The sequence below is a fragment of the Erythrobacter fulvus genome (assembly GCF_028595285.1).
Lineage (GTDB): Bacteria > Pseudomonadota > Alphaproteobacteria > Sphingomonadales > Sphingomonadaceae > Erythrobacter > Erythrobacter fulvus.
The window spans coordinates 22,308-77,173 of record NZ_JAQQXQ010000001.1; the positions used below are offsets into that span (position 1 = coordinate 22,308).

A 54,866-nucleotide genomic window follows, 5' to 3' on the forward strand; every position below is an offset into this window, starting at 1 on the left:
TACGGCGACCACCCCACCGGCGCGCTCCGCCTCGGAAAGATTGGAAAGCCGCCACCATGCGCCGCGGATCTTGAACGCACCGATGGGTTGGAGATTGTCGGCCTTCACCCATGCCTGCACGCCGTTTATATCGACCGGCAGTAGCGGAGTGGGTGGAAGAATCGCGGCCACAGCCTCGGCAGCGGCGCGCACGCCGTCGCTGGTCGGTATTCTGACGTCGGCTTGGATCATTTGTCCCTTCTCATGCATTCGACTAAGCGCAGCGCAAGATTCGCATAACGAAAGGTTCCTAACATGTCGGCAGCAAAATCCAGCACCGTCCTTGTCATTGGCGCGGGTGGGGTGAGCTCGGTGTGCGTTCACAAGATGGCGTTCAACCCCGATATCTTCCCCGAAATCCACCTTGCCAGCCGCACCAAGTCAAAGTGCGACGCGATCGCTGCGTCGGTAAAGGAACGTTGCGGGCGCGACATCGCCACCTATGAAATCGACGCCGAGGAAGTCCCGGCGATGGTCAATCTGATCCGCAAGACCGGCGCGGGCCTCGTGGTCAACCTTGCGCTGCCCTATCAGGACCTGCCGATCATGGACGCCTGCCTCGAAGCGGGCGTCGATTACCTCGACACCGCGAACTACGAGCCCAAGGACGAGGCGAAGTTCGAATACAAGTGGCAGTGGGCCTATCACGATCGCTACAAGGACGCAGGGCTGATGGCGCTGCTGGGTTCGGGCTTCGATCCGGGCGTGACCAGCGTGTTCACGATGTGGCTCAAGAAGCATAAGCTGAAGACCATCCGCCAGCTCGACATTCTCGATTGCAACGGCGGCGATCACGGCCAGCACTTCGCCACCAACTTCAACCCGGAAATCAACATCCGCGAAGTGACCGCCCCCGCGCGCCACTGGGAGAATGGCGAGTGGGTGGAAACGCCCGCCATGTCGAACAAGGTGCAGTTCGATTTCGAGGCGGTCGGCCCTAAGAACATGTACCTGATGTATCACGAGGAGCTGGAAAGCCTCGCCAAGTTCAATCCCGAGCTTGAGCGCGCGCGCTTCTGGATGACCTTCGGCGACCAGTACATCACGCACCTCACCGTGCTGCAGAACGTCGGCATGACCTCGATCGAGCCGGTGAAGTATCAGGGCAAGGACATCATCCCGCTGCAATTCCTCGCCGCCGTCCTCCCCAAGCCCGAAACGCTGGGCGAAACCACCAAGGGCAACACCAATATCGGCGTGATCGCGACCGGCGAGGCCTTGGACGGTTCGGGCGAAAAGACATTCTACATCAAGAACATTTGCTCGCACGAAGCGGCCTTTGAGGAAACCGGCAACCAGGCGGTCAGCTACACCACCGGTGTGCCCGCGATGATCGGCGCGGCGATGATGGTGCAGGGCAAGTGGGCTGGTGAGGGCGTGTTCAATATCGAACAGCTCGATCCCGATCCCTTCATGGAGATGCTCAACCAGCACGGTTTGCCGTGGACGGTCGAGGAAATGGCCGGGCCGGTGGGCTTCTGATGCGCCGCGCCCTCGCGTTGCTGGCGGTTCTGGCGCTAGCGGCCTGTGACGTCGCCGCGCCGCCGCCGCCGCGCGAGGATGTGCCGGTGCTGGCGGTCGATACCGGCTGGCCGACCATTCCCGCAGGCATACCCTTCGGCGAGGTCAGCGCAGTCGATGTTGACGCTGAGGGCAACGTCTGGGTGCTTCACCGCGCCGGGCGAGTGTGGGAAGAGCCGTTTCCGACGACCCCGATCACCGATCCCACCGTTTTCAAGTTCGCGCCCGACGGCACGCTGCTGGCGCAGTGGGGTGAAGGGCTGTTCATCATGCCGCACGGGCTTTCTGTCGACGATGCCGGCAAGGTGTGGATCACCGACGTGGCGCATGAACAGGTGTTCCGCTTCAGCCCCGAAGGCGTCGAGGAACTGGCGATCGGCACACGTGGCGTCACGGTGCAGGATGCCACACATTTCGGCCGTCCTGCCGATGTCGCTTTCCTAGGTGATCGCGTGTTGGTGGCCGACGGCTATGTGAACACCCGCGTTGCCGAGTTCTCGCCCGAGGGCAAGTTCATCCGCGACTGGGGCGATTTCAAGGTCGCCCATGCCGTCGCGGTGGACGAGGCGCATATCTATGTCGCCGACCGCGAGAATGCCCGGATCCAGATATATGATCACGACGCAAAGCTCGTCGAAAGCCGCGTCTCTCCGGCAGGCAATCACACCTACAGCCTGAAGCCGTTGGGCGGCGGGCGGCTGCTCGCGGTCGAGGGGCGGGACGGCGCGGATCGCAAGGGCGCGGTGATCCGCATCTATGCTGCCGACGGTTCGGTCGAGGCCAGTTACGATATCAGCCTTCCCGGAGAGGATGCGAGCCTTGGGCATGATCTTGCGATCGGGCCGGACGGCCATATCTATGTCACCGACGTGCCCGGCGGGCGCGTGGTGCGCTTCTCTCTCCCCAGCAATTCGGACGAATAGCCATGCAAACCAAGGCCGGTGATCCGGGCGCGTTCGCCCATTTCGATCTGTCGCGCGTCGACAGCCCCGCCTTCGTGGTCGATGCGGCCAAGCTGCGCGCCAATTGCCGCGTGCTGGCAGGGGTGCGCGATGCTGCTGCAGCGGACGGCGGGGATATCAAGGTGTTCGCCGCGCTGAAGGCATTCTCCATGTTCTCCACCGCGCCTATCATCGGCGAATATCTCGACGGCGTTTCCACCTCGGGCCTGTGGGAAGCGCGCCTCGCATCGGAGTTCTACGACGGCGAGATCGCCACCTATTCCGCCGCCTTCAAGCCGGAGGAGCTGGAAGAGATCTGTCGCCTTTCGGACCACGTGATCTTCAATTCCCCCGGCCAGCACCAGCGTGCGCGGCTGATCCTCGAACAGGCGGCGGCGAACGGCGCGCCGGTCAGCGTCGGCCTGCGCATAAACCCGCAAGTGCCGACGGGCGAAGTTGCCAAATATGATCCTTCCGCCCCCGGCTCGCGGCTCGGCTATCCGCTCGACCAGTTGACCGAAGAAGACATGGAGGGGATCGAGGGCATCCACTTCCACAACCTGTGCGAACAGGATTTCGAGCCCCTGAAGGCCACCTGGGACCGCGTGTTCGACGTGATCGAGCCCTATTTCGGCCAGCTCAAGTGGATCAACATGGGCGGCGGACACCACATCACCCGCGCCGATTACCAGCGCGATGAACTGGTCGATTTTCTGAAAGATGCCGCCGCCGACACCGGCTGCCAGATCATCCTTGAACCGGGCGAAGCGGTGGCGCTGGATGCGGGCATTCTCGTCGGCACGCTGCTCGATACCCATTTCAACGAAATGCCGGTGGGCATCACCGATATCAGCGCCACCTGCCATATGCCCGACGTGCTGGAAGCGCCCTATCGCCCGGCAATGCTCGGAGAGCTGACCGATCCCGACATGATCCCGATCCGGCTGGGCGGGCCGTCCTGCCTCGCGGGGGACGTCATTGGCGATTACCGTCTGCCGGTGCCGGCCGAACCGGGCGCGCGCTTCGCCTTTCTCGACCAGGCGCATTATTCGATGGTCAAGACCAACACCTTCAACGGCGTGGCCTTGCCGAGCATCTGGCTGTGGGACAGCGAGACCGATGCGCTCGACTGCATCAAGCGGTTCGACTACGAGGATTTCAGGGATCGCCTGAGCTGATCCGGGATACTCCCGGCCGGCAGGTGCGGGAGGTTACATGAAATTCGCTTCGCTCATTCTCGCTGGCGTCCTAGCGCTGGCCGCCACTTCCGCGCCGCTGGCCGCGCAGGATTTCGTTGCCGAGCGGGTGGTCAAATCGGTCGGCACCGCCGATCTTGCCGCGATTGCCGGCGCGCTGGGCCATCAGGTGCTTGAACAGGGCGAGGGCGATGATGTCGTGGTGCTTGCCGAGGATCCGAACCAGATCAGGTATGTCCTGCTGGGCACTGCGTGCGACGTGGGCGAGGTTTCGGGTTGTCAGGGCGTGCTGATGCAGGCGCAGTTCGATCTGCCGGCTGGCACCACCTACGAAACGGTGGCCAGGGCCAATCTCGATTTCGCAGCGCTCAATGTCTGGGTCGATTTCGAGCAGAAGTCGCTTGGCTTCACCCGCTATGTCGTGCTCGATCAAGGCGTGACGATGGCCAATCTGCGCGCCAATATCGACGTGCTGCTGAGCCTGATCGGCGAAGCCTATCCGGTCGCGGCCGGAGAGGCGCTGGACAGCGGCGGCGCGGCCTGAGGCGAAAGTGCTCTAAAGCCCCTTGCGTCCGAAGCCGCCCGCCGGACGCGCGACTGCGGCAGCGGCGGTTTCTTCGCCTTTCAACGCGCGCGTTTCCGCCAGAACCCGTCCGCGCTCGTTCTGGTTGATCGCGACGGCAAGGCCTGCCAGCGCAGCAAATTGCTCGGCCGCTTCCTCGGCCCGCATCCGGTCCTCAGCTGCGTCCATCGAACCGCTTTCGAACATGTCCTTGCCCTCGACTGCAAGGATGACCTCGCCGCGCGCGAACAGGGCGCGCAGTTCCTTGGCGCCGAATGCGCTTTCCAGCTTCAGCAGGTGTTCGACATAGGACGGGTGAACCAGCACCCGCGCTTCGACCTGATCGTCGCTGAACAGGCCGAATTTCTCGTCGAAAGCGGGATGCACCTGATCGACGAAATCGAGCCGGTGCCCGCCGAAGCTGACGCTGTCCTTGGTCCCGCCGAGGCCGAACCACTTGCGGTGCATTCCCGCGCGCTGGAGCAGGGTGGTCGACCGAAAGGGACGCCCGAAACCGAGCTGGATGATGACGCCGCGGAACACGGTGACCCAGCGCTTGTTCTTGCCCGAACCGCGCCGTTCCTCGAGATGGGCTTCGTACAGGTTGAAGGCGTGCCCTTCGAGCGTGCCGTGCCAGCGATCCTCGAAGCTGGAGCGGTGGTGTGACGGCACCAATCCGTAACGCCGTGCCGCCTCGAATTCGGCGCCCGGCTCTACGTCATGTTCGTAGGCGACGCCGAAACTGCGGGCGATCGCCGAATTGATGCCGATCTTGATCGCCTTTTTCGCATCGGCAATCGGCTGGTAGCCCCACACCGTCACTGCGATGGCCGCGCCGAAGGTGATCATGACGCGCAGCCCGGTCGGCCATGTAGGCCCGAACCACAGGAATGCCAGCACAGGCAACAGCAGCGCCGCGCCCCAGGTCCAACGCGAGGCGGCGCGTTCCTTGGCAGAGGCCCGCATATCGGTCTGCGTTGCCAGCCATTCGCCCAGCTCGCCCTGCATCAGATTGTCGATATTCGTGCGCATCGCCTGCGGCCATAGCGCGATCTTGTCTGCATTCCCTTAACAATTGCGTATTATAGTGCCGCGCGGATACAGGAGCTTTTGCATCATGGTTGATATTCTCGGCTGGTTCTGGACTTCGGCAATCCTTGTGATTGCAGTCGTGTTCGTGCTGCTGTTGATCGGCATCTACAACACGCTCGTCCGGCTGCGGCAGAACGTGCGGCAGGGTGTGGCGGACATCGACGCACAGCTGCGCCAGCGCCATGATCTGATCCCCAATCTGGTGGAAGCGGTGAAGGGCTATGCCGGTCACGAGGCAGGCACGCTGGAGGCAGTGATCGCGGCGCGCAATGCCGCGGCGCGGGGCGAGCCGTCTTCGGGCAGCGAACAGCAACTGCGGGTTGCGCTCGATAACCTGCTGGCGCTGGGCGAGGCCTATCCGGATCTCAAGGCGTCGGCGAATTTCCAGTCGCTTCAGAGCGAACTGGCCGATGTCGAGGACAAGCTGGCCGCCGCCCGCCGTGCGTTGAATGCCGCTGCGGCCCGGTTCAACTCGGCCCGCGAATCCTTCCCGGCCGTGCTGTTCGCCGGGCTGCTCGGATTCGGCGAGGCGGACTTCCACCGGCTCGACGACAGCGAGAAGGGCAGCGTCGACCAGGTGCCACGGATCGCCTTTTAAGCGCGACGGAACGCACGGAAAAACCGGAACTTTTCTGTCCTGCTCCGTTGATGGAGCATGACCTGTCTTCAAAAAGTAACATCCCGCCCCGCGCGGGACCTTTTTTCGTTTGCATTTTGGCCCCCAGACCCTAAATGCGCCGTTCCGCTGCCCCAAGGGGACTTCCAAACCGCAAGGCAGCTTGTCGTTTTATGGTTTCAACGAACCGTTTTGGGGGTCCCTTGAGTTGCACATTTATCCCGACGCACTGGCTGTAGTCCGCGACCTTCGTCCGGACGAACCCGTCATCCTCAACCGCCCGCACGCCGCGCGGCGCGCCGCCCGTTTCTTTGTCGAGAAATTCCCGGGCAAGGTGCTCTATGCGGTAAAGGCCAATCCCGCGCCCGATCTTATTCAGGTGCTGTGGGATTCGGGAGTGACCCATTACGATGTCGCCTCGATCGCCGAGGTGCGGCTGGTGCGCGGACTGCTGCCGCAGGCCGTGCTCTGCTTCATGCACCCGGTGAAGACCCCGGCGGCGATCAGCGAAGCCTATTTCGAGCATGGCGTGCGCACCTTCAGCCTCGATTCGGTCGAGGAGCTGGAGAAGATCGTCGATGCCTGCCGCAACCGCGAAACCGGCGAAGCGCCGCGCGACCTGCGCCTGTGCGTGCGGCTGCGCGTGTCGTCCGAATATTCCGAGCTTTCGCTGGCCTCGAAGTTCGGCTGCGATCTCGTCGAAGCGCCAGCGTTGTTGCAGGAAGCCCGCCAGCATTGTGACTGGCTGGGGGTGTGCTTCCACGTCGGCAGTCAGGCGATGACCCCGTTTGCCTTCGTGCAGGCGATGGACCGCACCCGCGCCGCGATTGCCGAGGCTTCGGTGGTGATTGACATGATCGACGTGGGTGGGGGCTTCCCGAGCGCCTATCCGGGCCTCGAACCGCCGCCGATGGAAGATTACTTCGCGATCATCGCGCGTCACTTCGAAGCCCTGCCGATCGCCTACAACGCCGAACTGTGGTGCGAACCCGGCCGCGCGCTGTCGGCCGAATACAGCTCTATGGTGGTGCAGGTGAACAAGCGCCGCGGCGAAGAGCTGTACATCAACGACGGCGCCTATGGCGCGCTCTACGATGCCGCCCACGTGGCGTGGCGCTTCCCGGTGAAGGCGCTCGAGGACGACCTGATCGAGGACGATGCCGATTTTGCCTTCTACGGGCCGACCTGCGACGATGCCGATTACATGAAGGGCCCGTTCCGGCTCCCGGCCGACATTCAGGCGGGCGATTATGTCGAAATCGGCATGCTCGGCGCTTACGGCGCGGCGATGAAGACCGGCTTCAACGGCTTCGGCGCAGCGCAGCAGGTGACCGTGCTCGACGAACCGATGATGAGCCTGTTCGACGGCAGCCGCGTGCGCGAAGCCGCGGACAACGTGGTGAGCTTGCGCTGAACCTTGATGTGCGGGTTCGAGGCTAGTCCTCGAACCCCACGAACCGCGCCGCCTCGTCCACGCTACGGCGGGTGATCTTCACCGGGTTGGCGGGGAAGTCCGGATCGGGCCAGCCCAGCGCCACGGCCTTCATGATCACCTGATCATCGGGGATGCAGGCATGTTCGCGCACCACCGGCGACTGCATGATGCCTTGTGAGTTGATCACGCAGCCAAGGCCCTTGCTCCACGCCGCGTTGACCAGTGCGGTGGTCACCGCGCCGCAATCGAACACGGTGTCGTCGGCGTCGGACAGTTCCTTGTCATAGGTGACGATCACGCAGACTGGCGCATCGAACTGGCGGAAGCCGCGCAGCACCCAGTCCTGCCGTTTTTCCTTGTCGTCGCGGGCAATACCCATCGCTTCGAACAGCTGGATCGCGCAGCCCACCTGGCGATCGCGATGGACGCCCTGAAAGGGGTGGCCCTTGCGGAATTCGCGGCTGTCGGGCTCGCCTGCCAGAATACGCTCGGTATTGCCCTTGCGGATCCGGTCGAGCGGTTCGCCGGTGATGACGTGGAAGTGATAGGGCTGGGTGTTCATCGACGAAGGCGAGCGCATCGCCATCGCCAGCACTTCCTCGATCAGTGCGCGCGGCACGGGCTTGTCGAGATAGCCGCGGATGCTGCGCCGTCCGAGGACGACTTCGGCGTAAGTCTGGTCAGGCGTGCCGCCCATTATGCTCTCTCCCGATTCTGTGTTCGGGAGGACTGCTAGCGCAGCCGCGCGCGTCCACAAAGGACGCTACGGCAAGGCGAGGGCAATCAGGCCGCCTGGCGCAGTTCCAGCTCCAGCCGGTCCCAGATTTCGACCAGCGCGGCCGTCAGCTCGTCCATCATGGGCTCGGTATGGTGCGGCCCGGGCGTGAAGCGCAGCCGCTCTGTGCCGCGCGGTACGGTCGGGAAGTTGATCGGCTGCACATAAACGCCGTATTCGGCCAGCAGGATGTCGCTGATCTTCTTGGCGCGCACCGGATCGCCCACCATCAGGGGCACGATGTGGGTGACGCTGTCCATCACCGGCAGGCCGGCTTCGGCGAATTTCAGCTTCAGCAGCGCAGCGGCGCGCTGCTGCGCATTGCGTTCGACACTGCTTTCCTTGAGGTGCCGCACCGAGGCAAGCACGCCCGCTACCAGCACCGGCGAAAGCGAGGTCGTGAAGATGAAGCCCGGCGCATAGGATCGGATGCAGTCCACCACCTTGGCACTTGCCGCGATATAGCCGCCCATCACCCCGAACGCCTTGCCCAGCGTGCCTTCGATGATGTCGATCCGGTGCGCGGCATTGTCGCGTTCAGAAATCCCGCCGCCACGCGCGCCGTACATGCCCACCGCGTGCACCTCGTCGATATAGGTCAGCGCGTTGTACTTCTCTGCAAGGTCGCAGATCGCGTGGATCGGGGCGACATCGCCTTCCATCGAATAGACGCTTTCGAAGGCGATCAGCTTGGGTGTGTTGGCATCCTCGGCCGCGAGCAGTTCTTCGAGATGCGTCACGTCATTGTGACGGAACACGCGCTTTTCGCAGCCCGAATTGCGGATGCCGGCGATCATGCTGGCATGGTTCAGCTCGTCGGAAAAGATCACGCAGCCCGGCAGCAGCTTGGCCAGCGTCGACAGCGTCGCGTCGTTCGAGACATAGCCCGACGTGAACAGCAGCGCGGTTTCCTTGCCGTGGAGATCGGCCAGTTCCTGTTCCAGCTGCACATGCAGGTGGGTGTTGCCGCCGATATTGCGCGTGCCGCCCGAACCGGCGCCGACATCGTGCAGCGCGTCTTCCATCGCGCCGATGACCTTTTCGTGCTGGCCCATGCACAGATAGTCGTTGGAGCACCACACGGTGATCGGCTTGGGGCCATTGTGGCCGTGGAAACAGCGCGCGTTGGGATAGGCGCCCTTGTTCCTCATGATGTCGATGAAGACGCGGTAGCGGCCTTCCTCATGCAGGCGGTCAATCGCCTGATCGAAGATCTGATCGTAGTTCACTTCGCGCGTCTCTTTGTCTCGCAGGGCAGGGCGGTTGGCCGGAGCGGTGGCATCCGGTCATCTGCGCTCATAACCCGCAAACGGGGGAAATGTTTCGCGGTTATCTAGGTCAGGGTAATCGGTTTGACCACCCGCGATCTTTGCGAGCGAATCGCAGTTTTCGGCGGCGTTCAGAACGCCTCGACCGGGCCGAAACCGCGCGCGGCGAGCGCCGGTTCTAGACCGGCGGCAGCTTCGATCGGGCCGGTGACGACAAAGCGGTTGGGGCCGGTGGCCGCGAATTCCTGCCCTTCCAGCAGATGCGCGATGCGGCGCGCGATGCCTTGCGCGCCGTCGACTTGCGCGACCTGCGGGCCGAAGGCTTCCTCCAGCTCATCGGCCAGCAGCGGGAAGTGGGTGCAGGCGAGCACCAGCGTATCGAGGTTCTCCGCCCCCGGCATGGCGGCAATGCGGGCGTGCACGTCGGCGATCAGCGCGGGATCGACCGGACGCCCGCGCAGCTTGGCCTCGGCGGCCTCTACCAGACCGGGTGCGGCGACGCGCAACAGCTGCTTGCCGTTCGCGAATTTCGTTTCGAGGTCGTCGACATAGGCCTGCCGGATAGTCGCTTCGGTGCCGACCAGCCCGATCGTGCCGGTCTTCGTCAGCGCGGCGGCAGGCTTGATCGCAGGCACGGTGCCGACGACCGGCACCGCCAGCACCTCGCGCACCATGCCGAGCGCAATGGTGGAAGCGGTGTTGCAGGCGATGCAGACCAGCCGCGGACGGAACCGTTCCGCCATGCGCCCCAACAGGCCGGAAACGCGCGCTGCAATCTGGGCTTCGGTCTTGGTGCCATAGGGCAGGCCGGCGAGGTCGGCGGCGTAGATCACCGGGGCTTGCGGCAGCACTTCGCGCAGCGCGTCATACACCGTCAGCCCGCCAACACCGGAATCGAACAGCAAAACGGGGGATGCGGCATCGACCATCAGCGCCGTGCGATGGCCGATGCCACAGGGGACGTCAACAACAGGCTGGATTGTCTCCTAACCTGCGGGTTGCAGGCCTTCGGGAAGGATTGGGATTCCGCGATCCTTGAACGTGTCGAACGAAACGGCGATGTATTCGTCCTTGCTTACCCGGCCGTCGGAATTCCCGTCATACTTCTCGAAGAACGCGGCTTTCGCCGATACGCCGGTGTAGACGGTGCGGCCCATGGCATCGTCTATCGGGAAGGTGCTGGGCGCCTCTGCTGTTTCGATAAAGCCGGATTCGTCCTGGTCGACCGTGCCGAAGATGAAGTCGAGCCATTCGCGAATTTCCGTTGCCGAAGCCGGCTTGTACTTCATCTCGCCCGATGACAGCATCAAGGTCTTGCGGTCATCGTCGTCGCTCTGGCCCTGCAATTGGCTTGTCGTACGAACCCGGGACATTGCTTCTGGAGCTTCCGCTCCCTGCGGGGCAGGCTGAAAGGCGATCAGGGCGGCGGCGAAAAGGGATAAGGTCATAATCAAAGCTCCGATTCTGAATTGAATGGAGCTTGGTTTCTGTCCGCCATCCACTTTGTCCGACAGGTCCGGTGAATGGGGGGCGGCCCAATCGTACCCTTCCGCCTGAGCCAGCATTTGCGCAGCTTCGATCGAGCTCGCAACGTCCAGCTTGAGTCGCGCAGTTTTCAAGCGCTTTTCAATCGCGTGGTGCGATACCCCCAGATCGAGCGCTATCTGCTTGGCGGTCTGGTGATGCATCCAGCGCCGCAGGCAATCCTTCTCCTTTTCGGTCAGGCGATCGACCCGCGATTGCAGGTCGTCGGTATCGGGAAGGACTTCGGGTTTGTTCATTGCCGGGGACGATAAGGTATCATCGGCAAATCGCCAGTACGGTCGGACCGTAGCTTGGATAATTGTCGCTTCGAACCGGGCGAAATCGGTTTTTTGCTACCCATTCGCATTCATTCGGCTAATCAATTCGGCTATGGAAAACCTCTACGCCGCGCTGCTGGGCTTCGTGCTTGGCTCCATCCCCTTCGGCCTGATCCTGACCCGTGCTGCGGGTCTGGGCGATGTACGCAATATCGGTAGCGGCAGCATCGGTGCAACCAATGTGCTGCGCACCGGCAACAAGGGGCTGGCGGCGGCCACGGTGCTGCTCGATGCGGTAAAGGCGGTGATCCCGGTGCTGGTCGCAAAGGCCGTGTGGCCGGGCACGGAAGGCATCGCAGCGGTGGCAGCGGTGGCGGGGCATTGTTTCACCCCGTGGCTGGCCTTCAAGGGCGGAAAGGGCTTTGCCAGCGCGGCTGGCGCACTCGGGGCGCTGGCTTTCCCTGCGTTTATCGTCTGCGCCATGATCTGGGTTGCTACCCTGGCCATCAGCCGGATTTCCTCTGTCTCCTCGCTGGTCAGCGTCATCGCCGCGCCGTTTGTAGCATGGGGCATGGGCTTCCCGCAGGTGATCGCGCCGCTGATCGCGATTGCGGCGATCGTGATCGTCCAGCACCGCGCCAATATCGGCCGGTTAATGCGCGGCGAGGAGCCGAAGGTGGGCAGCAAGACATGATGCGAGCGATCATCTGATGGAGAGCCAGGGGTCGCAGCCGATGCTCTCTCAGAACGAAGCGTTCGCGCGGATCAGGCTCCTGCGCTCGCCCAATATCGGGCCGGTGAGCTATCGCCAGCTCATCGCCCGCTTTGGCAGCGCGGCTGCTGCGCTGGATGCCTTGCCCGATCTCGCCAGCCGGGGGAAGGGGCCCTATCGCCCCGCCGCAGCCGAGAGCATTGAGCGCGAGGTTGCCGCGGTGCGCAGGGCGGGCGCGCGCTACCTGTTTCACGATCAGCCCGATTACCCTGCGTTGCTGGCCGAACTCGATTCCGCACCGCCGATCGTGACCTGCCGTGGGCGGCTGTCGCTGGCGTCCGATCCCTGCGTTGCGCTGGTCGGCGCGCGCAACGCCAGCGCGGCGGCGGTGAAACTGGCGCGCGATTTCGCGGGTGGGCTGGCGGAGGCGGGCTTCACTGTCGTGTCGGGCCTTGCACGCGGCATCGACGGCGCCGCGCACGAGGGCGCATTTCCGGCCACCATCGGCGTGATCGCCAGCGGGATCGACATCACTTACCCCCCGCAGCACGTCGATCTTCAGGAACGCATTGCCAGCGAAGGCCTGCTGATCGCCGAACAGCCCCCCGGTACCGAGCCGAGGGGAAGACACTTTCCCAGCCGCAACCGGATCATCGCCGGCCTCGCGCTTGGCACGCTGGTGGTCGAGGCCGCGCCGCAATCGGGCAGTCTAATCACCGCAAGGCTGGCGGGCGAGGCGGGGCGCGAGGTGATGGCGATCCCCGGCTCTCCGCTCGATGCGCGCGCGCTCGGCTGTAACCAGCTGATCCGCGAAGGTGCGGTGCTGGTGCAGACGCCGGAAGAGGTTGTGGAACTGCTCCAGAGCTTCACTGGCGCGCCGCGCTCGCGCTTCCGCGTGGCCGAAGATGCATCGGGTTTCGACTATGCCGAACTGGCCGCGGCGGATTGGGACGCGACCGGCACCGAAGCGATTGCCGCGCTGCTTTCCAACGCGCCGGTCGGCATCGACGAACTCATCCGCCAGTCGGGTGCCAATGCGGCCGGCGTGCACATGGCGCTGCTCGAACTCGAACTGTCGGGGGAACTGGTGCGCGAGGCGGACGGGCTGGTGCGGCTGGCGGGTTAGTCGATTTTGCGTGCACAACGCGCTTGACGGCCTAAGAAGTGCGGCCCCACCCTCGCGCACACGTACACGTAAGGGACATTTCCATACCCGCCATGCAGCTCGTCATCGTTGAATCTCCCGCCAAGGCGAAAACCATCGAGAAATACCTGGGCAAGGACTACAAGGTCCTCGCCTCCTACGGCCACGTCCGCGATCTGCCGCCCAAGGACGGCAGCGTGAAGCCGGAGGACGATTTTGCGATGGAGTGGGAACTCTATCGCGACAAGCAGAGCCGATTCAAGGAAATCGCCGATGCCGCCAAGACGGCCGACCGGCTGGTGCTCGCCACCGACCCTGACCGTGAAGGCGAGGCGATCAGCTGGCACGTGCAGGAGCTGCTGGCGAAACGCAAGGCGCTGCCCAAGAGCGTGGAGCGCGTCACCTTCAACGCCATCACCAAGCAGGCCGTGACCGAGGCCATGGCGAAGCCGCGCGAGCTCGATCAGCCGCTGATCGACGCCTATCTCGCCCGCCGCGCGCTCGATTACCTGTTCGGCTTCACGCTTTCGCCGGTGCTGTGGCGCAAGCTGCCCGGTGCCAAGAGCGCGGGCCGCGTGCAATCGGTGGCCCTGCGCCTGATCGTCGAGCGCGAGCGCGAGATCGAGGCGTTTCGGGCGGACGAATACTGGAACGTCGTCGCGCGGATGCAGCATGACGGGACCGAGTTCGATGCCCGTCTGGTGCGCTTCAGGGGCGAGAAGCTCGACAAGCTCAGTCTTGGGCAAGAAGGCATCGCGATGGAAGCCAAGGCCGCGGTGGAAGCCGGGCGCTTCACCGTCGAAGGGGTCGAGACCAAGCCGCTCAAGCGGAACCCCGCGCCGCCGTTCACTACCTCAACCCTGCAACAGGAAGCCGCGCGCAAGCTGGGCTATTCGGCGCAGCACACCATGCGGCTTGCGCAATCGCTCTACGAGGCGGGCGCGATCACTTACATGCGTACCGACGGGGTGCAGATGGACATGGGCGCGATCCATGCTCTGCGCGATGCCATCGGTGCGCGTTATGACAGCTCCTATCTGCCCGAAAAGCCGCGCTTTTACAGCACCAAGGCCAAGAACGCGCAGGAAGCGCACGAGGCGATCCGGCCGACCGATTTCACTCGCGAACGTGCCGGGACGGGCGACGAGGCCAAGCTTTACGATCTGATCTTCAAACGCGCCATGGCAAGCCAGATGGCGACCGCGCAGCTTGAACGCACCACCATCACCCTGCGCGATGCGACCGGACAGCACGAATTGCGCGCCACCGGTCAGGTCGTCCGCTTCCCCGGCTTCCTTGCGGTCTATCAGGAAGGGTTCGACGATTCGGACGAGGACGAGGACGGCCTGCTGCCGATGCTGAAATCGGGCGATTGCCCGGCCAAGCGCGGCGTCGAAGCCACCCAGCACTTCACCCAGCCGCCGCCGCGCTTTTCCGAAGCCTCGCTGGTCAAGCGGCTGGAGGAACTCGGCATCGGGCGTCCGTCCACCTACGCCTCGACCATCCAGACCCTGCGCGATCGCGCCTATGTGCGGATGGAGAAGAACCGTTTCTTCGCGGAAGAATCGGGCCGGCTGCTGACCGCTTTCCTCGAACGCTTCTTCCCAACCTATGTCGCCTATGATTTCACCGCGGGCATGGAGGACGAGCTCGATGTCGTTTCCGACGGGCGCGAGGATTATAAGACGCTGCTCGCCCGCTTCTGGAAGGACTTCAAACCCAAGGCCGACGAGGTGATGGAGAAGATGCCTTCGGAAGTGACCGAGGCATTGGACGATTACCTGTCCGACTTCCTGTTCCCCCCGCGCGAAGACGGCAGTGATCCGCGCGCCTGCCCGCTCTGCGCGTCGGAAGGGCGCGCCAATGGCCGCCTCAGCTTGCGCGGCGGGCGCTTCGGGGCCTTCGTCGCCTGTGCCAATTATCCGGAATGCAAATATACACGCCGCTTCGCCCAGCCGGGCGGCGAGGGCGAGGGCGGGGCGGATGACGGCATTCTCGGCCAGCATCCTGAAACCGGCGAGGACATCCACCGCAAGACCGGTCGCTTTGGTCCCTATGTCCAGATGGGCGATGGCAAGGAGGCGAAACGGGCCAGCATTCCCAAGGACCTCGACGATTTCGATCTCGACTGGGCGGTGAAGCTGCTTGGCTTACCGCGCATCATCGGCGCGCATCCGGATACGGGGCTGGAAATCGAGGCCAATATCGGGCGTTACGGCCCGTATCTGCGGCATGACGGAAAGTACGGCAAACTCACCAATACGCGTGAGGTGTTCGAGGTGGGGATGAACCGTGCGGTCGATATCCTTGCTCAGGCGGCCAATCGCGGCGGCGCGGCACGGGGCAAGGCGGAACCCATCGCCACGCTGGGCGCGCACCCGACGAGCGGCGGCGAGATCAAGGTCATGCCGGGCCGCTACGGCCCCTATGTCACCGACGGCACCACCAACGCCACGATCCCGCGCGACACCAAGCCCGAGGACGTGACGCTTGAAGCAGCGATCGCCCTGATCGACGCACGCGCGGCGAAGGGGCCTGCCAAAGGCAAGGCAAAGAAGAAGGCCGCGCCCAAGAAGGCCGCCGCGAAGAAGAAGGCTCCGGCGAAAAAGAAGGCGGCAAAATAGTCTCTTCCGGCCCTGCCGGGGCCCTCGCGTTCGTAAATCATAAAGCATTGCAGCCTATCACTGGCCTTCGAGACCAGGGGCTGCACCGTGATTGAGATCGAAGTCCAGAACGAGACGCACCAGACCCAGGCCCGCCTGCGCTTTGCCGCGGTGCCGCGTATCGGGGAAGGCATCCGCCTGCGCGAGCCGGACGGGATGTGGGCGAGCTACGATGTGCTCGACGTGTGGTACCAGAAAGCCGAATTCGGCGATGTCTGGATGCCCTATCTGCATGTGCGCATGACCCCGGGAGAGGGCGCGGCAGTAGACGGCTATGCCGATGAGTACGACGACGGCTTTGCGTCGCTGGGCGGGGAGCAAGAATCGTGCAGAATCTGATCAAGCGTAACAGCGGCCCGCAGCGCCGTTCGGGCATGGAGGGCAAGACGCTCGCCGAAAAGCTCGCCCAGAGCGAGCGCGCCCGCGAAGCTGCACAGACGCAGACGCAGGCGGAAACGCCGGCCGAGGCCGCGCCGGTGGAAGATGCGAAAGCCGAGATGCAGTCGCGCGCTCCGGCTGCGCCCGCACCGGGCTCTGCCGACACCGATTCGATCGTCGCCGCCGCCAAGGCCATGCGCGATCGCTATGCTGGACGGGAAAAACCGGTCGCCGCAGCCAAGACCTGCCTGATCGTCGATGACAGCCGGGTGATCCGAAAGGTTTCCAGCAAGATCGCCATCAGCCTCGGCTATGTCGCGATCGAGGCCGAGAATGGCGAGGAAGCGCTGGCGCGCTGCAAGAAAGCGATGCCCGATCTGGTGCTGACCGACTGGAACATGCCCGAAATGGACGGCATCGCCTTCGTCCAGAAACTGCGCGCGATCCCCACGCCAAAAGAGCCGGTGGTGGTGTTCTGCACCTCGAACGGCGAGGCCAAGGACATCCACGACGGCATCGCCGCGGGCGCGGACGATTATATCGTCAAGCCCTTCGACGAGGCGGCGCTCAAGGCCAAGCTGGAGAAGCTGGGGCGGGGGTGAGGCTGTCGCCTATGGCAAGGACCACGCGTCCTGAGCCGGTCGAAGAACGGCATTCCTGCCACCATCGGGTGTCCGTTTTCGAGCTGGAACCGAGCAGTCGCTAATGGCCGCAAGTTTGTTTGATTTGGGATGTCCTTAGCTTTGCGCCGACTGTGCGAGTTCAATCAGCTAAGCTAACAGCCATCGGGGATCTGTTCCCCGCGCAGTGCCAACTTGAGTTCGAAGTTTGCGGCAACCGCCTTCATTTCAATCGGGTCGTAGCCCGAAACCTCAAGCTGATACACGCCGGTGCGGGGTAGCCTGATACGAACATCTGCACCAAAACCGGTGCCCGTTATCAGCGGAGTCTCGCCAACAATTCCAAGAGTGAAATTGAGGCTCGGGTCTGGCCTTGTGTTGACCAAAAGGAGGGTCTCGTCGGTATTGCCATCGAAATGGTAGACCGCTGGAGAATATGGCTTCGCCGAGCCGGTCACGTTGATCGGGCAAGCAGTTGTGGCTAGCGGCAGCAGACCGGGAGCCTGCGGCGGCGGTGGCGGTACTGCAAACGCAGGTATTGCTGCCACCAATGCAGCCAATGCTGCAACTTTGCGCAAATCAACCAACATTGTCGTGCCTCCGCTGGTGAATTGCGCCCGGCTTCCGGTCTGCCACAGACCTTGATTCAGTGTCGGCGCATCCACACGCTTGCGAATGGACCCATCGCCGAACCGAGCCTAATGATGTCACCGGCACCTGGGATGGGTTCGGATATCGCGAATGTCTACGATCCGGCCATTGGCGGCTGTCGTCTGCACGCACAGGCGCGTCGGGCGGAAGTAGTAGATGCCGTAAATCGTGCTGCCCGATGACTGGGAATCGACATTCTCGAACCCGCGTGTGCGAAGTTCGTCGATTGCATTGACTGCATACATGCCTTCAATCCCGGCGATGCTACCCGAATTGCCGCCGCCGCTGGAGGTGGTTCGTAGATAGCGTTCGCGGGCCCACCCGTTCAAATAGCCGTCGAGCGTTGCGACATGACACCAGTTCTCGCCTTCGGAAGACTTGCATCCTGTCCGGCGCAAGGTTGTGCCGCCATTCACCCGCCCGACGACATAGCCGTTCTTGGAGGGTGTGCCGATGATCTTCAGCTGGCCGGAACTGAGTCCGTAAACCTCGACCAAGTCTCCAGCGCTGCCGCCATAATCGGGCAGGTGGCTGGCGCTCGAATCGCTGGCCCGCAGATAGCGGTCGCGCGCCCAGCCCTTGGTGCGGCCGTTCATGGTCGTGACTTCGCACCAGCTTTCGCCATTATAATTGTCGCAGCCATAGTTCCTGAGCAGCGACCCCTCATCGACTTGGCCGCGCACGCGAGAATTCTTGTCGGGTTGGGCGAAAATGCGCAGCGTCCCGGATTGCAGCCCATGGGCTTCAACCTGCTGCCAGTCCTGCTGGTAACCGCTTTCGTCCTTTTTCTTGTCCTTGCGTGACAGCAGCAAAGCGCCGATCGCTACCGCACCGATTGCGGCCGCAGCCACCGCCACATCGCTGCCTCCACCCTTGCCGCAATCCTTGTTCGAAGCATCGGTGATCGCAGTGTAGCGTCCGTCGTAAGTCTCGACCCGAATGCAATTCTTGTCACGCGCGTGCCAATAATAGCTGATCTGGGTGCTCGCCTCGGTCTTGCCTTCGGCGTAGGTGAAGCCGCGCTGTTCAAGCGCCGATTGACCGCTTGATGCCCTGACCCCGACGAGGTCGGTCAATTTGTTGGCTTTTTCGGCCAGAACTGGCGTTGTAACAAGTCCGGCAGCTACCGTCGCAGCTACAAATTTCGCGATGATTTTCGCCATTATCCAGCCCTCCCCCAAACGAGAGGGAGTGTCTCAAGTAGTTGGCATATTTGTCAAGCGCGCGCGCTGCCCTGTCATGAGGCCCGTGGTGCTCGATTGAGCCAATAGTTTATTCGGAATCGGGCGCGTTGAGGTTCCGCTTTCGCCATCTCCGAGTGCAAAGCAGAAATGGCTCGGAGCGGATTTACCTTCCGCAACGAGGTCGCGTCTCGGACGGCGGTTTTTGGCCCAAGTCTGGATTAAACGGACGTTCCTAGCGCACCCAGTCGAGCCCGATTTCCTCGAACAGTTCCTTGTCCTCGGCCCAGTTTTCCAACACCTTCACGTGCAGGAACAGGTGCACCTTCACGCCCAGCACCTCTGACAATTCCTTGCGGGCCGCCTCGCCGATTGCCTTGATCTTCGATCCGCCCTTGCCGAGCACGATCGCGCGCTGGTTGTCGCGGGTGACCACGATCTGCTGGTGGATCTCGACGCTGCCGTCCTTGCGATGCTCGTATTTCTCGGGCCGCACCGCGCTGTCGTAGGGCAGTTCCTCATGGAGCTGTTTATACAGCTGTTCGCGCGTGATCTCGGCGGCGAGTAGGCGTTCCGAGGCGTCGGAGACTTGATCCTCGGGATACATCCACACGCCCTCGGGCATCAGCTTGGCGAGTGTCTCTTTCATCTCCGGCACGCCTTCACCGGTCAGCGCTGAGACGAAAAACACTTCCGAAAAATCGACCTTGCCGGTGAGTTCCTGCGCCAGCGCCAGCAGCGGCTCCTTCTTCGCGCGATCGACCTTGTTGAGGACCAGGATCTTGCGTTCCGGACGGCCCGCCAGCGTCTCCAGCAGCGGTTCCAGTTCATGCCGGCGCTGCTTGATCGGATCGACCAGCAGCACCACCGCATCGGCGCTTTCCGCGCCTTCCCACGCGGCGCTCACCATCGCCCGGTCAAGGCGGCGGCGCGGGGCGAAGATGCCGGGGGTGTCGACAAGGATCATCTGCACCGGCGTGCCATCCGCCAGTTCGTGCAGTGCGATGCCCAGCATTCTTGCGCGGGTGGTCTGCGCCTTGGCGCTGGTGATCGCGACCTTCTGGCCGACTAGGCTGTTCACCAGCGTCGATTTGCCCGCATTGGGCGCGCCAAGCACGGCAACGACGCCGCAGCGGGTGGGGGGATTATCCGTCATTCAAAAGCTTTCATTTCCTTGCCCTGCCATAGACGCGCAGAGCCAATGTTTCACGTGAAACATATGTAGAACATACCTCAAACTGGCCTTAACCGGGCGAAAAGGGGGCCTAATCGGGCGAGATTCACCCGAACGCCTCCAGAAATGCCTTGGCCGCCAGCCGTTCGGCCTCGCCCTTGCTGGTGGCGGTGGCTTCGGCCTCGCCGACATTACGGACGCTGACGCGCACGGTGAAGCGCGCCGCGTGGTCCGGGCCGGAACGGTGGGTGACTTCGTAGACCGGCATCTGCCGCTTGTTGCCCGCCGCCCATTCCTGCAGCGCGCTTTTGGGATGCTTGGCCTTGCCGACATCGCCTTCCAGCTCGCGTTCCCACAGGCGATAGACCGATCGCTGCGCGGCATCGAAGCCGTTTTCGATGAAGCAGGCGCCGATCAGCGCTTCCATCACGTCGCCCAGGATCTTGTCGCTATCCGCCCCGCCGTCGTCGCGCGCCTGCTTGCCCAGCCGGATATGCGCAGGCAGGCCGATCTTGCGGGCAATGCGCGCGCAGGTGGAGCCGCTGACGAGCGCGTTCAAACGCTGCGACAGCTTGCCCTCCGGCCCGTCGCCCGCGCGATAGAGCCATGCCGCCACCGACAGGCCCAGCACGCGGTCTCCGAGAAATTCCAGCCGCTGGTAATCGATCGCACCGCCGCCTGCGCCGTTATAGCTGCCGTGGGTCAACGCTTCGAGCCAGCGCGTTTCCTCGTTCACGGTAAAGCCGTGTGTTTCCAGCCATGCGCGGGTTTCCGGTTCGAGCGCGGTCACAGGCTGTCTCCGATCCGGTTCCAGCGCGCGGCGGAGAACCACGTCCAGGGCTTGATCCATTCGGCGCTGCCGTCGGTCGACCAGACGATGATCCCGGCGCGGCCCACCAGCCGTTCAAGCGGAACCATGCCCACCGCATCGCCTGCTGCGGCCGGCCAGCGGCTGTCGCGCGAATTGTCGCGGTTGTCGCCCATCACGAACATCGCGCCTTCCGGCACGGTTACGGGAGCGAAACTGTCGCCCGGGGTCAGGCCAAAATCGAGCACTCCGTAAGCCTTCCCGCCCGGCAGGGTCTCGCGGAAACGCGCATAGCGGCAGGCCGTGCGCCCGTCTTCCAGCCGTGCCGCATCACCGCCCCATTCACAGCCCGTGTTGGGGGACATGGGGATAAGGAAATCGGACATCCGCTCGCGCGAAACAAGCTTGCCGTTCAGCACCACCTGACCGCCGATCACCGCGACTTTATCGCCCGGCAGGCCGATCACCCGCTTGATATAGTCGCGCCCGTCGACAGGGTGCTTGAAGATCACGATATCGCCGCGTTCGGGGATCTGGGCCAGCACGCGCCCTGCGGGCAAGGGCAGATCGAACGGCAGCGAGTGGCGCGAATAGCCATAGGGCCATTTTGCGGCGAGCAGATAGTCGCCGTTCATCAGCCGCGGCAGCATGCTTTCCGACGGAATCGAAAAGGGCGAGAACACCAGCGTCCGCAGAACCAGCACCGCCAGCAGCAGCTTTATCATCAGCCAGATAAAGCTGCCGGGCCTGTCACCATCGCGCGCGGTCCCCGGCGCGCCCCCTTGCGCGGCAGGCATCATCGCCTCTGCGAGAGATTGGCTCTTAACATCCATCTCTCATGCCCTTAGTCGCAGCTGCAGATATGCGCAAAGGGGAACGGTGATGAGCGGCTTGGACGAAGGGCGGAACAAGGCAGGCGTGGCGGCAGCCTGGTCGCAGCTGCGCGGGCTGGAGGCCCGGAGCCTGAAGGCACTGTTTGCCGGTGATGCCGGACGGGCCGCCGCCATGACCCGCCGCATCGACTGGCCGGTGGAACCCGGCAGCGAGGCGCAGGCGGGCATGACGATCGACTTTGCCAAGACCCATCTGGGTGAGGCCGAACTCGCCGCTTTCGAGGAACTGGCCGAGGCCGCAGGCTTTACCGCAGCGCGCAAGGCGTTGTTCGGCGGCGGGATCGTCAATCCCACCGAAGGCCGCGCCGCCACCCACGGCGCCCTGCGCGGCAGCGGCACCCCTGCGCAGGTGGAGGAGGCCGAGGCATTGCTGGCGCGCATGGGCATGCTGGTAGAGGCGATCCACGAAGGCGCGCTGGGCGAAGTCCGTCATTGCATCGCTATCGGCATCGGCGGATCCGCGCTGGGCCCGGCCCTGGCCATCGACGCGCTGACCCGTGATCTGGCGCTGGTCGATGTGCATGTCGTCTCGAATATCGACGGGCTGGCGCTGGAACAGGCCTTTGCCGCCTGCGATCCGGCCACCACGCTGATCGCAGTCGCATCCAAGACCTTCACCACCATCGAGACCATGACCAATGCCGCCAGCGCGCTGAAGTGGCTGGCCGAAAACGGCGTTGCCGATCCCGGCGGACGGGTGGTGGCGCTTACCGCCGCGCCCGAAAAGGCGGTGGAATGGGGCGTCGATGAAACCCGCGTGCTGCCGTTCCCCGAAAGCGTGGGCGGTCGCTATTCGCTGTTCTCCAGCATCGGCTTTCCGATTGCGCTGGCTGTGGGGATGGATGAATTCGCCGCGATGCTGGCCGGAGCGAAGGCAGTGGACGATCACTTCCGCGCCGCCGAAGGTCGCGCCAATGCGCCGCTGCTCGCTGCCTTTGCCGACCAGTATTACACGCGCCTGCGCGGCTGCCAGACCCGCGCCGTGTTCGCCTATGACGAACGGCTCGCGCTGCTGCCCGACTATCTCCAGCAGTTGGAGATGGAATCGAACGGCAAAAGCGTGACCGTAGACGGCGAGCCAGCCGACGGGCCGACCGCGGCGGTGACATGGGGCGGGGTGGGCACCGACGCGCAGCATGCGGTGTTCCAGTTGCTGCATCAGGGCACGCATCTGATCCCGGTCGATTTCATCGCCAGCATTGCGCCGGGCGACGATCTTGATCCGGCGCACCACCGCACGCTGTTGATGAACTGCCTTGCGCAAGGCGCGGCGCTGATGGCAGGCAAGCCGTCGGACGATCCCGCGCGCGCCTATCCCGGCGACCGGCCTTCGACGACATATCTCGTCGATGATTGCGATGCCGCTGCTCTGGGCGCGCTGATCGCGTTCCACGAACAGCGCACCTTCGCCAATGCGGTGCTGATGGGGATCAATCCCTTCGACCAGTTCGGCGTGGAACTGGGCAAGGCGATCGCCAAGCAGATCGATTCGGGCGAAGGGGAATTCGATCCCAGCACCACCGCGCTGATGAAGGCGGCAGGGCTGGCGTAACCGGCACTGATGCAGGCAGGTCACACCCGCGCCACGCGGTGCGGGGCAGGGGCTTCGGTTGTTTTCCGGCGCTGTTTCATGGTTTCGTGCCCAAGCAAGAATCTGACAGCTTCAATGGCGCGCGGTGACATATCGCGTTGAATCCGCATTTATCCGGCGTTCGATTTGCACCATCGGCCCAAATGCTTATCTTTTCGCGCGAACCCTTACCGATCCTCTCCCCCCGACAAGGTTTGCGATGAAAAACGTTCTGACGTCCGCTGCTGTGCTGTTTTCGCTCGTCTGCGCCCCCGCGGCGCTGGCCGAAGATCAGGCGGGGGACGGCACCGCGCGTTCCAAGGTCAAACCCGTGCGGCTGATCGCCTTCGACGGCGCGCGCGAATTTCTCAAGACTTCCACCCGCCTCAGAGTCTGGCGCGGCGAGGTGGGTTACACGCTGGCGGTCGATGCCGCGGGCACGCCCACCGATTGCGAACTGACCGAGCGGTTTCGCATGAACTACGTGAACGACAAGCTGTGCGAGGTGCTGATCAAGCATCACACCTTCGAACCCGCGCTCGACACCAGCGGGATGCCGGTGGAAGGCAGCTATGAAGGGCTGCTCAATTATCAGGAACTGCGCGAACGGGATTGATCGCGGTTCTTGCCGCATCAAGCCCGGCTTGTTTTTCCAGCCGAACCCTTAATCCTTTGACTTTTGCTGCCGAAGCGCCCATCTGGGCCGCATCGAAGCGCGCTAGCCAGCGTGAAGCGGCGGAACTCTGAAAGCATCCGCCCCGGCCGCGCCTCGGTTTTTCCCCAAGGACTTCCCTTTTCACGCGGGCGGTTTGAACCCCCGCGCCGCGCGCGCCGTCCGTCATGGACAGGCTTCGCGTGCGTCGCACATTATGCGAGTTACATTATGACCACTTTCGCTGATCTCGGGCTGTCGCAGCCCGTGCTCCAGGCCCTCGACATGAAGGGCTACACCACGCCGACCCCGATCCAGGAACAGGCCATTCCGGCCGTCCTGAAGGGTCGCGACCTGCTCGGCATCGCCCAGACGGGCACCGGCAAGACTGCCGCCTTCATGCTTCCCAGCATCGACCGGCTGCGCGAGGCCGACAAGCAGATCCCGTTCAAGTCCTGCCGCATGCTGGTGCTGGCCCCGACCCGCGAACTTGCGGTGCAGATTGCCGACAGCGCCAAGGATTACGGCGCGCTTGCCGGGCTGAAGGTGCAGTGCATCGTCGGCGGCACGAGCGTCGGCAAGGATCGCAACAAGCTGCATCGCGGCACCGACATCCTTGTCGCAACGCCCGGCCGTCTGCTCGATCTGATCGACCAGAAGGCGTTCAACCTCAACGGCATCGAAGTGCTGGTGCTCGACGAGGCGGACCAGATGCTCGACCTCGGCTTCATCCACGCGCTGCGCAAGATCCGCGAACTGGCGCCGAAGGATCGCCAGACGCTGTTCTTCAGCGCCACCATGCCCAAGGCGATCAAGGAGCTGGTGAGCGGCTTCTGCAATAACCCGGTACAGGTTTCGGTCACCCCCGAAAGCACCACCGCCGAACGCATCGACCAGTACCTGTTCATGGTGCAGCAGGACGAAAAGCTCGCCCTGCTCGAAATGATCCTCAAGGGCCGGCATGCGGTGCCGGGCGAATTCGAGCGGATCCTGATCTTCACCCGTACCAAGCACGGCGCTGACCGCGTGGTGAAGAAGCTTGCCCAGAGCGGGATCGAAAGCAACGCGATCCACGGCAACAAGTCGCAGCCGCAGCGTCAGCGCGCGCTCGACGAGTTCCGCAAGGCCCGCGTGCCGGTGCTGATCGCAACCGACGTCGCCGCGCGCGGGATCGATATTCCCGGCGTCAGCCACGTGATCAATTACGAACTGCCCAATGTGCCGGAACAATATGTCCACCGCATCGGCCGCACCGCGCGTGCGGGGCGTGACGGGGTGGCGATTGCCTTTTGTGCCGAGGACGAGCGCGCCTATCTGAAGGATATCCGCAAGACCACGGGCGCCGAGCTCGATCGCCTGCCGTTGCCGGATAATTTCCGCGCAGTCGTGGAAGGTGTCGGGCCGGACAAGCCCGCACCGCGCCAGCCGCAAAAGCGCGTGCAGCCGCGCCCGCTTGGTGGTCGCGGGGGGCGTCCCGAACAGCGGGGCGAGCGTCGTCCGCAAGGCGAACGGCGGCCTGACCAGCGGGGCGACCAACCGCGCGGCGAGCGTCGTCAGGGCGATGAAGCCCGCGGCGATCGTCGTCCGCAGCAGGGCAAGCCCGGCGGCGGCGGCCAGCGCAAGGCGCATGGCGAGAACCGCGGCGGCAGCCAGAATCGCGGCGGTCGCGGGCGTCCCGGCGGCGGTGGGCGTCCCGGCGGTGGTGGCGGACGAAATCGTTCGGCCAACGCCTGAGGCGTAACCGGAGGCTGCCGCATGGCGTAGTCTCTCGCAAGAGAGGCGCGCCTTGCGGTTGGCATCCACGCTGCCATCGGCCATAGCGCGCCTGCCACCCAGACAGGAGCACGCTGCGCATGGCCGACCAATACGACTTCGATCTTTTCACCATCGGTGCCGGTTCGGGCGGGGTGCGCGCCAGCCGCGTTGCCGCTGCCCATGGCGCGCGGGTGGCGGTGGCCGAGGAATATCGCGTTGGCGGCACCTGTGTGATCCGCGGCTGCGTTCCCAAGAAGATGCTCGTCTACGGCGCGCATTTCGCCGAGGATCTGGAAGACGCCAAGCATTTCGGCTGGACGATTGGCGAGAAAAGCTTCGACTGGGCGGCCTTGCGCGATCACGTGCAGAACGACGTCACCCGGCTGGAGGGCCTCTATGGCCAGACGCTCTCCAACCACAATGTCACCGTCTTTGAAGAACGTGCGACCATCACCGGCGATCATGAAATCACGCTGGCAAGCGGCAAGGTCGTCACCGCGAAATACATCCTGATTGCCACCGGCGCGCGTCCGCATGTGCCCGATTTTCCGGGTAACGAACACGTCATCACTTCGAACGAGGCGTTCCATCTGGATACCATTCCGCGCCGCATCCTGATCGCGGGCGGCGGCTATATCGCTAATGAATTTGCCGGCATCTTCAATGAATTCGGCAGCAAGGTAACGATCGCCAACCGTTCCGACACGATCCTGCGCGGCTATGACGAGGCGCTGCGCGACCGGCTGCTGCAGATCAGCCTGACCAAGGGGATCGAGTTCTGCTTCATGGCCGAATTCGAATATGTCGAAAAGCAGGACGACGGCACGCTCCGCGTCAAGCTGACGGGCCATGACGAACGCACCTTCGATGCGGTGATGGTGGCCACCGGCCGCGTCCCCAATATCGATGGGCTGGGGCTGGAAACCATCGGCGTTGAATGCGGCAAGCGCGGCGAGATCGTGGTCGACAAGTTCAGCCGCACCAATGTCGATTACGTCTATGCCGTGGGCGACGTGACCGACCGCGTGCAGCTGACCCCGGTCGCGATCCGCGAAGGTCAGGCCTTTGCCGATAGCGTTTTCGGCGGGGTCGAACCCTATGCGGTCGATCATTCCTGCGTGCCGAGTGCGGTGTTCAGCCACCCGCCGATTGCCGCGGTCGGCATGACCGAAGGCGAGGCACGCAATGTGCTCGGCAGCATCAAGGTCTATCAGGCCGATTTCCGCCCGATGAAGAACGTGGTGGCGGGCCGCAACGAGCGCAGCCTTTACAAGATGATCGTCGATGCCGCGAATGACCGGATCGTCGGCATCCATATGATTGGCCCCGAAGCGCCCGAGATCATGCAGGCCGCTGCGGTGGCGGTGAAGGCAGGGCTGACCAAGGCCGATTTCGATGCGACCGTGGCGATCCACCCGACGATGGCGGAAGAACTCGTGCTGTTCAAATAGGGCTCTGGCCGCGAAAAGGGGACGACAGGATGGACGTGAACGGCAAGACGGTGCTGCTGACCGGCGGCAGTGCGGGAATCGGGCGCGAGATTGCGCGCCAGCTCAAAGCCAAGGGCGCGAACGTTATCCTGACAGGCCGCGATCCGGCACGGCTGGAGGCGATGCGCGGCGAGGGGTTCGAAGCGCTGGCTGCCGACCTGTCGCACGCCGCCGGGGTCGACGCGCTGGCGGCTGCGCTGGGCGACCGGCCGATCGACATCCTCATCAACAATGCGGGGCAAGGCGTGGCGCATGATTTCCGCGAAGGCATGCCCGATCCGCAAGCCGCCGACGATTGCATCTACGCAACCCTCAATGCGCCGATCCGTCTGATCACCACGCTGCTGCCGCGCCTGCGCGCGCGTCCTCAGGCGGCGATCATCAACGTCACCAGCGGGCTTGCCATCGCCCCGCGAGCGGGCAGCCCCGTTTATTGCGCCACAAAAGCCGCCTTGCGAAGCTACACGCTCGCGCTGCGTGCTCAGCTGGCGGGCGAGCGCATCCAGGTGATCGAAGCGCTACCGCCGGTGGTCGACACACAGATGACCGCCGACCGTCCGAGGGGCAAGATGCCGCCGCAGGAATGTGCGCGCCAGATCATCGCCGCGATTGAAGGCGGGAAGCCCGAAGCCAATGTCGGGCTGACCAAGGTGCTGCGCGCTGTCTACTCGCTCTCGCCTGCACTGGCGCGTCAGGTCATGATCCGCTTCTGATCAAGCGTCGAGCCGCTCCGGGGCGAATTGCCGCGCCGAGAGTCCGGCAGCGGTACAATCCTCGGGGAATGGCAGTCCCAGCGCCGCCGCTGCTGCAATGCGCGACAGGGCAGGGGCGGTCTGGAATCCCGCGCCGCCTTGCCCTGCGCACCATACGAAACCCTGCGCGCCCGCCGCATGGCCGATCACCGGCAATTCGTCCGGTACGAAGCTTCTGAGGCCTGCCCAGCTATGACTGATCCGCCGGATAGGCAGGGTGGTCGCTTGCTCCACGCGATCAGCCGCAATCGCGATGTCGAGTTCTTCCGCCGCCGCATCGCATGGGGCTGACGGGGTCTGGTCCATCGACGAGGCGAGCAATTGCCCGCGCCCTTCGGGTAGCAGGTAGAAGCCTTCGCCCACAGTCTTGGTGAACGGCCATGCGCCGACATTCTCGCCTTCGGGCGCGGCAAAGCTGATGACCGTGCGGCGGCGCGGTTCTATCCCGATGGGCGTGACGCCTGCCATGTGCGCCACATCATCCGCCCATGCGCCGGCCGCGTTGACGAGGATCGGGGCGGCGTAGCTTTCCCCGCCCGCTTCCACCCGCCAGCCGTCGCTGTCGCGCGCAATCGCGTGAACCCTTGCGCCTGTCACCAGCTTGCCGCCGTGGGCGCGCAGGCTGGCTGCATGGGCCTGAAGCATCGCATTGGTGTCCAGCTTCAATGACCCGTGATCGACCAGCGCCGCCGCGCAGGCCTCCGGGCGGATCGCGGGCATCAGCGCCAGCGCCCCGGCGGTTGTGATGCGGGTATAGTCGCAGCGGAACTGTCGGTGCACATCCTCCAGCGCGTCAAGCGCGGCGATATCGGCTGTGCTGGCGATATGCAGCGCCGGGTGCATCGTGCCATGCTCTGCCAGCTCGCCCATGCTCAGCGCGGTCAGGGTGCGCACCGGCTCATTGCCCAGCCCGTAATGGGCAAAGGCCACCGATCGGCCGGAGGCATGGTATCCGGGCGCGCCCTCGCCCTCCAGCACCATGACGCGCCCGTGCCGCGCCAGCCGTGCCGCCACCGAAAGGCCCGCTATCCCGCCGCCGATTACAAGCATGTCTGCCCGGTGCACGATCGCTCCCAACTTTGCCGCCCGCCACTTTTGCCACGTTGACGCCTTGCGCGCGCTAAGGCAACGCACCCCGGCAATTGCAATTGAGAGGGGATGCCCGTTGTCCGCGAATATCGCCGAAATGGAACGCCGCCGCGAAGCCGCCCGCATGGGGGGCGGCCAGAAGCGCATCGACGCCCAACACGCCAAGGGCAAGCTGACCGCGCGCGAACGGCTCGACGTGCTGCTCGACGAAGGCAGCTTCGAAGAACTCGATACCTATGTCGAACATGACTGCACCGATTTCGGCATGGAAAGCCAGCGCATCCCGGGTGACGGGGTGGTGACCGGCTCCGGCACGATCAACGGGCGCCTCGTTTACGTCTTCTCGCAGGATTTCACCGTCTTCGGCGGCAGCCTTTCGAAACGCCATGCCGAGAAGATCTGCAAGGTGATGGACACCGCGATGAAGGTCGGCGCGCCGGTGATCGGTTTGAACGATTCGGGCGGCGCGCGCATTCAGGAAGGCGTGGCATCGCTGGGCGGCTATGCCGAGGTGTTCCAGCGCAACGTTCTGGCGAGCGGCGTGGTGCCGCAGATCAGCCTCATCATGGGGCCCTGCGCGGGCGGGGCGGTGTATAGCCCTGCGATGACCGACTTCATCTTTATGGTGAAGGATTCGAGCTATATGTTCGTCACCGGCCCCGACGTGGTGAAGACCGTCACCAATGAGGTCGTGACGCAGGAGGAGCTGGGCGGGGCGATCACCCACACCACCAAGACCTCGGTTGCGGACCTTGCTTACGAGAACGATGTCGATGCGCTGCTGGCGACCCGCCGCTTCTTCGACTTCCTGCCGCTGTCGAACCGCGAGGCGGTGCCCGAACTGCCCACCAATGACCCGTGGGATCGTCTGGAGGACAGCCTCGACACGCTGATCCCCGACAACGCCAACCAGCCCTATGACATGCACGAGGTGATCACCAAGGTGCTGGACGAGGGCGATTTCTTCGAAATCCAGCCGTCCCACGCCGCCAACATCATCTGCGGTTTCGGCCGCGTGGAAGGCCGCACCGTAGGCGTGGTGGCGAACCAGCCGATGGTGCTCGCCGGTGTGCTCGACATCAATTCCTCGAAGAAGGCCGCGCGCTTCGTGCGCTTCTGCGATGCCTTCGAGATCCCGATCATTACCTTCGTCGACGTCCCCGGCTTTCTTCCCGGCACGGCGCAGGAGCTGGGCGGGATCATCAAGCACGGCGCGAAGCTGCTGTTTGCCTATGCCGAGGCGACCGTGCCCAAGATCACCGTCATCACCCGCAAGGCTTACGGCGGTGCCTATGACGTGATGGCCTCCAAGCACCTGCGCGGCGACCTCAACTACGCCTGGCCCACCGCCGAAATCGCGGTGATGGGCGCGAAGGGCGCGGTGGAGATCATCTTCCGTCAGGAAAAGGACGACCCCGTCAAGATCGCCGAGCGCACCAAGGAATACGAAGACCGCTTCGCCAATCCGTTTGTCGCGGCGCAACGCGGTTATATCGACGAGGTGATCCACCCGCACTCGACCCGCCGCCGGATCGCGCTGGGGCTAAGGAAGCTGCGGACGAAGCAGTTGGAGAACCCGTGGAAGAAGCATGACAATATCCCGCTATGAGCAGGAAAACGCGCGATATTAGGTTGGAAGCAGAAGGGCGTTGGCCGACGCTTTATCAATTCTTGGGCGCATATTGTCATCAGGATTGGCCTGAAGACTATGGCACGCCTGAAGCTGCTGTGGATGCAGCGATTGCTGATTACTTGCTGCCTATACGCCAGCAGGTTCTTCAGGAATGGAGGGATTGGAATTCGACGCGCGGTGCTGAGTATGATCCGCGCTCAGCGGTCAATGATGGGTTCGGCGTGGACGTCTGTTTCGAGAAACCTTCCGATGCTCGGCAATTCATGAACATGGTTTACGACAAGCTCATCGTCTCTGTGCGGAATGAAACTAGCAAGGACTGGAAGCCATGAAACTCGGCCGTCTCAACCACATCGGGGTCGCCACGCCCTCCATTGCCGATAGCATCGCGTTCTACCGCGACGTCATGGGCGCGACCAAGATCCACACGCCCTTCGACCTTGAGGAGCAGGGCGTGAAGGTCTGCTTCGTCGACACGCCCGGTGCGGACGGGGCGATGAACGGCACGCAGATCGAGCTGATCGAGCCCTTAGGCGAGAACTCCACGCTCGCAGGCTTCCTCGCCAAGAACCCCTTGGGCGGGCAGCATCACCTGTGCTTCGAGGTGCCCGATATCGCCGAGGCGCGCTCGGAGTTCGAGGCGCTCGGCAAGCGTATCCTCGGCCCCACGCGCATCGGCGCGCACGGCACCCCTATCTTTTTCGTCCATCCCAAGGACATGGGCGGCATGCTTACCGAGATCATGGAGACCCCGCGCGAGGGCGCGCACTGGTCGAACTGACACACCTCACCCGGAGAGAAAAATGTCCTACGAAACCATTCGCGTCGAACGTGAAGGTCCGCTGCTGACCATTACCCTGAACCGTCCCGAGCGACTCAATGCCATGCCGCCCAAGATGGCGGACGAGCTGGGGCAGGCGTTTTACGATCTTGGCGATGCACGCGCGGTGCTGATTACCGGTGAGGGCAAGGGCTTCTGTTCGGGCGCTGATCTTTCGGCGCGTGGCGATGGCTCGGCGCTGGGCGGCAAGGGCGGCAGCCACGAGGCGCTGATCAATCACTATAACCCGGCGGTCAGCCAGCTGATCCGCGCGAATGTGCCGGTGATCTGCGCGGTCAACGGCCCGGCGGCGGGCGTGGGCTGCTCGCTGGCTCTGGCGGCGGATTTCACCATTGCCGCCAAGAGCGCCTATTTCCTGCAGGCTTTCGTCAATATCGGCCTCGTGCCTGACGGCGGCTCGACCTGGCTGCTCATCCGCGCCATCGGCCGCGCCCGCGCCACCCGCATGATGATGCTCGGCGAGAAGATTTCGGGCGAACAGGCCGAGGAATGGGGCCTGGTCTACAAGTGCGTCGAGGATGCCGATCTGATGACCGAAGCCCGCGCGCTGGCCGAGAAGCTGGCGAACGGGCCGACGGTTGCCTACGCGACGATGAAGCGCAACATTGCCACCGCGCTCGACCAGAACCTGCAAATGGTGTTGCTTGCCGAGGCCGAAGGGCAGCGCATCGCGGGCGCGACCAAGGACGCGATGGAGGGCGGCATGGCCTTCCTCCAGAAGCGCAAGGCCGAGTTCAAGGGGGAGTAGGTTCCCCATTTCGTCACCCCAGCGAAAGCTGGGGCCTAGGGCGGCAAGAGATGCCAGCTTTCGCTGGCATGACGAATTTGCTTTGGAAGAGACATGACCGACAAACCCACCTCCGCCGACTGGAAAGCCCTTGCCGACAAGGAAGTGAAGGGCCGCGATCTGACGTGGCAGACGCCGGAAGGCTTTGCCATCAAGCCGCTTTATACGGCGGAAGATCACGCAGAGTTTGATCCCGGCCTGCCCGGTTTCGCGCCATTCACGCGCGGGGTGAAGGCGAGCATGTATGCGGGCCGCCCGTGGACGATCCGGCAATATGCGGGCTTCTCCACTGCCGAGGAGTCCAACGCCTTCTACCGCCGCAACCTTGCGATGGGGCAGAAGGGGCTGTCTGTCGCCTTCGACCTCGCCACCCACCGGGGATATGACAGCGATCACCCGCGCGTCGTCGGTGATGTCGGCAAGGCGGGCGTGGCGATCGATACGGTCGCGGACATGCAGATCCTGTTCGACCAGATTCCGCTCGATGCCATGAGCGTCAGCATGACGATGAACGGCGCGGTGATCCCGGTGCTGGCCTTCTTCATCGTCGCGGCGGAACGTCAGGGGGTGTCGCAGGACAAGCTTGAGGGTACGATCCAGAACGACATCCTCAAGGAGTTCATGGTCCGCAACACCTATATCTACCCGCCCGAACCGAGCATGCGGATCATCTCGGACATCATCGCATATACGTCGGCCAACATGCCGAAATTCAACTCGATTTCGATTTCGGGCTACCACATGCATGAGGCCGGAGCGACGGCGGTGCAGGAGCTTGCCTTCACCATTGCCGATGGCAAGGAATATGCGAGCCGCGCGATGGCGGCGGGGCTGGATATCGACAAGTTCGCCGGGCGGCTGTCGTTCTTCTTCGGCATCGGCATGAACTTCTTCATGGAGATCGCCAAGCTGCGCGCCGCGCGCACGCTGTGGTATCGCGTCATGGACGGGCTGGGGGCAAAGGACGAACGCTCCAAGATGCTGCGCACCCACTGCCAGACTTCGGGCGTCAGCTTGCAGGAGCAAGACCCTTACAACAACGTCATCCGCACCACGGTGGAGGCCATGGCGGCCGTGCTGGGCGGCACCCAGTCGCTCCACACCAACGCGCTGGATGAAGCGATTGCGCTCCCCACCGACTTCAGCGCCCGTATCGCGCGCAACACCCAGCTTGTGCTGCAGGAGGAAAGCGGCATCTGCAACGTGGTCGATCCGCTCGGCGGTTCGCACTATATCGAAGCGCTGACCGCGACGCTGGTGGAAGAAGCCGAGAAGCTGATCGCCGAGGTCGACGCGGCGGGCGGCATGACCGCCTTCGTCGCCACTGGCGCGCCCAAGGCCGCGATCGAGCGTGCGGCGGCGGAAAAGCAGACCAAGGTCGACAAGGGCGAGACGGTGATCGTCGGCGTCAACAAGTATCGCAAGGACGCCGAAGACGCGCTCGAGACGCTCGAGGTCGACAACCAGAAGGTGCGCGCGGGGCAGATCGCCCGCCTAGCCAAGGTGCGCGAAGCCCGCGACGAGGCCGCCTGCCGCGCGGCGCTCAGCGCGCTGACCGAGGGTTGTTCGACCGGCGGCAACCTGCTGGCGCTCGCGGTCGAGGCTGCGCGCCACGATGCGACGCTGGGCGAAATTTCCGCAGCGATGGAAGAGGTCTTCGGCCGTCACGATGCTACGCCTGCGCCGGTGAAGGGCGTCTACAAGAGCGCCTATGAATTCGACCGCCGCTGGGCGCAGGTGACCGACGGCGTCGAGGCCGTGGGCCGTCGCCTCGGCCGCAAGCCGAAGATCATGATCGCCAAGATGGGCCAGGACGGCCACGATCGCGGCGCGAATGTGATCGCCTCGGCGTTCTCCGACATGGGTTTCGATGTGATCTCCGGCCCGCTGTTCCAGACCCCGCAGGAAAGCGCGGCGATGGCGCTGGAACACGACGTCGACGTGGTCGGCGCATCGAGCCTTGCGGCGGGCCACAAGACGCTGATCCCCGAACTGATTCGGCTTTTGAAGGAAGCGGGCCGCGGCGATATCAAGGTCACCGCAGGCGGCGTCATCCCCCCGCAGGACTACGACTTCCTGCGCGAGGCAGGGGTGCAGGGGATCTACGGCCCCGGCTCCAACGTGGTCGAATGCGCGGCGGATATCCTTGTGCTGCTGGGCCACAACATGCCCCCGCTGGGTGAAGGGCTGGACGAGGCGGCGGAGTAACCCTCTCCTCCGCCGTTCGCTCTGAGCCTGTCGGAAGCGATGCTGGGCGTTGCCCAATGGCTGCTTTTTCTTCTACCGGAGGCATGAAGTTGAAAGGCAGGGCTTCGACAGGCTCGGCCCGAACGGAGTTTACATTTTTGACCCACCCCCGCACCGACTGGACCCGCGCCGAGATCGCGGCCCTCTTCGACCTGCCGTTCACCGAGCTGCTGTTTCAGGCCGCCAGCGTCCACCGCGAACACCACCCCGCGACCGAAGTCCAGCTGTGCACCCTGCTCAGTATCAAGACCGGCGGGTGCCCTGAGGACTGCGGCTATTGCTCGCAGTCGGTTCATGCGGACTCCGGCGTCGAGGCGACCAAGCTGATGGACGTGCAGGCCGTGCTCCAGCGCGCGGCGCAGGCGAAGGATGCGGGTAGCCAGCGGTTCTGCATGGGCGCAGCGTGGCGCAATCCCAAGGACCGCGACATGCCCGCGATCGTCGAGATCGTGAAGGGCGTACGCGACATGGGCCTCGAAACCTGCATGACGCTGGGGATGCTCGAACCGCATCAGGCGGAGATGCTCGCGGAAGCGGGGCTCGATTACTACAACCACAATATCGACAGCAGCCCGGAGTATTACGAGCGCGTGATCTCCACGCGCGATTTCCAGTGCCGCCTCGATACGCTCGATCACGTGCGCAAGGCGGGGATCAACGTGTGTTCCGGCGGGATCGTCGGCATGGGCGAAACGCGCGAGGATCGGGTAGGCTTCGTCCACACGCTCGCCACTCTGCCGCAGCATCCCGAAAGCGTGCCGGTCAACGCGCTGGTGCCGGTGAAGGGCACGGTGCTGGGCGATATGCTGGCCGACACGCCGCTCGCCAAGATCGACGATATCGAGTTCGTCCGCACCGTCGCGGTCGCGCGCATTACCATGCCGCGCTCGATGGTGCGGCTGTCGGCGGGGCGCGAATCCATGTCCGAAGCCACGCAGGCCCTGTGCTTCCTCGCGGGCGCAAACTCGATCTTCACCGGCGACAAGCTGCTGACCGCGCCCAATGCGGGCGATGACAGCGACGGCGCGTTGTTCGCCAAGCTGGGCCTGACGGCGCTGAAGGGCGAGGAACCCGCGCGGGCGTGCAAAGCCAAGGTGGCGGCGGCGTAATGCTGGGCCGGTTTCTCTTCGAGAATTTCCAGAAGATACTCACCTCGATCGTCGGCTTTCTTTGGCTTATCCTGTGGTTATCTCACGAACCGCTATCGACGAAACTGCTGGGGCTGGTCGGCGCGCTCGTGCTGGCGGGGTTGATTGGCTGGTATGGCGCAGCTTTCAAGGCGTGGTATCGCAGGCGAAGGCGCATGCTGTGAGGCTGCTTCTCGCATCGATTTTGAGCCTCGCGGTCGCGGTTCCGGCATTGGCCGATCCGAACGCCTACCCGCAGCCCCGACCGCTCATCATCGGCGAGACGGTGACGTTCGAAGCGGTGGGGGCCGAGCGCAGCGTCAATATCGTCCTGCCGCCCGATTATGCCGAGGATCCGGAAAGGCGCTGGCCGGTGGTCTACCAGCTTGACGGAGCCATGGCGCAAGACCTGATGATGGGCACCGGCCTGATGCGTTGGGGCGCGCTGTGGGGGCGCAGTCAGGATGCGATCGTGGTTGGGATCGAGACCAAGGACCGCCAGCGCGAACTGCTCCCGCCCACCGGTGACGAGGCCGAGCGCAAGCGCTGGCCGACCGCAGGCGAAAGCGCGGCCTTCCGGGCGTGGCTGGCGGACATCGTCAAGCCGATGATCGAGGCGCGCTATCGCACCGACGGCACCGCTGTCCTCGTCGGCGAAAGCGCGGCGGGCCATTTCGTGGTCGAGACATGGGCGCAGACGCCCGCGTTGTTCACCGGATACGCCGCGATCTCTCCCAGCCTGCAATGGGATCACGAGGCGCTCAGCCGTCGCCCGCCGGGCACCGAAGCCCGTCCGCCGCTTTACCTCAGCCTTGCGGATGAGGGCGGAGCGACCGAAACGGGCATGTTGCGGCTGCTGGATAGTCTGCCGCCCGCGCAGCCCTACTGCTTTTCCGACCGGCGCACCGAATTGCATCATTCCAACAGCCTCCACGGCCTGCTGCCCGAGGCGCTGCAATATCTGCTTCCGACGGGGGCCGACTGGCTGGAGGAATACGGCTTCACGCTGCGCTGCGAGCGGCGGGGCGGCTGAATGAGCCTCGGCTTTTCGGTCGACAGCCTGCTCCCCAAGGCGCGCGGGGGAGGGCAACTGCGCATGGGGCTGGTGAAGCTGGAAGAGCGCGAATGGCTCCAGCCGCAGCCTGATCTAGCGGCGCGGGCCGAAGGGTTCGCGCAGTGGCCCGAAGGCGTGCAGCTGACGCCTGAAGTCGATGCGCCCGGACGCGAACTGGCGGCGATGCTGGGTGTGAACGGCGCGCTCCCCGAAGTCGCCAGCGCCGTGCATGAAGACCTGTGTCTGCTGACAAGGCACGAGGGCGAGGATGTTTATCGCCTGATCGGAGCCGCAGTCGCCTGGCCGTCCGACTGGCGCCCCGGCGAAAAAATAGGGCTTCCCCTGCGCGCGCTCCACGCACCGATTGCGGGTTACGAGCAACAGCTTGCGACCGGGGTTGATCGTTTCATGGAGACGCTCCGCCCCGGCCCGATCTACGGCCGCTGCAACTGGTTCATCGCGGCCACGGGTGAGCGCCGCTGGCTGCCCGATTGTCCGCCGCACGAGGCCTTCGCCCATGTCACGCCCGGGAACGCGGGCGAAACGCTGTTCGTGCGCTCCGAACGCCAGACCCTGCGGCGCCTGCCGCAGACGGGCGCGATCCTGTTCACCATCGGGATTTATGTCGAGCCGCTGGGTACGCTTTCAAGTGAAAACAAAAGAATGCTTGCAGGTGCGGTACAAAACATGATCGCCGGTGAGAGCGACAGGCGCGGATCACCAAATTATGCGGATGCAATGCTACGATACATTTCGGAGCATTAGATTTTCCCTGCTGATTCTGAATTTATAATTTTCATTGAATTCGTGGTTTTATGTGGCTTGCTTTACTTATTGTAAGCTTCAGGCTAAGTCTATGCGGGTCTGGATAAATAGTATTGGCAAACACTTAATTTAGAAAGACAAAACTGACATTTCAGGGGGGAAATTATGCGTAAAACACTTATGATCGCTGCGGCATTTGCAATGCCGTTGACTGCTGCACCAGCATTGGCTGACAATCACATGGAAGCGGAAGCTCCAAAGCAAGCCAACCTGGACTGGTACGAAATCAACTACACGCGGTATCATGCTGGTAAGGTTGGGGAAGCTCGCCAAATGCAGGAAGTTTTCAAGGAAATCAGCGTAAAAGTTGGCTTGGAACTGCCTATGATCTTCCACATGAATTCCGGCGAATGGCACACGATGCTCGCCAGAAAGATGCCCGGCGGGATCGCTCAGATGGGCTGGGAAAGCAATCCGAATGGCCGGAAATGGTGGGCAGGATTGGTTGAGCATACGGGCAGCGAGGAAGCAGCCAACGAATATTGGCAAAAATATCAAAGCCTGATTGCGGACCAGAAAGAAGAGGTCGGGCACATCGACCGGTAATAGCCCGCTAGTCTATTTGCGAGCCTGACTTGGCTCTCTTGATACGGGCCTCCGACCACGGCATAGGCGTATTACGCAAATGCCACAGCCGGAGGCCCGTTTGTTCTCGAAAATCCTGATTGCCAACCGCGGCGAGATCGCCTGCCGGGTCATTACCACCGCGCGGAAAATGGGTATCAAGACCGTCGCGGTCTATTCCGATGCCGATGCGCGCGCGCCCTTCGTGAAAATGGCCGACGAGGCGGTGCATATCGGCCCGTCGCCTGCGGCAGAATCCTATCTGATCCCCGAAAAGATCATCGCCGCGTGCAAGCAGACCGGGGCAGAGGCGGTGCACCCGGGCTATGGCTTCCTGTCCGAGCGTGCGAGCTTCGTCGAGGCGCTTGAGGCCGAGGGCATCGCCTTCATCGGCCCGCCGGTGAACGCAATTGCTGCGATGGGCGACAAGATCGAATCCAAAAAGCTGGCCAAGGAAGCGGGCGTCAATGTCGTGCCCGGCTTCGTCGGCGAAATCGAGGATACCGAGCACGCGGTGCGGATCGCCAACCAGATCGGCTATCCGGTGATGATGAAGGCCTCTGCCGGTGGCGGGGGCAAGGGAATGCGCCTTGCGTATAGCGAGGCTGACGTGCGCGAGGGCTTTGAAAGCGTGAAGCGCGAGGGGCTCAACTCCTTCGGCGATGACCGCGTCTTTATCGAGAAGTTCATTCTCAACCCGCGCCATATCGAAATCCAGATCCTCGGCGACAAGCACGGCAACATCCTCTACCTCAACGAGCGCGAATGTTCGATCCAGCGCCGACACCAGAAGGTGGTCGAGGAAGCGCCGTCGCCCTTCGTGACCCCCAAGATGCGCAAGGCGATGGGCGAGCAATGCGTCGCCCTTTCGCGGGCGGTCGGATATCACAGCGCGGGCACGGTCGAACTGATCGTGAGCGGCGCGGACCCTACGGGGGAAAGCTTCTACTTCCTTGAAATGAACACCCGGCTTCAGGTCGAACACCCCGTCACTGAAGCGATCACCGGCATCGATCTGGTCGAGCAGATGATCCGCGTCGCGGCCGGGGAAAAGCTCAGCATGACGCAGGACGATATCGGCATTCACGGCTGGTCGATCGAAAACCGCGTCTATGCCGAAGACCCCTATCGCGGCTTCCTGCCGTCGACCGGACGCCTTACCCACTATGCCCCGCCGATCCCCGGCTGGAGCGAGGACGAGACTGTCGCAGGCCTGCCGCGGCGCGGTGTCGCGCGCGGCAGCGGATCGGTGCGCGTCGATGACGGGGTTTACGAAGGCGGCGAGGTGTCGATGTTCTACGACCCGATGATCGCCAAGCTGATTACCTGGGCACCGACCCGCGACGAGGCGGCGGATCTGCAGATCGAGGCGCTCGACAATTTCCGCATCAAGGGGCTCGGCCACAATGTCGATTTCCTGTCCGCGATCATGCAGCACCCGCGTTTCCGTTCGGGGGAACTGACCACCGGCTTCATCGCCGAGGAATATCCCGAAGGGTTCGAGGGCGCGGCAACGTCGGAAGATTTCCGCCGCATTCTCGCGGCTGTGTGCGCGGGCAACGAATACACCCTGCAATCGCGCTCGCGCCGCATTTCGGGCCAGCTCGACGGGCCGTTGCCGGTCGCCAGCGAATGGCTGGTAAAATTGGGCGACGAACGCTTCGAAGTGGTGCTCGGCGATGGTCATGCGATGGTCGACGGGGTGCGGGTCGAAGGTCACTGCGACTGGCAACCCGGCATGGTCCACGCTGAAGCCACCGGCAAGATCGGTGACGGTGAGGAAGTGCGTTTCGGCCTGATCGTCGAGCGCAACGGCAACCAGTGGAAGGTCACGACCCGCGGCGCTGCGCATAGCGCGCTGGTGCTGCCGCTGCGCCTTGCCCGCCATGAAAGCCTGATGCTCGAAAAGGAGCCGCCGGATCTTTCGCGCATGCTGATCTGCCCGATGCCGGGGATGCTGGTGAAGCTCCACGTCGCTGCGGGCGAGACCGTGCAGCCGGGCCAGCCGCTGGCCACGGTGGAGGCGATGAAGATGGAAAACATCCTGCGCGCCGAAAAGGAAGGCGTGATCGCGAAGATCAACGCTGCCGAAGGCGAGAGTCTGGCGGTCGACGCCGTGATCCTCGAACTGGAATAATGCACGTCCGGCACGATCCCGATGCGCCTGCGGGCGAGCAGATTGGCTTCGAGGATTTCCTCAAGGTCGATATTCGCATCGGGACCGTGCTGGCGGCCGAGGAATTTCCCGAGGCGCGCAAGCCGAGCTATCGGCTGCGGATCGATTTCGGCCCGGTGATCGGTGTGAAGAAAAGCTGTGCGCAGATTGCCGTCAATTACCATCCCGACGAACTGGTCGGGCGGCAGATCGCAGCGGTCGTCAATTTCCCGCCGCGGCAGATCGGCCCGGCCATGTCCGAAGTGCTGACACTCGGGTTCGCCGATGCGGCCGGAGAGGTCGTGCTGTTTGCGCCCGACACCCGCGTGCCGGAAGGATCCCGACTGTTCTAGCCGGCCGACAAGCTAACGCCGCGTCTATTCGTTTCAATGGCTTGAAACAATGCGGCGCGGGGCGGCGTTTATGTTACATAAAGCGTTGTAAATCTGCGTCAGATTGATGATTTGGCGCAAAAAATACGCATGACATCTATCTTACAGCCCCGACCATGAGTGACAATCGATCCGCCGATTCGCGGAATTTCCCGCGTACGGATTGAATCTCGGTGGGAGGATTTGATCATGGCACATACAGGGACGGGGTTTTTCGATCGCAAGGGGAACTTCTTCAAGACCGCGCGCGATGCGACCGTGAGCGACATTGCCGGGTTGCTCGGACAGATCGGCGAAGGCGAAAGCCTGGCGCCGGGGATCGCCTACATGCTGCTCGAACGTCGCGGAGAGATCGAACGGTTGTTCGCCGAGCATGACAGGATGCTGGAGGAAGAAGCTTCGATAAAGGCCGCGAAAGACGCTGCCTCGCCTGACAACGTCGCCAAGCTGCCGAGCAGGCCGGTCGGGTAACGCGCCATTACGCCGCTCAGCCGAGCGCCAGATGCAGGCACTGGTTGAAATCGGTCAGAACGTAATCGGCAAAGGCCGGACCGTTCACAAAGCCGCGATTACGATAGAGGGCGAGCGCCGGTTCGAATGCAGGCCCGCTGCCGGTTTCCAGACTTACAACGGCCAGTCCGTCGGCGCGCGCCTGTTCGATGATCGCTTCCAGCAACGCCGTTGCAATCCCCTGCCGCAGGAAGTCGGGATGGGTGCGCATCGATTTGATTTCGCCGCGCATGCTGTCGAGGCGCTTCATCGCGCCGATTGCTGCCACCCGCTCCGCCACATGAACTGCCCAGACGGTGACGTTTTCAGCCTGCAAACCGCTAATATCGAGCGCGAAGCTTAGCCCGGGGGGCGAGCCTGCAACCATGCTGCGCTGGTGAAAGGCGATCAGGTCGCGAACCTGCTGGTCGGCAAGATCGGCAGGGGCGATCCGCAAACTCAATCCCCGATCATCGCCACGGCGCGAATCCAGCCTGCACTCGCGCGTTCGATCTTCACCGGAAAACAGCTGACCATGAAGCCGTGCGGGGGCAGGGCGGCGAGGTTCGCCAGCTTTTCGATCTGGTAATAGGGCCGGATGCGCCCGGCCTTGTGGCCTTCCCAGATGATCGAAGGATCGCGGTTCTCGGCCCAGCGCCGCGCGGTGTGGCTGAAGGGCGCGTCCCAGCTCCATGCGTCGGTGCCGACCACTTCGATACCCTGTTCGGTCAGCCACAAGGTCGCCTCCGCACCAAGGCCCACGCCCTGATCGGTGAAGCCATCGGTGCCGTAGACCGCGCCCGATTGCACCAACACGATATCGAGCGGTTCGAGGCTGTAGCCGATCCGCGCCAGTTCGGCCTGCACTTCGGCAGCGCTGACGACATGGCCGTGGGGGAGGCCCGAGAAATCCAGTTTCACGCCGGGGCGGAAAAAGCGGTCGAGCGGGGCTTCGTCGATGCTCGGGGCAGGGCGTGCGCCCGAATCCGTGGTCGAATGGAAATGCCACGGCGCGTCCATGTGGGTGCCGTTATGGGTAGAAAGCTCGACGAATTCGACCGCCCAGCCTTCGCCGTCGGGCAGATCCTCGCGCTGCAAGCCGGGGAAGAACATCGCGATCTGTTCCCACGTATTCTCGTGGGTCATGTAGGTGACCTTGGGCCGCATCACCTCGGGATCGGAGATCACGTCATTGGTGATCGGAATGGAGAGGTCGATGAAGCGCGTCATTGGCCGAGTTCTCCGTCCAGAAAGGCGGCGATGTCCGCCAGATCGACGTCGCGCGCGACATAGGCTTCGCCCAGTTGGCGCAGCAGCAGGAAGGGCAGGGTCGTGCCTTCGGCCTTCTTGTCGTGGCGCATGTGATCAACCAGGGCCGCGCCGTCGCAGGCAAGGCCCAGCGCCGTGAGGCTGGCAGACAGGCCCGCTGCGGCAACTGCGCGCGTCGCCCGATCGGCATCCTCGTGCGAAATCTCCCCGCGCCGCGCGGAATAGCGCGCCGCCAGCACCATGCCCATTGCCACCGCCTCGCCATGCAGCAGCCGGTCGGAAAAGCCGGTCTCGGCTTCCAGCGCATGGCCGAAGGTGTGCCCGAGATTGAGCAGCGCGCGGCGGTCCATCGTTTCGCGCTCGTCCTCGGCGACGATCCTTGCCTTCATCGCGATGCTGGTGGCGATGGCGTGTTCCAGCGCGGCGGGTTCGCGCGCCAGCACCTTGTCGCCGTTGGCCTCCAGCCATGCAAAGAAGGCTGCGTCGCCCAGCAGGCCATATTTCAGCACCTCGGCATAGCCGGCGCGCATTTCGCGGTCGGGCAGGGTGCCCAGCACCAGCGGGTCGATCAGAACCAGCGAAGGCTGGTGAAACGCACCGATCAGGTTCTTGCCTGCGCCGGTGTTGATCGCGGTCTTGCCGCCGACCGAACTGTCGACCTGTGCCAGCAGCGTCGTCGGTAATTGCACGAAGCCGCAGCCGCGCTTGGTGATGGCGCAGGCAAAGCCGACCAGATCGCCCACCACCCCTCCGCCGAGCGCAAAGACATGATCCTTCCTCGTGACGCCAAGTGCCAGCAGCCAGTCGGTCAGCTGTTCGAGCACCCGCCAGCTTTTCGCGTTCTCGCCCGGTTCGACGACGAACCATTCGGCGGCAAATCCGCAAGCGGCGAGATCGGCGTCAACGGCGGCATGATAGAGTCGATATGTGTTCGCGTCCGCGACAAAGGGCACCTTGCGGCCGCCCGCATAGGAAGCGAGGAATGGCGCCGCAGCCTCTCCCAGCCGTGCCAGCAGCCCTTCCTCGATCATCACGTCATAGGCGCGTCCGGCCAGCGCGACGGGAATTACAGCCATTGGTCAATCGCCTCGATGATGGCGCGGGCGGTATCGGCATGGGGGCCGTTCTCGCTCACCACGCGGATGGGGGCCTGCGAATAGAAGGGCGTGCGTTCGGCGGCCAGCCGGGTCAGGATTTCCCGGGGGTTGCCATTGCGCAGCAGCGGGCGCGTGTTGCGCCGCGCGGTGCGTTCCACCAGCGTATCGACATCGGCATCGATCCACACCGGGATGGCTCGTTCAAGGATCAGCGCGCGGGTGGACGGATCGACAAAGGCCCCGCCGCCGGTGGCGATCACCCCGTGGCCTTCCTCTATCAGCCGGGCGATCACGCGCCGCTCGCCGTCGCGGAAATAGGCTTCGCCGAACTGTTCGAAGATTTCCGGGATGCTCAGTTGCGCAGCTTCGGCAATGGCATCGTCGGCATCGACGAAATCGCGCTCTAGCAACCGTGCCAGTTTGCGCCCGACGGTGGACTTGCCCACCCCCATCAGCCCGACGAGCACCACCGGACGCGCAATGCGCGCGGCCACGGCTGCGAAAGCGGCGGGTGTCTGTTCGGTTGATGCAGGCTCGGCGGACATTGCCGCACGGCCTATAGATGGGCTAGGGCGCGTGCAATATGGCAAACCTGTCCCGACCGCTGGCATCACGGCAGATCCTCGCGCGAGAACCGGCGCTGCAACCCCGCTTGCGCGTGCGGCGGCTGGGTCTGGTGCTGATCGTCATTGCCGCGCTGGCGGTACTGGCATGGATCGACGGCGGGGAAGAACCGCTGCATCCGATCGCACAACCGGTCGACTTGCCGGAGGCCCGGCAATGATCGCTCCGCGCACGCGTTTCGCCTTGGCGGGGAGCATGCTGGCGTTGGGATTGGCCGGCGCGCTGGGCGGCGCTGGTCTGGCCAGCTTTGCCGCCGCGCAGGGGAAGCCCGAATCGATCCTGCCGCCGGGTTTCGACGATCCCGTCCCCGCGCCCAGTCCGACGCCGTCCCCGCGCTCGGCCGCCACCACTGCGCCGCCGCCCATCGCCCGTCCCGCACCGGGCGATGCTGTGCCCGTCGCGGGCGGCATTCCGGCCGCGCCTGCGGCTTCGGCAGAGACAGCGCCCCTGCCTTCGATCTCGCGCGACGATCTCGCCCGCCTGCCGACCCTTGAAGAGCTGGAAGGTATGTCGACCGAGGAGCTCGACCAGCTGCTGGGGCTGAAGCCGAAATTCGACATTCCCCCGGGTGCGCGCCGCGCGATGACCCGCGTCGGCGTGCTGTCGAGCGCTGAGGGCGGCTTGCCGCCGCGCGCGCTGGCCAAGCAGCCGCCCGCGCTGGTGCGCGCCGCGCTGGCGGGCAACAGAGGGCCGATGGTATCGCGCTGGGGCCATATCCTGCTGCGCCGCGCGCTTGCCAGCCGCATGGCCGCACCGGACGGCATGGCACCGGCAGAATTCGCCACCTTGCGCGTCGCCTTGCTCAACCGGTTGGGCGAATTCGCCGTGGCGCGCGCTGTGGTGCAGGACATCGACACTGCCAACTGGTCGGGCGAGCTGACCGCCGAAGCGCTCAAGGCCTATATCGGCGTGGGCGACATTACCGGCGCCTGCCCTGCGGTGCGTTTGCAGGGGTCTTCGCGCGAGGACGGCGAATGGCAGCTGATGCAGGCGATCTGCAATGCCTATGCCGGGGAAAGCGCGCTTGCCGCCTCGCAGCTTGACCGGGCACTGTTCCGCGGAATCGCGCCGCGGATCGACATCCTTCTTGCGCGCCGTTTTGCCGGGGCGGCTGGGCGCGGCCAGCGCGCGGTGGAGATCGAGTGGGACGGGGTCGAAGATCTCAACCCGTGGCGGTTCGGTCTCGCCACCGCGCTTGGCGAGCCGGTGCCGGAAAGCCTGCTCGACAGTGCGCTTACGGCGCAGGGCGGTGCCTATTACGCGCGTTCCGGTGCGTTGTTGCCGATGCTCCCCGCGATCCAGCGCACGCCCTTTGCCGGACGTGCCGCGCGCGACGGCGTGCTGTCATCGCAGGCGCTGATCGACCTTTACAGCGCGGTTTACGCCGATCCGGCGGCGAGCGGCGATGCGGCCACCACGGCCGCGACATTGCGCGAGGCCTATCTCGCACCTGATCCTGCCGCCCGTATCGCTGCGATGCAGCGGTTGTGGGACTCGGGAGAGGGGATCGGCGGCGGTGACGGTTACGGCGCGCGGGTGCTGACCGCCTATGCCGCCGCGCGCATTCCCGCCGATGCCGTCCATGCCGATGCGGCAGGCGGGTTGATTGCATCGATGCTGACCGCCGGGCTTGATCGTGACGCGCTGGCATGGCGCAATGTGGTTGAGGACGGATCGCTCGGCTGGGCGCTGGTCGCGCTGGCCGCCCCCGGCACGAATGGTGCGGCAAGCGAGGGAATCGACGCCTTCCTTGACGATGACGACAGCGCGGGTGCGCGCAAATCGGCCTTTCTCGTCGCGGGCCTTGCCGGACTGGGCAAGGTTTCGTCGGGTAATGCCGGCGCGCTGGCCGAACGCGTCGGGATCGATCTTGCCCGCCAGACCCGCTGGAGCCGCGCGATCGCGCAGGCTGCCGAAGTCAATAATCCGGCGCTGGTCGCGCTGCTCGCCGGATTGGGGATGCAGGGGACAAGCTGGAAGGCGATGACCCCGCTGCACCTCTATCACATCACCTCCGCGCTGCGCCGGGTGGGGCTGGAAGCCGAAGCCCGGATGATCGCCGCCGAGGCGGTTGCGCGGGGCTGAGGCGGAAAGGGGCGCGCGGCCATGTCGGCAGCCACGCAGGCCTTTCTCGCGATGCTCGCCGCCGAACGCGGCGCTGCGCCCAACACGCTGGCCGCCTATGCCCTTGATCTGGCAGGGGCCGAGGAAGCGATCGGCGATCTTTCCGCCGCTCCGCGCGATGCGGTTGCATCCCTCGCACAGGAATGGGCCGCGCTCGCCCCGGCCAGCGTCGCGCGCAAGGCATCGGCGCTACGGCAGTTTTTCGGCTTTGCGCTGGACGAAGGCTGGCGGCGTGACGATCCTTCGGGCGCGCTGCCGTCCCCCCGCGCGCGCCGCCCGCTGCCCAAGGTGCTGGACCACGATCAGATCGCCGCGCTGTTCGCCCGCGCCGAACTCGAAGCTGCGGGCGAAGAACCCAGATCTGTGCGGAACCTCGCGCTGCTCGAACTGCTGTATGGTTCGGGCCTGCGGGCGAGCGAACTGGTGATGCTGCCGTTGGTGGCCGTGCCGCGCGATGCGCCGTTCCTGACCGTCAACGGCAAGGGCGGCACCACCCGGCTGGTGCCGGTGGGCGCGCGGGCGATGGAGGCACTGGCGCGCTGGATCGCGGTGCGGCCGGGACTGCCCGCCTCGCGTTACCTGTTTCCATCGAAAGACGGCAAACCGATCACCCGCGTGCGTCTGTTCCAGTTGCTCAAGGGCCTTTCCGCGCGCGCGGGGCTGGATCCGGCAAAGGTCAGCCCGCACGTGCTGCGCCATGCCTTCGCCACCCACCTGCTCGAAGGCGGGGCGGACCTGCGCGTGTTGCAGACTCTGCTCGGCCATGCCGACATCGCGACGACGCAGATCTATACTCATGTCGAACCGGCGCGGCTGGTCGCGCTCGTCAATTCGCGGCATCCGCTTGCCACGCGCGCAACATCGGACTAGCGCCGCGGCATGATTTCCTATCTCGATTTCGAGAAGCCGGTTGCCCAGCTTGAAGAGCGCATCACACAGCTGCGCGATGTGAACGCGCTGCATGATGTCGACGTCGCGCAAGAGATTGCCCGGCTCGAAGCCAAAAGCACCGAGCTGCTCGCCAGCACCTACGCCTCGCTCACGCCGTGGCAGAAGACCCAGGTCGCGCGCCATCCGCAGCGGCCCCATTTCCGCGATTACGTGGCGCACGCCTTCAGCGATTTCATGCCCTTGGGCGGGGACCGGCTCTATGCCGATGATCTTGCCATCATGGGCGGCTTCGCGACGCTGAACGGGCGGCGGGTGATGCTGATCGGCCACGAAAAGGGCAACGATACGCAAAGCCGCATCCGTCACAATTTCGGCATGGGCAAGCCGGAAGGCTATCGCAAGGCGATCCGCCTGATGGAACTGGCGGGCCGATTCGGTCTGCCGGTGGTGACGCTGGTGGATACCTCGGGCGCGTTTCCGGGGATCGAGGCGGAAGAACGCGGGCAGGCCGAAGCCATCGCCCGCGCGACCGAGGCCTGCCTTGCGCTGCCGGTGCCGATGGTCGCCGCGATCGTGGGAGAAGGCGGATCGGGCGGCGCGGTGGCGCTTGCCTCGGCCAACCGGGTGCTGATGATGGAGCATGCGGTCTATTCGGTGATCTCGCCCGAAGGCTGCGCATCGATTCTGTGGCGCACCAGCGAAAAGGCGGCCGATGCCGCGCAGGCGATGAAGGTTACCGCGCAGCACCTGAAGCGCGACAATGTGATCGACCGCATCGTCAAGGAGCCGGTCGGCGGCGCGCAGCGTGATCCGGTGGCAGCAGCGCGGCTGCTCGGGCAGGCGCTGACCGAGGAGATCGATCTCCTGTCGGGCAGCACCGACGAAGCGCTGATCGCGCAGCGCGAAGAACGGTTCCTCGCCATCGGAGGTTAAGCCGCACTCCTTCAGGTCTTTGCGCAAACCGGGTTTGCCGATAGGCTGGCGTCACGCAGACGCGGGAGGGAGATAGCCATGGCACGTATAATTCGCACGATCCTTGCAGCGGGCGCGGCGCCGCTGGCGCTGGCCGGATGCATGGGGGCGGGGGCTTCCATCCCCTCGGCCTCGACCCCGATTACCCCTTCCGAGGCCCAGCAGGGGGCGCAGTATCACCCGCAATTCTTGGCCGAATTCGGCGGCGCGATGAGCGGGGCGCAGGCAGCCTATGTCGAACAGGTGGGCAAGAACATCGCGGTTCAGTCCGGCCTCGGCAATGCGCGCGAAAGCTTTACCGTCAGCCTGCTCAATTCCCCCGTCAACAACGCATTCGCGGTGCCGGGCGGCTATATCTACACCACGCGCCAGCTGGTGACGCTGATGAACAACGAAGCCGAACTGGCGGCGGTTCTCGGACACGAAGTCGGCCATGTCGCGGCGCGCCACAGCCAGCGGCGGCAGCAGGCGGCGCAGACCAATTCCATTCTCGGCGTGCTGGGCGCGATTGGTTCCTCGATCCTGCTTGGCGATTCGGGGCTGGGCGAAACCCTGTCGCGCGGGTTCCTGCAGGGCTCGCAGCTGCTGACGCTCAAATTCTCGCGTTCGCAGGAGCTGGAGGCGGACGATCTGGGCATCCAGTACCTCGCGCGCGCGGGCTATGATCGTCGTGCGATGGGCACGGTGCTGGCGAGCCTTGCGGCGCAGAACACGCTTGATGCGCGGTTGCAGGGCCGGAATGCGAGCATACCTGCATGGGCCTCGACCCACCCCGATCCCGCCAGCCGCGTGCAGGGCGCGCTGGCCAAGGCGGGCGCGGCGGCAGGCGGGCGCAGCGACCGCGACCTGTTTCTCTCGCGCATCGACGGACTGCTTTACGGTGACGATCCTGCGCAGGGCATCATCGAAGGCAGCCGCTTCATCCATCCCGAACTGCGCCTGTCCTTCACCGCGCCCCAGGGCTTTTACATGATCAACAGTCCGCGCGCCGTCAGCATCAACGGGCAGGGTGGCCAGGCGCAGATGTCCACGGCCGCCTATAACGGGAATCTTGATACCTACGTCCGGCAACAATTTAGCGCGCTGGGCGGGCAGAATAGCACGCTTGCCCCCCAGCGGATGCAGCGCACCAGCGTAAACGGCCTGTCTGCGATGGTGGGTGAGGCGCGCGTCAACAACGGCAATTCGCAGGTCGATGTGATTGTCTTCGCCTATGAATTCGCGCGAAACCGGGCCTATCACTTCACCGCCATCGCCCCTGCCGGGCGCGCGGCGGTGTTCAACCCGATGTTCCAGTCGATGCGCCCGATCTCGCAGGCCGATGCCGGTGCGGTGGTGCCCAAGCGGCTGCAGGTGGTAACGGTGCAGCGGGGCGATACGATTGCCAGCCTTGCGCGGCGCATGGCCTATGCCGACGCACAGGAAGAACGGTTCCGCGTTCTCAATGCGCTGGGCAGCCGCGATACGCTGGTGCCGGGGCAGAAGGTCAAGCTGGTGGTGCGCGCGCGGTAGCGGCCGCAGCGCGCTTTTTTCGAATCTGCGGCGCACAAACGAAAAGCGGCGGGGAAATTCCCCGCCGCTTCCCGTTGGTAAAGACGATGCGACTTACGCGCCGCCGGTCACGCCCGGCTGCATCTTGGTCGAAACGTTGTTGAAGGTGCCCTGCAGGGTGGTGCCCAGAGCCTGCATGCCGACGATGGCGGCAACGGCGATGAGAGCGGCGATTAGGCCGTATTCGATGGCGGTCGCGCCCTGCTCGTCACGAAGAAGCTTGTTGATGAAGGTCATTGATAGTCTCCTGGTTTCGGTCTTCGGTACCCTTACCGTTCCGCTTGGCCCGGCCCGGTATTCATTCGATTAATCGGCAGCTATTGAGAAATTCCTAACTCGAAATTCTTTTTTCCGATGTCAGGCGCTCATCGCAGCCACGCCTGCCGTCTTGACGGTGTCCCAAGTGAGGATTGTCACATCAGCAACTGCTTGCAGCGAGACAATCATAGCAACAACGACAAGAGCGACAATCAGGCCGTATTCGACGGCGGTGGCCCCAGACGTATCGTCCCACATGGTCCTGAAGAGGGTCGTCAACATCGTGGGGCACCTGTTTTCTGCGTCCTGATGTTTCGGAGAATCGGTGTTGCGGGTTAAGAAAAGGTTGATTGAGACCCGATGACTGGAAAAAAAACCGACACGGCAGAACGCCCCATGCTGGTGGTGGCAGCGGCGCTTTGCGGCGAGGACGGGCGCTGGCTGATGCATCGCCGCCCCGCAGGAAAGCACCATGCCGGGCTTTGGGAATTCCCGGGCGGGAAGGTAGAACTATCTGAAATTCCTGTAGAAGCTTTGTTCCGCGAATTGCACGAAGAGCTTGGGATCGATTGCCGCGAGGCCGCGCCCGAACCGGTCGGATTTGCCGAAACTGCACCTCATGACACCGGCCCGGCGATTGTCATCCTGCTTTACAGAATCCGCAGTTGGCACGGCGAACCGCAGGCGCTGGAAGGCGGACAGATCGACTGGTTCACCCCCGCCGACGCGTTGGCTCTGCCAAAGCCACCGCTCGATGTGCTGCTGGCGGATCAACTTTTCCAAAAACACTGAAAGCCGACAAAGCCCACTTGCCAAGCTTTGCCGACCCCCCTATGTGCCCCGCTCCAGAGCGCACCCGTAGCTCAGCTGGATAGAGCACCAGACTACGAATCTGGGGGTCAGAGGTTCGAATCCTTTCGGGTGCGCCAACAACGCCCGCTCCTCGCAAGAGGGGCGGGCGTTGTTGGTTCGGGAGCTTCGTTCTCTCGCTGCGTGGCCTCCGGGAAGGGCGCTAATCCTCCACGCTCTCCTCGAGCGCGTGCATGTCCTCGTCCGAGAATCCGAAATGGTGTCCGGCCTCGTGGATGACGACGTGCCGCACCAGTTCGACAAATCCCACGCCGGTTTCGCGCATCTCGGCCAGCAGCGGCTGGCGGAACAGGCTGATCATTGGCGGCTTCCGTTCGTGATCCCATTGCGACTGTTCGGGCAGCGCGATGCCTTCATAAAGCCCGGTCAGCTCCCAGCGGTCCTCCATCCCTACGGCGGCGAGTTGTTCGGGGCTGGCGAATTCCGCGATTCGCAGCACCACATCCTGAAGATGCGCGCGGAAGGGTTCGGGCAAGCGGCGCAGCACTGCGCGGGCGGTTTCCTCGAACTCGGCTGCGCTGTGGCTGGGCAAGGAGGATATCCTTTTTTGCGGGATGCGGGGGTGCATTGCGCCATTCTCGGCTTACATAACGTAATATGGAGCATGGCGTTGCGGACGCAACCGGCGCATCGCCGGGCATGATCTGCGGAACGTCAGGCGGTTTTGACGGTTAAGGTGTCGCGGGATCGACGAAAGAGGGGGCAGGGGCCGTGTGCGCTCCGCCGATTGCTAGGAAAGACCACCCACAATGAATTACGTTTGCGCCCATGATGACGAGTTTGATCCGGACAATCCGCTGGGCAAACCCGACGTGCCCGAACATGTGCAGGACGCGATCCGCACCCTGCTCGAATGGGCGGGCGATGATCCGGCCCGCGAAGGCCTGCTCGACACCCCCAAGCGCGTCGGGCGCGCGTGGCTCGAATATTGCGAGGGCTACAAGGAGGATCCGGCGATCCACCTGACCCGCCAGTTCACCGAAGTCGGCGGCTATGACGAGATCGTGCTGCTCAAGGACATCCCGTTCCAGTCGCATTGCGAACACCACATGGCGCCGATCACGGGCAAGGCGGCAATCGCCTATCTGCCGAACAAGAAGGTCGTCGGCATTTCCAAGCTGGCCCGCGTGCTGCACGGATATGCCCACCGCCTGCAAATCCAGGAGCGTCTGACCGCCGAGGTCGCGCAGTGCATCTGGGACAATCTCGAACCGCACGGCGTCGCCGTTGTGATCGAGGCGCAGCACGGCTGCATGACCGGGCGCGGCGTGAAGACGCACGGCGTGGAAATGGTGACCAGCCGGATCCTCGGATGCTTCCTCGAAGATCATCGCAGCCGCAAGGAAGTGATGAGCCTGATGGGCTACTGACGGGCCTGTCTTCAAATAGGCGCATCAATGCATTGATCGTTTTCCCTTGCTTGTGATGAAATTACATCACTTCCGCTTGGAATTCGCCCTGCGCGCTGCTAGGTTTCCTGCGTCAATGGCCGGATAAAATGGCCAGGATAACGCAGGAGACCTGATCATGAAGAAACTTGGGCTCACAGGCCTGGTTGCCGGGGTGTGCCTTGCCTCGCCGGCGCTGGCTCTCGAACATGAAGTGGTGATCGAACACCCGGCCGGAACGATTGCCGCCGATTACGAAGGCGCGGTGCAGATCGAAACTCGCCAGACCGGGACGGCAGGCGTGGCCGGCCGGCCGAGCACGCTGCGTTGCGTGTGGAGCGCTTCGCTGAGTGTCGAGCGCACCGCAAAGGTCGGCGATGCGCTTCAGACCCGCCGCACGATGTCGCGCGATGATGTCGCCAGCGGTTCCACCCCCGGCTGGTGCCGTCAGAACGACAAGGCGATCGACCAGCTGGTAGAGGCGCGCCGCGACACCTTCCGCAGCGCGATGCTCGAACTGGTCGATCAGGATCGCACCGCGATCCTCGCCGAAGCTGAAAGCGCCGCCGCCAACGGGCGCGAAGGCTGATAGCTTTCCGGGGTTGCACGGGATCGGGGCGCTCCGCTGCGGGGCGCCCCTTTTTCGTGCCTTTGCGGCAGGTCAATGCGTGCGCGGTGCAGGTTATGTTTGCGATGGACTGCAAAGCTGCATAGCTTGCTGTCCGGGATTTGCCTTACGGCCCAATCAAGGAGCTACATGACGATGGTTCGCATTCCTGCCTCTCGCCTTGTGATCGCCGCCGCGCTGGCCGCTACGCTTGCTGCCTGTTCGGGCGGAGAACCGGCTGCGGAAGCGCCGCCGGTGCTCAAGGAACGTCACGACAACTTCGAAGCCATCGGCGATGCCTTCAAGGCCGTGCGCGGCGAGCTTGAAAAGGACGCGCCCGACTTCGGCGTGATCGCCGCCAAGGCGAGCGAGATCAACACGCTCGGCGGCAAGATCGAAGGCCATTTCCCCGCCGGCACCAGCGTGGATGACGGTTACAAGACCGAAGCCCTGCCCGCGATCTGGGAAAAGCCCGAGGAATTCAAGGCGGCCGCTCAGAAGCTGCTCGATGAAAGCGCCAAGCTGGCCGAGATCGCCCCCGCAGGCGACAAGGAAGCCGTCGGTGCGCAAGTGATGGCGTTGGGCGGCGCGTGCAAGGGCTGCCACGACAACTTCCGTCTCGACGACAAGAAGTAATCCGGAAATGAGCGGCATGCCCGGCCAAGGTGCGGTTTCCGCGCCCGATGTCAGGGTGTGGGACCCGCTGCTGCGCCTGACCCACTGGAGCTTTCCGCTGCTGATCACCGCGATGTGGTGGACGGCGGAAAACGACAAATGGGCGCTGCACCGCCAGATCGGACTGGCGCTGTTCGGTATCCTTGCGTTCCGGGTCTTGTGGGGATTTCTCGGCCCGGAAACGGCCCGCTTCGCGCAGTTCGTGAAGGGGCCGGGCACGGTTATCGCCTATCTGCGGGGGCAACCGGAAGGGGCAGGCCCCGCGATCGGACATAGCCCGTTGGGCGGGTGGAGCACGATGGCGCTGATCGGCGCGATGCTGCTTCAGGTCAGCCTAGGGCTGTTTTCGGGCGATCCCTATGACGGGATGACTGGGCCGCTCAATCCGCTGGTGGGCGTTATGCTTGCCGATAGCATCACCGAACTGCACGAGGCGTTTTTCAACGTCCTGCTCGGGCTCATCGTGCTGCACCTTGCCGCGATCACCTTCTACGCGGTGAAGGGCAATGATTTGCTCAGCCCGATGTTCGGCGGCGCGCGTCCGCCGATGGCCGGGGTGACGGGGATCGGGCCGACGCCGTGGGTGCGTGCAGTGCTGGCGGTGGCGCTGGCGACGGGCCTTGCCCTGTGGATTGCGAACGGCGCGCCGCCGCTCACCTGATCGGCGTTGACCCGACACGAAAAAGGGGCGCTTTCCGCGATGGAAAGCGCCCCTTTTCAATTATCTGTCGTGCATGCTTCAGAGCTGGCCGAGCATGTAATCGGCGCTCGACACCTTGAAATCACCCGGCTCTTCGACGTTCAGCTGCTCGACCACGCCATCATTGATGACCATCGAGAAACGCTGCCCGCGCTTGCCCATGCCGAAGCCCGATCCGTCCATGGTGAGGCCGATAGCCTCGACGAAGTCGGCATTGCCATCGGCCAGCATGGTGATTTCGTCGCTGCCTGCGGCCTTGTTCCAAGCGCCCATCACAAATGCGTCGTTTACCGCGGTGCCGACGATTTCATCGACGCCCTTGGCTTTGAGATCGGCGGCCTTTTCGACAAAGCCGGGCAGGTGCTTGGCCGAGCAGGTCGGCGTGAAAGCGCCGGGAACCGAGAACAGCGCCACGCGCTTGCCAGCAAAATAGTCCGAGGATTTGACCGGCTGCGGCCCTTCGGCAGTGGCTTTGATCAGCGTGACATCGGGAAGCTTGTCGCCAACGGAAATCGTCATGTGCGTGGGTGTCCTTCGTTAAGGGGGAACTGCGGCACCTATAGCGGGCGTGGCGGGACGGGCAACAAATAGACATATAAAGATAAGTTTATATTTGCCTCGGAAGCGGCGCGCGGCTAGGGGCCATCGCAATAGAAGATTATGCCGCGCTGGTGCGCGCCGACCTGCCCCTAGGAGATAGATCATGGCCACTCTCGCCCCGACCCAGGAATATGTCATCAAGGACATCGCTCTCGCCGATTTCGGGCGTGACGAGATCCGCATCGCCGAAACCGAAATGCCGGGCCTGATGGCGCTGCGCGAGGAATATGGTTCCTCGCAGCCGCTCAAGGGCGCGCGTATCACCGGCAGCTTGCACATGACCATCCAGACCGCCGTGCTGATCGAGACGCTGGTGGCGCTGGGCGCTGACGTGCGCTGGGCGACCT

The 54,866-nt window shown here is 64.0% G+C and carries 59 protein-coding genes, 1 tRNA gene and 1 pseudogene (1 of these 61 only partly in view); 41 read left to right on the plus strand and 20 right to left on the minus strand.

Features of this window, described 5'->3' with window-relative positions; translation table 11 throughout:
- Window positions 1–231, minus strand: a pseudogene (locus OIK40_RS00090) (pyridoxal-5'-phosphate-dependent protein); the annotation flags it as partial.
- A 63-nt stretch (window positions 232–294) separates the two neighbouring features.
- On the opposite strand from OIK40_RS00090, the gene OIK40_RS00095 reads away from it, so the two are divergent.
- From OIK40_RS00095 to OIK40_RS00110, 4 genes are read left to right on the plus strand one after another with little or no spacing between them, the layout of a single operon-like run.
- Window positions 295–1,521, plus strand: a complete 1,227-nt coding sequence (locus OIK40_RS00095) for a saccharopine dehydrogenase family protein (protein ID WP_273675176.1) — start codon at window positions 295–297, stop codon at window positions 1,519–1,521.
- Window positions 1,521–2,483 carry a peptidyl-alpha-hydroxyglycine alpha-amidating lyase family protein gene (locus OIK40_RS00100; RefSeq protein ID WP_273675177.1) on the plus strand — a complete coding sequence of 321 codons (963 nt, stop codon included), beginning with the start codon at window positions 1,521–1,523 and terminating at the stop codon, window positions 2,481–2,483. The genes OIK40_RS00095 and OIK40_RS00100 overlap by 1 nt, the downstream gene beginning before the upstream one ends.
- Before the next feature lie 2 nt (window positions 2,484–2,485).
- Entirely contained in the window at window positions 2,486–3,679 is a 1,194-nt protein-coding gene (locus OIK40_RS00105) for a carboxynorspermidine decarboxylase (RefSeq protein ID WP_273675179.1), read from the plus strand.
- A gap of 37 nt (window positions 3,680–3,716) precedes the next feature.
- Window positions 3,717–4,241 (plus strand): YbjN domain-containing protein, encoded by a 525-nt coding sequence (locus OIK40_RS00110; RefSeq protein ID WP_273675181.1) that lies wholly within the window; start codon window positions 3,717–3,719, stop codon window positions 4,239–4,241.
- 12 nt (window positions 4,242–4,253) lie between these two features.
- Here the strand turns inward: OIK40_RS00110 and OIK40_RS00115 are convergent, their stop codons facing one another.
- Complete coding sequence (locus OIK40_RS00115) at window positions 4,254–5,291, minus strand: DUF3137 domain-containing protein (RefSeq protein ID WP_273675182.1); 1,038 nt, start codon at window positions 5,289–5,291, stop codon at window positions 4,254–4,256.
- Window positions 5,292–5,376: 85 nt separating this feature from the next.
- On the opposite strand from OIK40_RS00115, the gene OIK40_RS00120 reads away from it, so the two are divergent.
- The gene (locus OIK40_RS00120; protein ID WP_273675184.1) at window positions 5,377–5,949 is read left to right on the plus strand and encodes a LemA family protein; all 573 of its coding nucleotides are present in this window, start codon (window positions 5,377–5,379) and stop codon (window positions 5,947–5,949) included.
- Window positions 5,950–6,175: 226 nt separating this feature from the next.
- Window positions 6,176–7,381, plus strand: a complete 1,206-nt coding sequence (locus OIK40_RS00125) for a type III PLP-dependent enzyme (protein WP_273675185.1) — start codon at window positions 6,176–6,178, stop codon at window positions 7,379–7,381.
- Window positions 7,382–7,403: 22 nt separating this feature from the next.
- Here OIK40_RS00125 and OIK40_RS00130 read toward each other — a convergent pair whose 3' ends face one another.
- The 4 genes from OIK40_RS00130 to OIK40_RS00145 all read right to left on the minus strand — a co-directional run bounded on the left by OIK40_RS00130 (window position 7,404) and on the right by OIK40_RS00145 (window position 11,226).
- Window positions 7,404–8,099 carry a nitroreductase gene (locus OIK40_RS00130; protein WP_273675187.1) on the minus strand — a complete coding sequence of 232 codons (696 nt, stop codon included), beginning with the start codon at window positions 8,097–8,099 and terminating at the stop codon, window positions 7,404–7,406.
- Between the two features lie 86 nt (window positions 8,100–8,185).
- A complete protein-coding gene (gene hemA, locus OIK40_RS00135) occupies window positions 8,186–9,406 on the minus strand; it encodes a 5-aminolevulinate synthase (RefSeq protein WP_273675189.1) in 1,221 nt (406 codons plus the stop codon).
- A gap of 170 nt (window positions 9,407–9,576) precedes the next feature.
- Window positions 9,577–10,374, minus strand: a complete 798-nt coding sequence (gene murI, locus OIK40_RS00140; RefSeq protein WP_273675190.1) for a glutamate racemase — start codon at window positions 10,372–10,374, stop codon at window positions 9,577–9,579.
- Window positions 10,375–10,431: 57 nt separating this feature from the next.
- Window positions 10,432–11,226 (minus strand): LuxR C-terminal-related transcriptional regulator, encoded by a 795-nt coding sequence (locus OIK40_RS00145; RefSeq protein WP_273675192.1) that lies wholly within the window; start codon window positions 11,224–11,226, stop codon window positions 10,432–10,434.
- Between the two features lie 133 nt (window positions 11,227–11,359).
- Here OIK40_RS00145 and plsY point away from each other — a divergent pair, with 133 nt between their 5' ends.
- The 5 genes from plsY (at window position 11,360) to OIK40_RS15020 (ending at window position 16,746) form a co-directional block, all read left to right on the plus strand.
- Window positions 11,360–11,941 (plus strand): glycerol-3-phosphate 1-O-acyltransferase PlsY, encoded by a 582-nt coding sequence (gene plsY, locus OIK40_RS00150; RefSeq protein ID WP_273675194.1) that lies wholly within the window; start codon window positions 11,360–11,362, stop codon window positions 11,939–11,941.
- A gap of 40 nt (window positions 11,942–11,981) precedes the next feature.
- Window positions 11,982–13,085, plus strand: coding sequence for a DNA-processing protein DprA (dprA, locus tag OIK40_RS00155; protein WP_374211762.1), 1,104 nt, complete (start codon window positions 11,982–11,984; stop codon window positions 13,083–13,085).
- 92 nt (window positions 13,086–13,177) lie between these two features.
- The gene (gene topA / locus OIK40_RS00160) at window positions 13,178–15,727 is read left to right on the plus strand and encodes a type I DNA topoisomerase (RefSeq protein ID WP_273675196.1); all 2,550 of its coding nucleotides are present in this window, start codon (window positions 13,178–13,180) and stop codon (window positions 15,725–15,727) included.
- 87 nt (window positions 15,728–15,814) lie between these two features.
- Window positions 15,815–16,105 carry a hypothetical protein gene (locus OIK40_RS00165; protein ID WP_273675197.1) on the plus strand — a complete coding sequence of 97 codons (291 nt, stop codon included), beginning with the start codon at window positions 15,815–15,817 and terminating at the stop codon, window positions 16,103–16,105.
- Window positions 16,093–16,746 (plus strand): response regulator, encoded by a 654-nt coding sequence (locus OIK40_RS15020; protein WP_309557454.1) that lies wholly within the window; start codon window positions 16,093–16,095, stop codon window positions 16,744–16,746. The genes OIK40_RS00165 and OIK40_RS15020 overlap by 13 nt, the downstream gene beginning before the upstream one ends.
- Before the next feature lie 173 nt (window positions 16,747–16,919).
- Here the strand turns inward: OIK40_RS15020 and OIK40_RS00175 are convergent, their stop codons facing one another.
- The 5 genes from OIK40_RS00175 to lepB form a co-directional block, all read right to left on the minus strand.
- Complete coding sequence (locus OIK40_RS00175; RefSeq protein WP_273675198.1) at window positions 16,920–17,354, minus strand: hypothetical protein; 435 nt, start codon at window positions 17,352–17,354, stop codon at window positions 16,920–16,922.
- A gap of 117 nt (window positions 17,355–17,471) precedes the next feature.
- Window positions 17,472–18,491, minus strand: coding sequence for an SH3 domain-containing protein (locus OIK40_RS00180; RefSeq protein WP_273675200.1), 1,020 nt, complete (start codon window positions 18,489–18,491; stop codon window positions 17,472–17,474).
- 340 nt (window positions 18,492–18,831) lie between these two features.
- Window positions 18,832–19,752, minus strand: coding sequence for a GTPase Era (gene era / locus OIK40_RS00185; protein ID WP_273675202.1), 921 nt, complete (start codon window positions 19,750–19,752; stop codon window positions 18,832–18,834).
- 124 nt (window positions 19,753–19,876) lie between these two features.
- Entirely contained in the window at window positions 19,877–20,560 is a 684-nt protein-coding gene (gene rnc / locus OIK40_RS00190; RefSeq protein WP_273675204.1) for a ribonuclease III, read from the minus strand.
- Complete coding sequence (lepB, locus tag OIK40_RS00195; protein WP_273675206.1) at window positions 20,557–21,411, minus strand: signal peptidase I; 855 nt, start codon at window positions 21,409–21,411, stop codon at window positions 20,557–20,559. The genes rnc and lepB overlap by 4 nt, the downstream gene beginning before the upstream one ends.
- Window positions 21,412–21,460: 49 nt before the next feature.
- Here lepB and pgi point away from each other — a divergent pair, with 49 nt between their 5' ends.
- The 5 genes from pgi (at window position 21,461) to OIK40_RS00220 (ending at window position 27,651) form a co-directional block, all read left to right on the plus strand.
- On the plus strand, window positions 21,461–23,023 hold the full coding sequence (pgi, locus tag OIK40_RS00200; RefSeq protein ID WP_273675212.1) for a glucose-6-phosphate isomerase: 1,563 nt from the start codon (window positions 21,461–21,463) through the stop codon (window positions 23,021–23,023).
- A 238-nt stretch (window positions 23,024–23,261) separates the two neighbouring features.
- Window positions 23,262–23,657: a hypothetical protein gene (locus OIK40_RS00205; protein ID WP_273675214.1), complete on the plus strand. Its 396-nt coding sequence runs from the start codon at window positions 23,262–23,264 to the stop codon at window positions 23,655–23,657.
- A gap of 267 nt (window positions 23,658–23,924) precedes the next feature.
- Window positions 23,925–25,427 (plus strand): DEAD/DEAH box helicase, encoded by a 1,503-nt coding sequence (locus OIK40_RS00210; RefSeq protein ID WP_273675216.1) that lies wholly within the window; start codon window positions 23,925–23,927, stop codon window positions 25,425–25,427.
- Window positions 25,428–25,546: 119 nt separating this feature from the next.
- Window positions 25,547–26,899, plus strand: coding sequence for a glutathione-disulfide reductase (gorA, locus tag OIK40_RS00215; RefSeq protein WP_273675218.1), 1,353 nt, complete (start codon window positions 25,547–25,549; stop codon window positions 26,897–26,899).
- A gap of 29 nt (window positions 26,900–26,928) precedes the next feature.
- Complete coding sequence (locus tag OIK40_RS00220) at window positions 26,929–27,651, plus strand: SDR family oxidoreductase (protein WP_273675220.1); 723 nt, start codon at window positions 26,929–26,931, stop codon at window positions 27,649–27,651.
- On the opposite strand, the gene OIK40_RS00225 is transcribed toward OIK40_RS00220, so the two are convergent.
- The gene (locus tag OIK40_RS00225; RefSeq protein WP_273675222.1) at window positions 27,652–28,755 is read right to left on the minus strand and encodes an NAD(P)/FAD-dependent oxidoreductase; all 1,104 of its coding nucleotides are present in this window, start codon (window positions 28,753–28,755) and stop codon (window positions 27,652–27,654) included. It lies immediately after the preceding gene.
- A gap of 100 nt (window positions 28,756–28,855) precedes the next feature.
- Between OIK40_RS00225 and OIK40_RS00230 the strand changes: the two genes are divergently transcribed.
- From OIK40_RS00230 to OIK40_RS00290, 13 genes are all read left to right on the plus strand, one after another.
- Window positions 28,856–30,388 carry an acyl-CoA carboxylase subunit beta gene (locus OIK40_RS00230; protein ID WP_273675224.1) on the plus strand — a complete coding sequence of 511 codons (1,533 nt, stop codon included), beginning with the start codon at window positions 28,856–28,858 and terminating at the stop codon, window positions 30,386–30,388.
- Window positions 30,385–30,744 (plus strand): contact-dependent growth inhibition system immunity protein, encoded by a 360-nt coding sequence (locus tag OIK40_RS00235; RefSeq protein WP_273675225.1) that lies wholly within the window; start codon window positions 30,385–30,387, stop codon window positions 30,742–30,744. Before OIK40_RS00230 ends, OIK40_RS00235 begins: the two co-directional genes overlap by 4 nt.
- On the plus strand, window positions 30,741–31,193 hold the full coding sequence (gene mce / locus OIK40_RS00240; protein WP_273675227.1) for a methylmalonyl-CoA epimerase: 453 nt from the start codon (window positions 30,741–30,743) through the stop codon (window positions 31,191–31,193). The genes OIK40_RS00235 and mce overlap by 4 nt, the downstream gene beginning before the upstream one ends.
- 22 nt (window positions 31,194–31,215) lie before the next feature.
- Window positions 31,216–32,001 carry an enoyl-CoA hydratase-related protein gene (locus tag OIK40_RS00245; RefSeq protein WP_273675229.1) on the plus strand — a complete coding sequence of 262 codons (786 nt, stop codon included), beginning with the start codon at window positions 31,216–31,218 and terminating at the stop codon, window positions 31,999–32,001.
- Window positions 32,002–32,094: 93 nt separating this feature from the next.
- Window positions 32,095–34,248, plus strand: a complete 2,154-nt coding sequence (scpA, locus tag OIK40_RS00250) for a methylmalonyl-CoA mutase (RefSeq protein WP_273675230.1) — start codon at window positions 32,095–32,097, stop codon at window positions 34,246–34,248.
- Between the two features lie 137 nt (window positions 34,249–34,385).
- Window positions 34,386–35,396, plus strand: a complete 1,011-nt coding sequence (gene bioB, locus OIK40_RS00255; RefSeq protein ID WP_273675232.1) for a biotin synthase BioB — start codon at window positions 34,386–34,388, stop codon at window positions 35,394–35,396.
- Window positions 35,396–35,599, plus strand: a complete 204-nt coding sequence (locus tag OIK40_RS00260) for a hypothetical protein (RefSeq protein ID WP_273675234.1) — start codon at window positions 35,396–35,398, stop codon at window positions 35,597–35,599. The genes bioB and OIK40_RS00260 overlap by 1 nt, the downstream gene beginning before the upstream one ends.
- A complete protein-coding gene (locus OIK40_RS00265; RefSeq protein WP_273675235.1) occupies window positions 35,596–36,447 on the plus strand; it encodes an alpha/beta hydrolase in 852 nt (283 codons plus the stop codon). Before OIK40_RS00260 ends, OIK40_RS00265 begins: the two co-directional genes overlap by 4 nt.
- Window positions 36,448–37,233, plus strand: a complete 786-nt coding sequence (locus OIK40_RS00270; protein ID WP_273675237.1) for a heme-dependent oxidative N-demethylase family protein — start codon at window positions 36,448–36,450, stop codon at window positions 37,231–37,233.
- Between the two features lie 165 nt (window positions 37,234–37,398).
- Window positions 37,399–37,839: a hypothetical protein gene (locus tag OIK40_RS00275; RefSeq protein WP_273675239.1), complete on the plus strand. Its 441-nt coding sequence runs from the start codon at window positions 37,399–37,401 to the stop codon at window positions 37,837–37,839.
- 100 nt (window positions 37,840–37,939) lie between these two features.
- Window positions 37,940–39,994 (plus strand): acetyl-CoA carboxylase biotin carboxylase subunit, encoded by a 2,055-nt coding sequence (locus OIK40_RS00280; protein ID WP_273676033.1) that lies wholly within the window; start codon window positions 37,940–37,942, stop codon window positions 39,992–39,994.
- Window positions 39,994–40,365: a tRNA-binding protein gene (locus tag OIK40_RS00285; RefSeq protein ID WP_273675241.1), complete on the plus strand. Its 372-nt coding sequence runs from the start codon at window positions 39,994–39,996 to the stop codon at window positions 40,363–40,365. Before OIK40_RS00280 ends, OIK40_RS00285 begins: the two co-directional genes overlap by 1 nt.
- Window positions 40,366–40,593: 228 nt before the next feature.
- Window positions 40,594–40,875, plus strand: coding sequence for a hypothetical protein (locus OIK40_RS00290; RefSeq protein ID WP_273675242.1), 282 nt, complete (start codon window positions 40,594–40,596; stop codon window positions 40,873–40,875).
- A gap of 16 nt (window positions 40,876–40,891) precedes the next feature.
- On the opposite strand, the gene OIK40_RS00295 is transcribed toward OIK40_RS00290, so the two are convergent.
- From OIK40_RS00295 to OIK40_RS00310, 4 genes are read right to left on the minus strand one after another with little or no spacing between them, the layout of a single operon-like run.
- Window positions 40,892–41,356 carry a GNAT family N-acetyltransferase gene (locus OIK40_RS00295; protein WP_273675244.1) on the minus strand — a complete coding sequence of 155 codons (465 nt, stop codon included), beginning with the start codon at window positions 41,354–41,356 and terminating at the stop codon, window positions 40,892–40,894.
- Window positions 41,353–42,123 carry a cyclase family protein gene (locus OIK40_RS00300; RefSeq protein WP_273675245.1) on the minus strand — a complete coding sequence of 257 codons (771 nt, stop codon included), beginning with the start codon at window positions 42,121–42,123 and terminating at the stop codon, window positions 41,353–41,355. Before OIK40_RS00300 ends, OIK40_RS00295 begins: the two co-directional genes overlap by 4 nt.
- Window positions 42,120–43,238: a 3-dehydroquinate synthase gene (aroB, locus tag OIK40_RS00305; protein WP_273675246.1), complete on the minus strand. Its 1,119-nt coding sequence runs from the start codon at window positions 43,236–43,238 to the stop codon at window positions 42,120–42,122. Before aroB ends, OIK40_RS00300 begins: the two co-directional genes overlap by 4 nt.
- Window positions 43,229–43,804, minus strand: coding sequence for a shikimate kinase (locus OIK40_RS00310; RefSeq protein ID WP_273675248.1), 576 nt, complete (start codon window positions 43,802–43,804; stop codon window positions 43,229–43,231). Before OIK40_RS00310 ends, aroB begins: the two co-directional genes overlap by 10 nt.
- A gap of 38 nt (window positions 43,805–43,842) precedes the next feature.
- Between OIK40_RS00310 and OIK40_RS00315 the strand changes: the two genes are divergently transcribed.
- The 5 genes from OIK40_RS00315 to OIK40_RS00335 all read left to right on the plus strand — a co-directional run bounded on the left by OIK40_RS00315 (window position 43,843) and on the right by OIK40_RS00335 (window position 49,382).
- Window positions 43,843–44,043 (plus strand): hypothetical protein, encoded by a 201-nt coding sequence (locus tag OIK40_RS00315; protein ID WP_273675250.1) that lies wholly within the window; start codon window positions 43,843–43,845, stop codon window positions 44,041–44,043.
- Window positions 44,040–45,968 carry a hypothetical protein gene (locus tag OIK40_RS00320; RefSeq protein WP_273675251.1) on the plus strand — a complete coding sequence of 643 codons (1,929 nt, stop codon included), beginning with the start codon at window positions 44,040–44,042 and terminating at the stop codon, window positions 45,966–45,968. The genes OIK40_RS00315 and OIK40_RS00320 overlap by 4 nt, the downstream gene beginning before the upstream one ends.
- Before the next feature lie 21 nt (window positions 45,969–45,989).
- Window positions 45,990–46,877, plus strand: a complete 888-nt coding sequence (locus OIK40_RS00325) for a tyrosine recombinase (RefSeq protein WP_273675252.1) — start codon at window positions 45,990–45,992, stop codon at window positions 46,875–46,877.
- 9 nt (window positions 46,878–46,886) lie between these two features.
- The gene (locus OIK40_RS00330) at window positions 46,887–47,831 is read left to right on the plus strand and encodes an acetyl-CoA carboxylase carboxyltransferase subunit alpha (RefSeq protein WP_273675254.1); all 945 of its coding nucleotides are present in this window, start codon (window positions 46,887–46,889) and stop codon (window positions 47,829–47,831) included.
- Between the two features lie 78 nt (window positions 47,832–47,909).
- Window positions 47,910–49,382: a M48 family metalloprotease gene (locus OIK40_RS00335; RefSeq protein ID WP_273675256.1), complete on the plus strand. Its 1,473-nt coding sequence runs from the start codon at window positions 47,910–47,912 to the stop codon at window positions 49,380–49,382.
- A 93-nt stretch (window positions 49,383–49,475) separates the two neighbouring features.
- Here OIK40_RS00335 and OIK40_RS00340 read toward each other — a convergent pair whose 3' ends face one another.
- The gene (locus tag OIK40_RS00340; protein WP_273675257.1) at window positions 49,476–49,658 is read right to left on the minus strand and encodes a Flp family type IVb pilin; all 183 of its coding nucleotides are present in this window, start codon (window positions 49,656–49,658) and stop codon (window positions 49,476–49,478) included.
- A gap of 120 nt (window positions 49,659–49,778) precedes the next feature.
- The gene (locus tag OIK40_RS00345; protein ID WP_273675258.1) at window positions 49,779–49,961 is read right to left on the minus strand and encodes a Flp family type IVb pilin; all 183 of its coding nucleotides are present in this window, start codon (window positions 49,959–49,961) and stop codon (window positions 49,779–49,781) included.
- 78 nt (window positions 49,962–50,039) lie between these two features.
- Here OIK40_RS00345 and OIK40_RS00350 point away from each other — a divergent pair, with 78 nt between their 5' ends.
- Together OIK40_RS00350 and OIK40_RS00355 are read left to right on the plus strand one after the other, a co-directional pair.
- Window positions 50,040–50,471: a (deoxy)nucleoside triphosphate pyrophosphohydrolase gene (locus OIK40_RS00350; RefSeq protein WP_273675260.1), complete on the plus strand. Its 432-nt coding sequence runs from the start codon at window positions 50,040–50,042 to the stop codon at window positions 50,469–50,471.
- A 60-nt stretch (window positions 50,472–50,531) separates the two neighbouring features.
- Window positions 50,532–50,608 (plus strand) — tRNA-Arg (locus OIK40_RS00355).
- Between the two features lie 83 nt (window positions 50,609–50,691).
- On the opposite strand, the gene OIK40_RS00360 is transcribed toward OIK40_RS00355, so the two are convergent.
- Window positions 50,692–51,081, minus strand: coding sequence for a metallopeptidase family protein (locus tag OIK40_RS00360; protein WP_273675262.1), 390 nt, complete (start codon window positions 51,079–51,081; stop codon window positions 50,692–50,694).
- A gap of 217 nt (window positions 51,082–51,298) precedes the next feature.
- Here OIK40_RS00360 and folE point away from each other — a divergent pair, with 217 nt between their 5' ends.
- From folE to OIK40_RS00380, 4 genes are all read left to right on the plus strand, one after another.
- Window positions 51,299–51,919 carry a GTP cyclohydrolase I FolE gene (folE, locus tag OIK40_RS00365; RefSeq protein WP_273675264.1) on the plus strand — a complete coding sequence of 207 codons (621 nt, stop codon included), beginning with the start codon at window positions 51,299–51,301 and terminating at the stop codon, window positions 51,917–51,919.
- A gap of 157 nt (window positions 51,920–52,076) precedes the next feature.
- Window positions 52,077–52,526 (plus strand): hypothetical protein, encoded by a 450-nt coding sequence (locus OIK40_RS00370; protein WP_273675266.1) that lies wholly within the window; start codon window positions 52,077–52,079, stop codon window positions 52,524–52,526.
- 168 nt (window positions 52,527–52,694) lie between these two features.
- Window positions 52,695–53,180 carry a c-type cytochrome gene (locus OIK40_RS00375; protein ID WP_273675267.1) on the plus strand — a complete coding sequence of 162 codons (486 nt, stop codon included), beginning with the start codon at window positions 52,695–52,697 and terminating at the stop codon, window positions 53,178–53,180.
- Between the two features lie 7 nt (window positions 53,181–53,187).
- Entirely contained in the window at window positions 53,188–53,880 is a 693-nt protein-coding gene (locus tag OIK40_RS00380) for a cytochrome b/b6 domain-containing protein (protein ID WP_273675268.1), read from the plus strand.
- 78 nt (window positions 53,881–53,958) lie between these two features.
- On the opposite strand, the gene OIK40_RS00385 is transcribed toward OIK40_RS00380, so the two are convergent.
- Window positions 53,959–54,438 carry a peroxiredoxin gene (locus tag OIK40_RS00385; protein ID WP_273675270.1) on the minus strand — a complete coding sequence of 160 codons (480 nt, stop codon included), beginning with the start codon at window positions 54,436–54,438 and terminating at the stop codon, window positions 53,959–53,961.
- A gap of 184 nt (window positions 54,439–54,622) precedes the next feature.
- Between OIK40_RS00385 and ahcY the strand changes: the two genes are divergently transcribed.
- On the plus strand, window positions 54,623–54,866 hold the start of the coding sequence (gene ahcY / locus OIK40_RS00390) for an adenosylhomocysteinase (RefSeq protein WP_273675272.1). Its footprint extends 1,175 nt past the window's final position; 244 of the gene's 1,419 nt are visible here — the first part of the coding sequence; the start codon lies at window positions 54,623–54,625; the stop codon falls past the right edge of the window.

What these genes read in the sequence shown, in the direction of transcription:
- OIK40_RS00345 (WP_273675258.1), bottom strand. Translation starts at nt 49,961, where the DNA reads ATGTTGACGACCCTCTTCAGGACCATGTGGGACGATACGTCTGGGGCC.
- OIK40_RS00320 (WP_273675251.1), top strand. Translation starts at nt 44,040, where the DNA reads ATGATCGCTCCGCGCACGCGTTTCGCCTTGGCGGGGAGCATGCTGGCG.
- OIK40_RS00115 (WP_273675182.1), bottom strand. Translation starts at nt 5,291, where the DNA reads ATGCGCACGAATATCGACAATCTGATGCAGGGCGAGCTGGGCGAATGG.
- OIK40_RS00275 (WP_273675239.1), top strand. Translation starts at nt 37,399, where the DNA reads ATGCGTAAAACACTTATGATCGCTGCGGCATTTGCAATGCCGTTGACT.
- OIK40_RS00220 (WP_273675220.1), top strand. Translation starts at nt 26,929, where the DNA reads ATGGACGTGAACGGCAAGACGGTGCTGCTGACCGGCGGCAGTGCGGGA.
- OIK40_RS00330 (WP_273675254.1), top strand. Translation starts at nt 46,887, where the DNA reads ATGATTTCCTATCTCGATTTCGAGAAGCCGGTTGCCCAGCTTGAAGAG.
- OIK40_RS00380 (WP_273675268.1), top strand. Translation starts at nt 53,188, where the DNA reads ATGAGCGGCATGCCCGGCCAAGGTGCGGTTTCCGCGCCCGATGTCAGG.
- OIK40_RS00175 (WP_273675198.1), bottom strand. Translation starts at nt 17,354, where the DNA reads ATGTTGGTTGATTTGCGCAAAGTTGCAGCATTGGCTGCATTGGTGGCA.
- OIK40_RS00130 (WP_273675187.1), bottom strand. Translation starts at nt 8,099, where the DNA reads ATGGGCGGCACGCCTGACCAGACTTACGCCGAAGTCGTCCTCGGACGG.
- OIK40_RS00325 (WP_273675252.1), top strand. Translation starts at nt 45,990, where the DNA reads ATGTCGGCAGCCACGCAGGCCTTTCTCGCGATGCTCGCCGCCGAACGC.
- murI (WP_273675190.1), bottom strand. Translation starts at nt 10,374, where the DNA reads ATGGTCGATGCCGCATCCCCCGTTTTGCTGTTCGATTCCGGTGTTGGC.
- topA (WP_273675196.1), top strand. Translation starts at nt 13,178, where the DNA reads ATGCAGCTCGTCATCGTTGAATCTCCCGCCAAGGCGAAAACCATCGAG.
- dprA (WP_374211762.1), top strand. Translation starts at nt 11,982, where the DNA reads ATGCTCTCTCAGAACGAAGCGTTCGCGCGGATCAGGCTCCTGCGCTCG.
- OIK40_RS00110 (WP_273675181.1), top strand. Translation starts at nt 3,717, where the DNA reads ATGAAATTCGCTTCGCTCATTCTCGCTGGCGTCCTAGCGCTGGCCGCC.
- OIK40_RS00350 (WP_273675260.1), top strand. Translation starts at nt 50,040, where the DNA reads ATGACTGGAAAAAAAACCGACACGGCAGAACGCCCCATGCTGGTGGTG.
- OIK40_RS00145 (WP_273675192.1), bottom strand. Translation starts at nt 11,226, where the DNA reads ATGAACAAACCCGAAGTCCTTCCCGATACCGACGACCTGCAATCGCGG.
- folE (WP_273675264.1), top strand. Translation starts at nt 51,299, where the DNA reads ATGAATTACGTTTGCGCCCATGATGACGAGTTTGATCCGGACAATCCG.
- OIK40_RS00310 (WP_273675248.1), bottom strand. Translation starts at nt 43,804, where the DNA reads ATGTCCGCCGAGCCTGCATCAACCGAACAGACACCCGCCGCTTTCGCA.
- scpA (WP_273675230.1), top strand. Translation starts at nt 32,095, where the DNA reads ATGACCGACAAACCCACCTCCGCCGACTGGAAAGCCCTTGCCGACAAG.
- OIK40_RS00300 (WP_273675245.1), bottom strand. Translation starts at nt 42,123, where the DNA reads ATGACGCGCTTCATCGACCTCTCCATTCCGATCACCAATGACGTGATC.
- OIK40_RS00260 (WP_273675234.1), top strand. Translation starts at nt 35,396, where the DNA reads ATGCTGGGCCGGTTTCTCTTCGAGAATTTCCAGAAGATACTCACCTCG.
- mce (WP_273675227.1), top strand. Translation starts at nt 30,741, where the DNA reads ATGAAACTCGGCCGTCTCAACCACATCGGGGTCGCCACGCCCTCCATT.
- OIK40_RS00290 (WP_273675242.1), top strand. Translation starts at nt 40,594, where the DNA reads ATGGCACATACAGGGACGGGGTTTTTCGATCGCAAGGGGAACTTCTTC.
- OIK40_RS00210 (WP_273675216.1), top strand. Translation starts at nt 23,925, where the DNA reads ATGACCACTTTCGCTGATCTCGGGCTGTCGCAGCCCGTGCTCCAGGCC.
- lepB (WP_273675206.1), bottom strand. Translation starts at nt 21,411, where the DNA reads ATGGATGTTAAGAGCCAATCTCTCGCAGAGGCGATGATGCCTGCCGCG.
- pgi (WP_273675212.1), top strand. Translation starts at nt 21,461, where the DNA reads ATGAGCGGCTTGGACGAAGGGCGGAACAAGGCAGGCGTGGCGGCAGCC.
- OIK40_RS00335 (WP_273675256.1), top strand. Translation starts at nt 47,910, where the DNA reads ATGGCACGTATAATTCGCACGATCCTTGCAGCGGGCGCGGCGCCGCTG.
- gorA (WP_273675218.1), top strand. Translation starts at nt 25,547, where the DNA reads ATGGCCGACCAATACGACTTCGATCTTTTCACCATCGGTGCCGGTTCG.
- OIK40_RS00120 (WP_273675184.1), top strand. Translation starts at nt 5,377, where the DNA reads ATGGTTGATATTCTCGGCTGGTTCTGGACTTCGGCAATCCTTGTGATT.
- aroB (WP_273675246.1), bottom strand. Translation starts at nt 43,238, where the DNA reads ATGGCTGTAATTCCCGTCGCGCTGGCCGGACGCGCCTATGACGTGATG.
- OIK40_RS00315 (WP_273675250.1), top strand. Translation starts at nt 43,843, where the DNA reads ATGGCAAACCTGTCCCGACCGCTGGCATCACGGCAGATCCTCGCGCGA.
- OIK40_RS00285 (WP_273675241.1), top strand. Translation starts at nt 39,994, where the DNA reads ATGCACGTCCGGCACGATCCCGATGCGCCTGCGGGCGAGCAGATTGGC.
- OIK40_RS00205 (WP_273675214.1), top strand. Translation starts at nt 23,262, where the DNA reads ATGAAAAACGTTCTGACGTCCGCTGCTGTGCTGTTTTCGCTCGTCTGC.
- OIK40_RS00235 (WP_273675225.1), top strand. Translation starts at nt 30,385, where the DNA reads ATGAGCAGGAAAACGCGCGATATTAGGTTGGAAGCAGAAGGGCGTTGG.
- plsY (WP_273675194.1), top strand. Translation starts at nt 11,360, where the DNA reads ATGGAAAACCTCTACGCCGCGCTGCTGGGCTTCGTGCTTGGCTCCATC.
- OIK40_RS00370 (WP_273675266.1), top strand. Translation starts at nt 52,077, where the DNA reads ATGAAGAAACTTGGGCTCACAGGCCTGGTTGCCGGGGTGTGCCTTGCC.
- OIK40_RS00245 (WP_273675229.1), top strand. Translation starts at nt 31,216, where the DNA reads ATGTCCTACGAAACCATTCGCGTCGAACGTGAAGGTCCGCTGCTGACC.
- OIK40_RS00385 (WP_273675270.1), bottom strand. Translation starts at nt 54,438, where the DNA reads ATGACGATTTCCGTTGGCGACAAGCTTCCCGATGTCACGCTGATCAAA.
- era (WP_273675202.1), bottom strand. Translation starts at nt 19,752, where the DNA reads ATGACGGATAATCCCCCCACCCGCTGCGGCGTCGTTGCCGTGCTTGGC.
- OIK40_RS00340 (WP_273675257.1), bottom strand. Translation starts at nt 49,658, where the DNA reads ATGACCTTCATCAACAAGCTTCTTCGTGACGAGCAGGGCGCGACCGCC.
- OIK40_RS00375 (WP_273675267.1), top strand. Translation starts at nt 52,695, where the DNA reads ATGACGATGGTTCGCATTCCTGCCTCTCGCCTTGTGATCGCCGCCGCG.
- OIK40_RS00095 (WP_273675176.1), top strand. Translation starts at nt 295, where the DNA reads ATGTCGGCAGCAAAATCCAGCACCGTCCTTGTCATTGGCGCGGGTGGG.
- OIK40_RS00100 (WP_273675177.1), top strand. Translation starts at nt 1,521, where the DNA reads ATGCGCCGCGCCCTCGCGTTGCTGGCGGTTCTGGCGCTAGCGGCCTGT.
- OIK40_RS00105 (WP_273675179.1), top strand. Translation starts at nt 2,486, where the DNA reads ATGCAAACCAAGGCCGGTGATCCGGGCGCGTTCGCCCATTTCGATCTG.
- OIK40_RS00270 (WP_273675237.1), top strand. Translation starts at nt 36,448, where the DNA reads ATGAGCCTCGGCTTTTCGGTCGACAGCCTGCTCCCCAAGGCGCGCGGG.